The sequence below is a fragment of the Rhizobium sp. LCM 4573 genome (assembly GCF_001854865.1).
Taxonomy (GTDB): domain Bacteria; phylum Pseudomonadota; class Alphaproteobacteria; order Rhizobiales; family Rhizobiaceae; genus Neorhizobium.
In genome coordinates this window covers 339,330-393,644 of sequence record NZ_MDDW01000001.1, presented here as the reverse complement: position 1 = coordinate 393,644, position 54,315 = coordinate 339,330, and the positions used below count along the sequence as shown (strand labels likewise).

General features: G+C 62.3%; 61 protein-coding genes and 1 tRNA gene (1 of these 62 cut by a window edge). 30 read left to right on the top strand and 32 right to left on the bottom strand.

Annotated elements, in window-relative coordinates; translation table 11 throughout:
• Positions 1-28: 28 nt before the first annotated feature.
• The 3 genes from LCM4573_RS02020 to LCM4573_RS28220 all read right to left on the bottom strand — a co-directional run bounded on the left by LCM4573_RS02020 (position 29) and on the right by LCM4573_RS28220 (position 1,078).
• On the bottom strand, positions 29-400 hold the full coding sequence (locus LCM4573_RS02020; protein ID WP_071004160.1) for a DUF423 domain-containing protein: 372 nt from the start codon (positions 398-400) through the stop codon (positions 29-31).
• A gap of 4 nt (positions 401-404) precedes the next feature.
• A complete protein-coding gene (locus LCM4573_RS02015) occupies positions 405-794 on the bottom strand; it encodes a group II truncated hemoglobin (RefSeq protein ID WP_071004159.1) in 390 nt (129 codons plus the stop codon).
• A gap of 110 nt (positions 795-904) precedes the next feature.
• Complete coding sequence (locus LCM4573_RS28220; RefSeq protein ID WP_198539673.1) at positions 905-1,078, bottom strand: hypothetical protein; 174 nt, start codon at positions 1,076-1,078, stop codon at positions 905-907.
• A 201-nt stretch (positions 1,079-1,279) separates the two neighbouring features.
• Between LCM4573_RS28220 and LCM4573_RS02010 the strand changes: the two genes are divergently transcribed.
• Positions 1,280-2,314 (top strand): transporter substrate-binding domain-containing protein, encoded by a 1,035-nt coding sequence (locus LCM4573_RS02010; RefSeq protein WP_071004158.1) that lies wholly within the window; start codon positions 1,280-1,282, stop codon positions 2,312-2,314.
• A gap of 135 nt (positions 2,315-2,449) precedes the next feature.
• Positions 2,450-2,884 (top strand): hypothetical protein, encoded by a 435-nt coding sequence (locus LCM4573_RS02005; protein ID WP_071004157.1) that lies wholly within the window; start codon positions 2,450-2,452, stop codon positions 2,882-2,884.
• A 72-nt stretch (positions 2,885-2,956) separates the two neighbouring features.
• Here LCM4573_RS02005 and LCM4573_RS02000 read toward each other — a convergent pair whose 3' ends face one another.
• The 4 genes from LCM4573_RS02000 to LCM4573_RS01985 all read right to left on the bottom strand — a co-directional run bounded on the left by LCM4573_RS02000 (position 2,957) and on the right by LCM4573_RS01985 (position 4,839).
• Positions 2,957-3,607 carry an ATP-dependent Clp protease proteolytic subunit gene (locus tag LCM4573_RS02000; RefSeq protein WP_071004156.1) on the bottom strand — a complete coding sequence of 217 codons (651 nt, stop codon included), beginning with the start codon at positions 3,605-3,607 and terminating at the stop codon, positions 2,957-2,959.
• Positions 3,608-3,651: 44 nt separating this feature from the next.
• Positions 3,652-4,011, bottom strand: coding sequence for an SRPBCC domain-containing protein (locus LCM4573_RS01995; RefSeq protein WP_071004155.1), 360 nt, complete (start codon positions 4,009-4,011; stop codon positions 3,652-3,654).
• On the bottom strand, positions 4,008-4,322 hold the full coding sequence (locus tag LCM4573_RS01990; RefSeq protein WP_071005132.1) for a helix-turn-helix transcriptional regulator: 315 nt from the start codon (positions 4,320-4,322) through the stop codon (positions 4,008-4,010). The genes LCM4573_RS01995 and LCM4573_RS01990 overlap by 4 nt, the downstream gene beginning before the upstream one ends.
• 214 nt (positions 4,323-4,536) lie before the next feature.
• Positions 4,537-4,839 carry a hypothetical protein gene (locus LCM4573_RS01985; protein WP_071004154.1) on the bottom strand — a complete coding sequence of 101 codons (303 nt, stop codon included), beginning with the start codon at positions 4,837-4,839 and terminating at the stop codon, positions 4,537-4,539.
• Positions 4,840-5,068: 229 nt separating this feature from the next.
• Between LCM4573_RS01985 and LCM4573_RS01980 the strand changes: the two genes are divergently transcribed.
• Positions 5,069-5,461, top strand: coding sequence for a GFA family protein (locus LCM4573_RS01980; protein ID WP_071004153.1), 393 nt, complete (start codon positions 5,069-5,071; stop codon positions 5,459-5,461).
• Between the two features lie 6 nt (positions 5,462-5,467).
• Here the strand turns inward: LCM4573_RS01980 and LCM4573_RS01975 are convergent, their stop codons facing one another.
• Positions 5,468-6,985 (bottom strand): winged helix-turn-helix domain-containing tetratricopeptide repeat protein, encoded by a 1,518-nt coding sequence (locus LCM4573_RS01975; protein ID WP_071004152.1) that lies wholly within the window; start codon positions 6,983-6,985, stop codon positions 5,468-5,470.
• A gap of 232 nt (positions 6,986-7,217) precedes the next feature.
• Between LCM4573_RS01975 and LCM4573_RS01970 the strand changes: the two genes are divergently transcribed.
• A complete protein-coding gene (locus LCM4573_RS01970) occupies positions 7,218-7,448 on the top strand; it encodes a DUF1127 domain-containing protein (RefSeq protein ID WP_071004151.1) in 231 nt (76 codons plus the stop codon).
• 19 nt (positions 7,449-7,467) lie between these two features.
• Here the strand turns inward: LCM4573_RS01970 and LCM4573_RS01965 are convergent.
• From LCM4573_RS01965 to xylF, 4 genes are all read right to left on the bottom strand, one after another.
• A tRNA-OTHER gene (locus LCM4573_RS01965) sits at positions 7,468-7,544 on the bottom strand.
• A gap of 200 nt (positions 7,545-7,744) precedes the next feature.
• Positions 7,745-8,530 carry an ATP-binding cassette domain-containing protein gene (locus LCM4573_RS01960; RefSeq protein WP_071004150.1) on the bottom strand — a complete coding sequence of 262 codons (786 nt, stop codon included), beginning with the start codon at positions 8,528-8,530 and terminating at the stop codon, positions 7,745-7,747.
• 18 nt (positions 8,531-8,548) lie between these two features.
• Complete coding sequence (locus tag LCM4573_RS01955) at positions 8,549-9,862, bottom strand: sugar ABC transporter permease (RefSeq protein WP_071004149.1); 1,314 nt, start codon at positions 9,860-9,862, stop codon at positions 8,549-8,551.
• Between the two features lie 152 nt (positions 9,863-10,014).
• The gene (gene xylF, locus LCM4573_RS01950) at positions 10,015-11,055 is read right to left on the bottom strand and encodes a D-xylose ABC transporter substrate-binding protein (RefSeq protein WP_071004148.1); all 1,041 of its coding nucleotides are present in this window, start codon (positions 11,053-11,055) and stop codon (positions 10,015-10,017) included.
• Between the two features lie 205 nt (positions 11,056-11,260).
• On the opposite strand from xylF, the gene LCM4573_RS01945 reads away from it, so the two are divergent.
• A complete protein-coding gene (locus LCM4573_RS01945) occupies positions 11,261-12,484 on the top strand; it encodes an ROK family transcriptional regulator (RefSeq protein WP_071004147.1) in 1,224 nt (407 codons plus the stop codon).
• 4 nt (positions 12,485-12,488) lie between these two features.
• Positions 12,489-12,701 (top strand): hypothetical protein, encoded by a 213-nt coding sequence (locus LCM4573_RS01940; protein WP_071004146.1) that lies wholly within the window; start codon positions 12,489-12,491, stop codon positions 12,699-12,701.
• Positions 12,702-12,817: 116 nt separating this feature from the next.
• Here LCM4573_RS01940 and LCM4573_RS01935 read toward each other — a convergent pair whose 3' ends face one another.
• Positions 12,818-13,285 (bottom strand): hypothetical protein, encoded by a 468-nt coding sequence (locus tag LCM4573_RS01935; RefSeq protein WP_071004145.1) that lies wholly within the window; start codon positions 13,283-13,285, stop codon positions 12,818-12,820.
• 111 nt (positions 13,286-13,396) lie between these two features.
• On the opposite strand from LCM4573_RS01935, the gene LCM4573_RS01930 reads away from it, so the two are divergent.
• Positions 13,397-13,645 carry a type II toxin-antitoxin system Phd/YefM family antitoxin gene (locus LCM4573_RS01930; RefSeq protein ID WP_071005131.1) on the top strand — a complete coding sequence of 83 codons (249 nt, stop codon included), beginning with the start codon at positions 13,397-13,399 and terminating at the stop codon, positions 13,643-13,645.
• Positions 13,642-14,055: a type II toxin-antitoxin system VapC family toxin gene (locus LCM4573_RS01925; protein ID WP_071004144.1), complete on the top strand. Its 414-nt coding sequence runs from the start codon at positions 13,642-13,644 to the stop codon at positions 14,053-14,055. The genes LCM4573_RS01930 and LCM4573_RS01925 overlap by 4 nt, the downstream gene beginning before the upstream one ends.
• Positions 14,056-14,095: 40 nt before the next feature.
• Here LCM4573_RS01925 and LCM4573_RS01920 read toward each other — a convergent pair whose 3' ends face one another.
• The 3 genes from LCM4573_RS01920 to LCM4573_RS01910 are packed head-to-tail and all read right to left on the bottom strand — an operon-like array spanning position 14,096 to position 17,277.
• Positions 14,096-14,920, bottom strand: coding sequence for a transglutaminase family protein (locus LCM4573_RS01920; RefSeq protein WP_071004143.1), 825 nt, complete (start codon positions 14,918-14,920; stop codon positions 14,096-14,098).
• A gap of 16 nt (positions 14,921-14,936) precedes the next feature.
• Positions 14,937-15,878, bottom strand: a complete 942-nt coding sequence (locus LCM4573_RS01915; RefSeq protein ID WP_071004142.1) for an alpha-E domain-containing protein — start codon at positions 15,876-15,878, stop codon at positions 14,937-14,939.
• A gap of 4 nt (positions 15,879-15,882) precedes the next feature.
• A complete protein-coding gene (locus LCM4573_RS01910; protein WP_083347316.1) occupies positions 15,883-17,277 on the bottom strand; it encodes a circularly permuted type 2 ATP-grasp protein in 1,395 nt (464 codons plus the stop codon).
• Between the two features lie 322 nt (positions 17,278-17,599).
• On the opposite strand from LCM4573_RS01910, the gene LCM4573_RS01905 reads away from it, so the two are divergent.
• The 4 genes from LCM4573_RS01905 (at position 17,600) to LCM4573_RS01890 (ending at position 22,378) form a co-directional block, all read left to right on the top strand.
• Positions 17,600-18,478, top strand: a complete 879-nt coding sequence (locus LCM4573_RS01905; protein WP_071005130.1) for a DMT family transporter — start codon at positions 17,600-17,602, stop codon at positions 18,476-18,478.
• Positions 18,479-18,640: 162 nt separating this feature from the next.
• Complete coding sequence (locus tag LCM4573_RS01900) at positions 18,641-19,393, top strand: gluconate 2-dehydrogenase subunit 3 family protein (protein ID WP_071004140.1); 753 nt, start codon at positions 18,641-18,643, stop codon at positions 19,391-19,393.
• A 10-nt stretch (positions 19,394-19,403) separates the two neighbouring features.
• Entirely contained in the window at positions 19,404-21,170 is a 1,767-nt protein-coding gene (locus LCM4573_RS01895) for a GMC family oxidoreductase (protein ID WP_071004139.1), read from the top strand.
• Complete coding sequence (locus LCM4573_RS01890; protein WP_071004138.1) at positions 21,167-22,378, top strand: cytochrome c; 1,212 nt, start codon at positions 21,167-21,169, stop codon at positions 22,376-22,378. Before LCM4573_RS01895 ends, LCM4573_RS01890 begins: the two co-directional genes overlap by 4 nt.
• A gap of 74 nt (positions 22,379-22,452) precedes the next feature.
• Here the strand turns inward: LCM4573_RS01890 and LCM4573_RS01885 are convergent, their stop codons facing one another.
• Positions 22,453-24,204 carry a DEAD/DEAH box helicase gene (locus LCM4573_RS01885; RefSeq protein WP_071004137.1) on the bottom strand — a complete coding sequence of 584 codons (1,752 nt, stop codon included), beginning with the start codon at positions 24,202-24,204 and terminating at the stop codon, positions 22,453-22,455.
• Between the two features lie 439 nt (positions 24,205-24,643).
• Between LCM4573_RS01885 and LCM4573_RS01880 the strand changes: the two genes are divergently transcribed.
• Both LCM4573_RS01880 and LCM4573_RS01875 read left to right on the top strand, forming a co-directional pair.
• Positions 24,644-28,261, top strand: a complete 3,618-nt coding sequence (locus LCM4573_RS01880; protein ID WP_244505207.1) for a response regulator — start codon at positions 24,644-24,646, stop codon at positions 28,259-28,261.
• A gap of 279 nt (positions 28,262-28,540) precedes the next feature.
• Positions 28,541-28,969 carry a hypothetical protein gene (locus LCM4573_RS01875; RefSeq protein WP_071004135.1) on the top strand — a complete coding sequence of 143 codons (429 nt, stop codon included), beginning with the start codon at positions 28,541-28,543 and terminating at the stop codon, positions 28,967-28,969.
• A 49-nt stretch (positions 28,970-29,018) separates the two neighbouring features.
• Here the strand turns inward: LCM4573_RS01875 and mnmD are convergent, their stop codons facing one another.
• On the bottom strand, positions 29,019-29,765 hold the full coding sequence (gene mnmD / locus LCM4573_RS01870; protein WP_071004134.1) for a tRNA (5-methylaminomethyl-2-thiouridine)(34)-methyltransferase MnmD: 747 nt from the start codon (positions 29,763-29,765) through the stop codon (positions 29,019-29,021).
• On the opposite strand from mnmD, the gene LCM4573_RS01865 reads away from it, so the two are divergent.
• From LCM4573_RS01865 to LCM4573_RS01805, 13 genes are all read left to right on the top strand, one after another.
• Positions 29,764-30,954 (top strand): FAD-binding oxidoreductase, encoded by a 1,191-nt coding sequence (locus LCM4573_RS01865; RefSeq protein ID WP_071004133.1) that lies wholly within the window; start codon positions 29,764-29,766, stop codon positions 30,952-30,954. The two genes, mnmD and LCM4573_RS01865, sit on opposite strands and share 2 nt — an antisense overlap.
• A gap of 121 nt (positions 30,955-31,075) precedes the next feature.
• Positions 31,076-31,783 (top strand): DUF1045 domain-containing protein, encoded by a 708-nt coding sequence (locus LCM4573_RS01860; protein WP_071004132.1) that lies wholly within the window; start codon positions 31,076-31,078, stop codon positions 31,781-31,783.
• Between the two features lie 59 nt (positions 31,784-31,842).
• Positions 31,843-32,700, top strand: a complete 858-nt coding sequence (locus tag LCM4573_RS01855) for an AraC family transcriptional regulator (RefSeq protein ID WP_071004131.1) — start codon at positions 31,843-31,845, stop codon at positions 32,698-32,700.
• Between the two features lie 178 nt (positions 32,701-32,878).
• Positions 32,879-33,544 (top strand): AzlC family ABC transporter permease, encoded by a 666-nt coding sequence (locus tag LCM4573_RS01850; RefSeq protein WP_071005129.1) that lies wholly within the window; start codon positions 32,879-32,881, stop codon positions 33,542-33,544.
• Positions 33,541-33,843 (top strand): AzlD family protein, encoded by a 303-nt coding sequence (locus LCM4573_RS01845; RefSeq protein WP_071004130.1) that lies wholly within the window; start codon positions 33,541-33,543, stop codon positions 33,841-33,843. Before LCM4573_RS01850 ends, LCM4573_RS01845 begins: the two co-directional genes overlap by 4 nt.
• A gap of 69 nt (positions 33,844-33,912) precedes the next feature.
• Positions 33,913-34,839: an allantoinase PuuE gene (gene puuE, locus LCM4573_RS01840; protein WP_071004129.1), complete on the top strand. Its 927-nt coding sequence runs from the start codon at positions 33,913-33,915 to the stop codon at positions 34,837-34,839.
• A complete protein-coding gene (uraD, locus tag LCM4573_RS01835) occupies positions 34,836-35,333 on the top strand; it encodes a 2-oxo-4-hydroxy-4-carboxy-5-ureidoimidazoline decarboxylase (protein ID WP_071004128.1) in 498 nt (165 codons plus the stop codon). Before puuE ends, uraD begins: the two co-directional genes overlap by 4 nt.
• A gap of 96 nt (positions 35,334-35,429) precedes the next feature.
• Complete coding sequence (locus LCM4573_RS01830) at positions 35,430-35,723, top strand: nucleotidyltransferase family protein (protein WP_071004127.1); 294 nt, start codon at positions 35,430-35,432, stop codon at positions 35,721-35,723.
• Positions 35,720-36,082, top strand: a complete 363-nt coding sequence (locus LCM4573_RS01825; RefSeq protein ID WP_071004126.1) for a DUF86 domain-containing protein — start codon at positions 35,720-35,722, stop codon at positions 36,080-36,082. The genes LCM4573_RS01830 and LCM4573_RS01825 overlap by 4 nt, the downstream gene beginning before the upstream one ends.
• A 1-nt stretch (position 36,083) precedes the next feature.
• Positions 36,084-36,584: an ureidoglycolate lyase gene (locus LCM4573_RS01820; RefSeq protein ID WP_071004125.1), complete on the top strand. Its 501-nt coding sequence runs from the start codon at positions 36,084-36,086 to the stop codon at positions 36,582-36,584.
• Positions 36,581-36,937, top strand: a complete 357-nt coding sequence (uraH, locus tag LCM4573_RS01815; RefSeq protein WP_071004124.1) for a hydroxyisourate hydrolase — start codon at positions 36,581-36,583, stop codon at positions 36,935-36,937. The genes LCM4573_RS01820 and uraH overlap by 4 nt, the downstream gene beginning before the upstream one ends.
• Entirely contained in the window at positions 36,937-37,677 is a 741-nt protein-coding gene (locus LCM4573_RS01810) for a metallophosphoesterase (protein ID WP_071004123.1), read from the top strand. The genes uraH and LCM4573_RS01810 overlap by 1 nt, the downstream gene beginning before the upstream one ends.
• A 105-nt stretch (positions 37,678-37,782) precedes the next feature.
• Positions 37,783-38,640: a hypothetical protein gene (locus LCM4573_RS01805; RefSeq protein WP_071004122.1), complete on the top strand. Its 858-nt coding sequence runs from the start codon at positions 37,783-37,785 to the stop codon at positions 38,638-38,640.
• A gap of 10 nt (positions 38,641-38,650) precedes the next feature.
• Here LCM4573_RS01805 and LCM4573_RS01800 read toward each other — a convergent pair whose 3' ends face one another.
• The 4 genes from LCM4573_RS01800 to LCM4573_RS01785 form a co-directional block, all read right to left on the bottom strand.
• A complete protein-coding gene (locus tag LCM4573_RS01800) occupies positions 38,651-39,055 on the bottom strand; it encodes a type II toxin-antitoxin system HicB family antitoxin (protein WP_071004121.1) in 405 nt (134 codons plus the stop codon).
• Positions 39,052-39,240, bottom strand: coding sequence for a type II toxin-antitoxin system HicA family toxin (locus LCM4573_RS01795; protein ID WP_071004120.1), 189 nt, complete (start codon positions 39,238-39,240; stop codon positions 39,052-39,054). The genes LCM4573_RS01800 and LCM4573_RS01795 overlap by 4 nt, the downstream gene beginning before the upstream one ends.
• A gap of 47 nt (positions 39,241-39,287) precedes the next feature.
• Positions 39,288-40,433: an alpha-hydroxy acid oxidase gene (locus LCM4573_RS01790; RefSeq protein ID WP_071004119.1), complete on the bottom strand. Its 1,146-nt coding sequence runs from the start codon at positions 40,431-40,433 to the stop codon at positions 39,288-39,290.
• A 152-nt stretch (positions 40,434-40,585) separates the two neighbouring features.
• A complete protein-coding gene (locus LCM4573_RS01785) occupies positions 40,586-41,557 on the bottom strand; it encodes a quinone oxidoreductase (protein ID WP_071004118.1) in 972 nt (323 codons plus the stop codon).
• Between the two features lie 75 nt (positions 41,558-41,632).
• Here LCM4573_RS01785 and LCM4573_RS01780 point away from each other — a divergent pair, with 75 nt between their 5' ends.
• Positions 41,633-42,487: a LysR family transcriptional regulator gene (locus tag LCM4573_RS01780; RefSeq protein ID WP_244505235.1), complete on the top strand. Its 855-nt coding sequence runs from the start codon at positions 41,633-41,635 to the stop codon at positions 42,485-42,487.
• A gap of 12 nt (positions 42,488-42,499) precedes the next feature.
• On the opposite strand, the gene LCM4573_RS01775 is transcribed toward LCM4573_RS01780, so the two are convergent.
• The 5 genes from LCM4573_RS01775 to puuD all read right to left on the bottom strand — a co-directional run bounded on the left by LCM4573_RS01775 (position 42,500) and on the right by puuD (position 46,336).
• Positions 42,500-42,991, bottom strand: coding sequence for an anthrone oxygenase family protein (locus LCM4573_RS01775; RefSeq protein ID WP_071004116.1), 492 nt, complete (start codon positions 42,989-42,991; stop codon positions 42,500-42,502).
• A gap of 93 nt (positions 42,992-43,084) precedes the next feature.
• Complete coding sequence (locus LCM4573_RS01770; RefSeq protein ID WP_071004115.1) at positions 43,085-43,465, bottom strand: type II toxin-antitoxin system HigA family antitoxin; 381 nt, start codon at positions 43,463-43,465, stop codon at positions 43,085-43,087.
• A complete protein-coding gene (locus tag LCM4573_RS01765) occupies positions 43,458-43,706 on the bottom strand; it encodes a type II toxin-antitoxin system HigB family toxin (protein ID WP_244505206.1) in 249 nt (82 codons plus the stop codon). Before LCM4573_RS01765 ends, LCM4573_RS01770 begins: the two co-directional genes overlap by 8 nt.
• A gap of 81 nt (positions 43,707-43,787) precedes the next feature.
• The gene (gene guaD, locus LCM4573_RS01760) at positions 43,788-45,113 is read right to left on the bottom strand and encodes a guanine deaminase (protein ID WP_071004113.1); all 1,326 of its coding nucleotides are present in this window, start codon (positions 45,111-45,113) and stop codon (positions 43,788-43,790) included.
• Positions 45,110-46,336, bottom strand: a complete 1,227-nt coding sequence (puuD, locus tag LCM4573_RS01755; protein WP_071004112.1) for a urate hydroxylase PuuD — start codon at positions 46,334-46,336, stop codon at positions 45,110-45,112. The genes guaD and puuD overlap by 4 nt, the downstream gene beginning before the upstream one ends.
• Before the next feature lie 308 nt (positions 46,337-46,644).
• Between puuD and LCM4573_RS01750 the strand changes: the two genes are divergently transcribed.
• Positions 46,645-46,986 carry a hypothetical protein gene (locus LCM4573_RS01750; protein ID WP_071004111.1) on the top strand — a complete coding sequence of 114 codons (342 nt, stop codon included), beginning with the start codon at positions 46,645-46,647 and terminating at the stop codon, positions 46,984-46,986.
• On the opposite strand, the gene LCM4573_RS01745 is transcribed toward LCM4573_RS01750, so the two are convergent.
• Positions 46,962-47,885, bottom strand: coding sequence for a LysR substrate-binding domain-containing protein (locus LCM4573_RS01745; protein WP_244505205.1), 924 nt, complete (start codon positions 47,883-47,885; stop codon positions 46,962-46,964). The two genes, LCM4573_RS01750 and LCM4573_RS01745, sit on opposite strands and share 25 nt — an antisense overlap.
• Positions 47,886-48,001: 116 nt before the next feature.
• On the opposite strand from LCM4573_RS01745, the gene LCM4573_RS01740 reads away from it, so the two are divergent.
• A complete protein-coding gene (locus LCM4573_RS01740) occupies positions 48,002-48,235 on the top strand; it encodes a hypothetical protein (RefSeq protein WP_157895477.1) in 234 nt (77 codons plus the stop codon).
• A 15-nt stretch (positions 48,236-48,250) separates the two neighbouring features.
• Here the strand turns inward: LCM4573_RS01740 and LCM4573_RS01735 are convergent, their stop codons facing one another.
• The 4 genes from LCM4573_RS01735 to LCM4573_RS01720 form a co-directional block, all read right to left on the bottom strand.
• Positions 48,251-49,180, bottom strand: a complete 930-nt coding sequence (locus tag LCM4573_RS01735; protein WP_071004108.1) for a LysR substrate-binding domain-containing protein — start codon at positions 49,178-49,180, stop codon at positions 48,251-48,253.
• A 393-nt stretch (positions 49,181-49,573) separates the two neighbouring features.
• A complete protein-coding gene (gene xdhB / locus LCM4573_RS01730; RefSeq protein WP_071004107.1) occupies positions 49,574-51,913 on the bottom strand; it encodes a xanthine dehydrogenase molybdopterin binding subunit in 2,340 nt (779 codons plus the stop codon).
• A gap of 181 nt (positions 51,914-52,094) precedes the next feature.
• Positions 52,095-53,606: a xanthine dehydrogenase small subunit gene (gene xdhA, locus LCM4573_RS01725; protein ID WP_071004106.1), complete on the bottom strand. Its 1,512-nt coding sequence runs from the start codon at positions 53,604-53,606 to the stop codon at positions 52,095-52,097.
• Between the two features lie 30 nt (positions 53,607-53,636).
• Positions 53,637-54,315: the 3' portion of a 3-hydroxybutyrate dehydrogenase gene (locus LCM4573_RS01720; RefSeq protein ID WP_071004105.1), read on the bottom strand. 110 nt of this gene lie beyond the right edge of the window; the window shows 679 of its 789 coding nt (coding positions 111-789); the start codon falls outside the window, past its right edge — the gene reads right to left on this strand; its stop codon occupies positions 53,637-53,639.

Genomic DNA, 54,315 nt, shown 5'->3' with positions numbered 1-54,315 from the left:
GGAGATGGCCGGCATGCCAGAGGGGGGCTTAGACTTCCCGCGCCCTCATAAACGCGCCCACAGCCACGAGCAGCCAGCCGAGCATCATTCCCATCCCACCAATCGGCGCTGCCATCGGAAACAGCCGCACGCCGAGGAAATGCCGCGCCACCAAGTCGCCGGCGAAGATGATCGTGCCGAGCCCCAGCACCAGCGCCCCCGGCGTCRCTGTCCGGAAATGGCCATGCGCGAGATAGAGCCCCAGCAGGACCGGCGCATGGGCGAGGCACATAGTGGAGGCCGATCCGAGAAACTGAGTGTCGCCGCCATGGCTTGCCGCCGCCGCCAGAGCCACGCCCGCTGTTCCCATGAGTCCGCTCACAAACAGAATCAACGGTCTGAGATTGCCGAGTCTTTCCATGGGCCTATTCCCGGTTCTGCATGTGGAAGGCGAGGCGCTCGATCGGCGGCCAGATGATGTCGCGCAGCTTTGGATTTTCGATCGTCTCTTCCATGGCGCGGCGGAAGCAGAGCATCCATTCGTCGCGCTCGGCGGGGCCGATCTCGGCCATGAAGTGGCGCGATCGCAAGCGGGGATGGCCGTATTTCTCGACATAGACCGGCGGGCCGCCGAGATAGCCGGTGAGGTAATCGTAGAGCTTTGCCTCGCTTCCTTCGAGGCTCGGCGGATGGATGGCGCGGCAGCGGGCGGCCTCGGGCAGCGTATCCATGAGTTCATAGAAACGCTTCACCAGAGCGCGGATGGTCTGATCGCCGCCGATCGCTTCGTAGAGTGTGATTGTTTCGCCTGCCATGAGAGCTTCCGGCCCGCCTTTTTGGATCGTCCCTGCGGGTGTAGTCCGGCGGCGCTAACCGGGCAAGCGCCATGGCGTCGCAGCGAAGGAAGGCTTCCGATAGCTCCGGATCAGTCCGGCCCGACATCGGCCTCCTTGCCGCCGGGCTCAGGCAGAGAACCGGAACCGGGCGTCTTGTCGCGGTCGATCAGATGTTCCTTGGCATGCGGGCCTGCCGGCTCCTTGGCCGGTTTCAGCGGTTTGCCGCTTTCGACGGCTTCGCGCGCCTTCTTGTCCTCGTTCATGGCATCCTCCGATGGTTTTCGAAACCAACGCGCCTTGGGAAAGGTCGTTCCCTGAAGAGGCCGCTCGTCACCACCGGACGGCCGTTCGCCGCCAGCGCGTATCGACAATATCCGTCGCTGTCTTAAATCGAATTGGAGCCGCCGCCGATCACGCTTTGCAAGGAACGCCGAACTGGAGGAAGGAAGATTGGGGACGAACCGATGAGATATTGCCGCATATCGATTTTGATTCTCCTATTCATTGCCGCGTCCTCCTATCTTCGTCCCGCGCAGGCTCAGGACCAGCCGGCTCCGCCGAGGCCCCTGACGGTCGGGGTTTATGTAAGCCCTCCTTTCGTGATGAAGGATGGCGAGCACTATTCCGGGATGGCGATCGAGCTGTGGGAGGCGACGGCAAGGCCGCTGAACCTCGTCTACAGCTATCGCGACTATCCGAGTTTCGAAGCCCTCATCGCGGCGACGGAGCGCGGCGAGGCGGATGTAGCCGTTTCCAATCTGACGATCACCAAGGACCGGGTCGAGCGCATCACGTTTTCCCAGCCCTGGTACGACGCCGGTCTGCGCATCATGGTGGCGGATAGCGAGGATGCGGGATTCTGGCAGGTCATCGGCGGACTGGAGCGTGCCGGTCACCTCCGCGCCATGGCCTGGCTCGCCTTCATCGTCCTGATCGCCACGCTCGTTCTCGCCCTGTTTTACCGCCGCATCGACAAGTCTTTTCCGCAAACCTGGCATGAGGGCCTCGCCGAGAGCTTCTACGAGGTCATGTCGGTCGCGACGTCCGGCAAGGTCACGCGGCCCAACGCGCTCGGCTGGGTGGGAAGGATTTCCGGCGGGATTTGGATGGTTTGCGGCGTGGCCGTCATCGCCTATCTCACCTCGTCCGTAACCAGTGTCATGACGGCGCTGACGCTGACGCATCAGGTCAATTCCCTTGCCGACCTGCCGGGAAAGACCGTCGGCGTGCTCGGCGGCAGCGTGGCGGAAGGCTATTCGAACGAGCTGCGGCTTGCCACCGACGCATATTCCGATATCGACGGGGCCGTGGCGGGCCTGGTCTCCGGCCGTGCCTCCGCCCTCTCCGTCGTTGGACCGATCTTTCACCCGGACAAATACGGCTTCGGCTTCAGGCATGGTGACGCGCTCAGCCACGAGATCACCCTGCAGATCCTCGCATTGCAGGAGGCGGGCGCGCTGGAAAACCTGCGGCGAAAATATTTCGGCAACAGCCAGTGACCCGATTCCGTCACCGTAGCGCAACCGCTTTTGCCTATATCGTTAACCAAAGGGGCATGTTCCCGGTTGGAAAATCAGTCGCAGCACTACCATTGTGAATTATCCGGTATCGAGTTCAATTCGAGGAGTCGTGACATGAAGAAGGCATTGATCCTGGCGTTCACCGGTATCCTGGCGCTATCGGCGCCCGCAATCGCGCAGACGGCGGCCGATACGGACAAATCGCTCGACGGCCTGTTCGGCGATCACAAGCCCTATGCGGACTTCCTCGCCAAGTTGCAGAAGGCGGTCGCTGCCGACGACAAGGAAACCGTCGCGAGCATGGTGGATTATCCCTTTCAGGCGCGCATCGGCGGCAAGGCCGTCAAGATCAACGATGCCAGGCATTTCATCGCCGACTACGACAAGGTGGTCACGGCGAAAGTGAAGGGAGCCGTCGCCAAGCAGACCTATCCGACGCTGTTTGCAAACTGGCAGGGCGTGATGATCGGCGATGGCGAGGTGTGGTTCTCCGAGATCGGAAAGGACGAACAGCATATGGCGGTGAAGATCATCGCCATCAACGACTGACGCACCGCTCGGGCATTTGAAGCACGATGGCAACCATGTGCCGGACGCGGCGGCCATAATGGCTGCCGCCCCTTATTCCGTGACCTCGCAATCGGGGCCTTGCGGCAAGGCTTGCAGGCTGCTCGTGTCTTCCCGAACCTTCAGAATACGATCTATAAGGCCCCATTCCAACGCTTCTTCCGCCGTCATGAAGCGGTCGCGATCCATCGCGCGCTCAAAATCCTCATAGGAGCGCCCGCAATGCTCGGCGTAGAGCCGTGTCATGCGGTGTTTGGTTTTCTGCATTTCCTCGGCATGGATGAGCATGTCCGATGCCTGTCCCTGAAAGCCGCCCAATGGCTGGTGAATGTGGATGCTGGCATTGGGAAGCGCGGCGCGCTCGCCCGGCTGGCCCGACATCAACAGGAACGAGCCCATCGACCGGGCGGTCCCCATGCACAGCGTATGAACCGGTGCACGAATGTAGTGCATGGTGTCGTACATCGCGAGACCGCTGGTCACGACCCCACCTGGCGAATTGATATAGAGATGGATCGGCCTCTTGGGATTTTCCGCTTCGAGAAACAGCAGTTGCGCGCATACGAGCGCCGAAACGGTATCGTTCACCTCGCCGTTCAGAAAGATAATCCGCTCGCGCAGAAGCCGGGAATAGATATCAAAAGATCGCTCTCCCCGGCTGGACTGTTCTATGACCATAGGGACGAGTTGCATCGCTTCGCCCATCGGCGACCTCCAGACTTCAGAATTTAATGGGAAGGCTCGCCGTGTCAGGCGGCGAGCATGAGGGGCGGGCTGTTGCTGTTCGCCGGCGCTCTTGTCTTTTCAACGAATCTTGCGTCCGTCAGTTCGTGGACGATCCGAAGGCAGGTGCCGCCAGTGGCATTGGGGATGATCTTGAACGTCACGGTGCTTTCAACGAACGGCGGGTTATCGTCACGCAGCCTATAGCGAACTTCCTGGCCGGGGGTGACGGTGATCGCATCGGGATCGGCCAATGCTTCCTTCGGCAGCCATCTTTCCCGGAGTTCGGGAATGGTGACGGCACGCCAGACCTTTTGCGGCGGATCGCCCAAGTCGAACTCCAGCTCGACGCCGCTATCCTGCTCCTTGGTCTTCCCTTCGTTCATTGATCCATGTCCTTCAGCAAGACCTTGAGCGCTGCGATACGTTCCGGCCAATAGGCGCGGTATTTTGCGAGCCACTGGGCGATGAGGGCCAACCCGTCGGGATCGACCTCGTAATTCACGAAACGCCCCTGCCGTTCTTCCCTCACGAGCTTTGCGCTCCGCAGAACCGAGAGGTGTTGCGACATCGCCGGCTGGCTGATCTCCATGCCCTCGCGCAACGCGCTGGCGTTCATGCTCCCCGCCGCCAGCTTCTCAAAGATCGCGCGGCGGGTCGGGTCTGCCAAAGCTCGGAAAATGTCGTTCTCGATCATGAAGACACATAAGCATACACTTATGTGATTCGCAAGCTGCTTCGAGAGGTTTTTTGAGAGGAAGTCCTGTCGCAAAATCCGTGTGCGAGCGACCGGGTTTTGCAATGCCGGCTTCGGGGCCGAAGGCAGTCAAAAGCTATAAAGTGGGATCATAAAGCCTTAGCGATTCCACATTTACGCACGTGACACCTTCGGCTTTCCGAGGGGCAGCACGTCAATCGCAGACGCGTGCTCGATACATGTCGCCCCAGGCATTCTGGCGCCAGACGACATGGCAGGCGGGATAGGGACGGTAGACGGGTTCGTAGGCAGGCGCCTCATAAACGGGGCCGGCATAGGCGGGGCGGGCGGCTCCGGCAATGAGGGCGCCGCCGACGATGGTGCCCGCGATACCGGCGGCAAGGCCGCGTCCGAAATTGTTGTGAGCTTCAGCCTGGGAGGCGGTGGCAATTGTGGTGCCCGCAATTGTCAAGGCGACCAGGCCGGTGGTGACTAGCTTCCTGCTATTGGTCCACATGGTCCTGTTCCTTTTGTTCTTCAGGCGCGGCTTGGATGGCCTTGCCTGAATACGGGCAAACAATGCGCTTCCACGGCCTACGGTTGCATGTCCATTCCGTTAAATTTTGGTAAGCCGTGAAAGAGCGGCAGCCATTCCGGGTTTCCCTTTCGTCCTCCGGTCAATTGCAATGGCGGGGCTGCTCGTTGTAGCCATGTCCATCGCTTGACCCTGGAGGAGGAGACGCGGCATGGATCGTTTCACCGGCGGCTGCCTTTGCGGCAATGTCCGATTTGTGGCGGCGGGACGCCCGTACCGGGTCGGCATCTGTCACTGTCTCGATTGCCGCAAGCATCACGGCGCCCTTTTTCATGCGTCCGCAATCTTTCCCGAGGATGCGGTGGCGATCGACGGCGAGACGCGCGATTATGCCGGGCGGCATTTCTGCCCCCGCTGCGGCTCGCCCGTTTTCTCCCGCAGCGGCGACGAAATCGAAGTGAACCTCGGATCGCTCGATGCCACCGACCAGCTGGTGCCGACCTACGAGCTCTGGACAGTCCGCCGCGAGGCCTGGCTGCCGCCGTTCCCGCTCGAGCGACGATATGAGCGTGATCGCGACGAGACCAGCCGCTTCGAGGGGTAGGAGCGATTACTCCGGCAGGCCCGCCTTGCGGAAGCCGTCGACGAAGTGCTGGAGCGTCGCGGCGTCGCGGAACGGCTCCGTCGCCGCCCAGTGACCGATCGTGAAATGCGGATTGCCGACAAGGAAGAGTTCGGCTTCCGCGTGCGCCTCGTCGAGCCGGCCGAGCTGCGCAAGGCTTGCCGCCAGAAAACGGCGCGAGCTTGTCCGATAGGTTTCGTCGCTCCGCAGCGTCTCGACGGCGGCTTCATATCGGCCGGCCGCATATTGTGCCTGGCCTAGCGCCAGGTAGTACCAGCTGGCAGGAAACGGGTTCAGCCGGAAGGCCTTGGCGATATGCTCCTGTCCCTCCTCGATCCGCCCGGCCAGAATTGCGATGTCGGACAGGGCCGCAAACGTGTCGGCCTCGTTGGGGTCGAGCGCGATCGCCTTTTCGAATTCCGCATCCGCCTCGGCGAAGCTGCGCTCATAGGCAAGCAGATAGGCGAGAATCCAGCGCGAGCCGGCACTGTTGGGATCGATCGCGACGGCCTTGCGCGCCAGTTCCAGCGCGACGCCGCGGTCGGTTTCCGTCGGGCCGCCGGAATGCACCCATCCCATCCAGTGGTTCATGGCAAGCCAGCGATAGGCCTCGGCATAATCGGGATCGAGCGAAATCGCGCGCGTCAGCATCAGATGCGCTTCCCGCGCCATCTGCGGCGTGTCATCCATCAGCCGGCGCGCCCGCACGCAGAGATCGTAAGCCTCGAGGTTCTTCGGCCGATTGCGCGGCGGCGGAGCGCCGAGCCTGCCGAGCAGCGCCTCCACGATCCTCGCCGTCACCTCGTCCTGAACTGCAAAGATATCGTCCAGACCGCGATCGAAGCGTTCCGCCCATAGGTGATCGCCGCTCGTCGCGTCGATCAGTTGGGCATTGATGCGCACACGGCCCGCGGCGCGTCTGGCGCTCCCCTCCAGGAGATAGCGCACGCCGAGCTCCTCGGCGATCGCGCGCACGTCCATCGCCTTTCCCCTGTAGGCAAGGGAGGAATTGCGTGCGATGACGAACAGGCCCGAATTCCTGGAAAGGTCGGTTATCAGATCTTCGGTCAGCCCGTCCGCGAAGGCGCCCTGTTCGGGCTCGTCGCTGATATTCACGAAAGGCAGCACGGCGATCGATGGCTTGTCGGGCAGGGGCAGGGGTTTTCGTTTGCCGCCCAGCCGTTCGACGGCGCCCAGAAAGCGGTAGCCGACGCGCGGGATGGTGGCGATCCATTCGCTGCCTCCGTCACCGGCGTCGCCAACCGGGCCGAGCAGCTTCCTGAGCTGCGCGATCTGGACCGTGAGATTGCCTTCCTCGACGGCCATGCCGGGCCATGCAGCATCCATCAATTCCGCCTTGCTTAGGATTTCGCCGGACCGGCCGACCAGCGCCGCAAGCAGCTTCACCCCGCGATAGCCGAGGGCCACGGGATCATCGTTCCGAAAGAGCGTTCCCGCTTCCGGATCAAGCACGAATGGACCAAAGGCAAAGCGCGATCCCTGCATAGGGCGCATCTATAGCATGATCCCGAGAGGTTGCAGTCCCTTCAAAACAGGATCATGCGGCAAAACAAACAGATAGACCGGAGTGCGATCCCGGATCGCATTAGGCTCCAGTCCCTTTGGAAGTTTTTGGAACTATTCGGGAAGGCTTAATTACCGGGCTCTCCATATCCCGCAGAATTCAACCTCTTTCAGGCCGAGGGTCACCGGACCCTCGAACCCTATGGAGGTTGTCATGAACGATATTCCCCACGTTGAGCAGGCTGAAGCTCCGCGCCGGCGCTATAGCCTGGCGGGTCTGCGAAACATCGTCGTCACCTGGAGCGAGCGGATGCGCTTTCGCTTCGAGCTCGAGCAAAAACTGAAGRACGATCCCCATTTGCTCAAGGATATCGGGCTGTCGAGACGCCAGTTCGAGGAAGAGATCTCCAAGCCCTTCTGGCAGGGGCCGACACCGCCTCTGTAAGGGGAGATGGCGAGAAATATGGCGCACCCGACAGGATTCGAACCTGTGACCTTTGGAATYGGAATCCAACACTCTATCCAGCTGAGCTACGGGTGCTGACCGTAGAGGGCGATGACTCGGCCCTTCCGATGGCTGGTTCTTAACCCAGGATGCTGCGCGCCGCAATCGCCAATTTCAGAAGAAATGGGGGAACCGGAGAGAGGCCGGTTCCCTCAGAATGTGTCCTCCGCCCGGAAGCGGATGTTCGAGGCGTGCAGCCCGCTCTCGAGCGGGAGCGCGCATCCAGGCTCTCGTCCTCACGCCACCTTCATGGCGCCGGGGCCGGGCGTGGCGCCGGGGGGCACCTTGCCCATGATGATCATGCCGAGCACCTCATCCTTCGTCACGTCCTCGGTGCGGGCATGGCCCACCACCTGGCCGTTCTTCATCACGAACACCCGGTCGGCGAGATCGAAGACGTCGTGGATATCGTGGCTGATCAGGAAGATGCCGATGCCTTCGCGTTTCAATTGCTTGATGAGGTCGCCCACCTGTGCGGTCTCGTGCGGCCCGAGCGCCGCGGTCGGCTCGTCCATGATGAGGATGCGCGCGTCGAAGAGTATGGCGCGGGCGATCGCCACCGATTGCCGCTGGCCGCCGGAAAGTGCCTTCACCGGTTCCTTGAAACGCTTGAAGTTGGGATTGAGGCGCCCCATCACCTCTCGGGCGTTCGCTTCCATAGCGACATCGTCCAGCGTGCCCCATTTGGTCTGCAGCTCGCGGCCGAGATAGAGGTTGGCTGCGGCATCCACGTTATCGGCCACGGCGAGCGTCTGGTAGATCGTCTCGATGCCGTATTTCTTGGCGTCGCGCGGGTTGCGGATATCGGCGGGCTCGCCGTTGATCAGGATATCGCCTTCGTCGCGCCGGTAGGCGCCGGAAAGAATCTTGATCAGCGTCGACTTACCTGCGCCGTTGTGGCCGAGAAGAGCGACCACTTCTCCGGGGAAGAGATCGACGCTAGCGTTCTCGACCGCGTGAATGCCGCCGAAGGAGATGGAAATGTTCTTCATTTCCACGAGCGGAGTTGCCTGTTCCGTCACGATGAGTGCTCCTTACTGTTACTTGGCTCTGGCGCGGTAGACTGTGTCGAGCCAGACGGCGATCACCAGGACCATGCCGACGACGATGCGCTGGAACGGCGTATCGATGCCGAGAAGCACCATGCCGGATTGCAGGGATTGCATGACGAGCGCGCCGAGCATGGCGCCGGCGATCGTGCCCATGCCGCCGGCGAGCGAGGTGCCGCCGATAACGGCGGCGGCGATGGTGTAGAGCTCGTCGAGCTCGCCCTGCGCATTGGTGGCGGCGTTGAGGCGGGCGGTCGAGATCGCCGCCGCGATGGCGCAGAGCGTGCCCATCAGCATGAAGATCTTCACCGTCACCCAGCGGGTCTTGATGCCGGCGAGTTCGGCAGCTTCCGGATTGCCGCCGATCGCGAAGACGTAGCGGCCGAAGCGCAGCCTCGTTGCAATGAAGGTCATGACGATGCCCACCGCGATCGCGATCAGGACCGGTATCGCGATGCCGTGGGAGATGAAGAGCCCGCCTTCCGGCCATTCGATATTGTTGGCCTGCGCATAGCGGCGGGCGATGTTGACCGGCCAGTAGTAGTCGTTGGCGATCGATACCGAGCCGAGCACGATGGCGCAGCCGAGCGCGCCCAGCACGTATTCGGCCCAGATCGGCCGGCGGGGGAAGGAAAAGCGCTTGCGCTGGTGGCGCGCGTTGATGATCGCGACCACGATGGCGAGGCAGGCGAGGACGCCGACGATCCAGCTCCAGGTGGCGCCGATCGAGCCTTCCGCGCCGCCGCCCATCAGGCGAAAATTGGCGTCCATGGGGGCGACTGTCTGGCCGCTCGTCACGAACCAGGTGGCGCCGCGCCAGACGAGCAGGCCGCCGAGGGTGACGATGAAGGAGGGCACGCCGAGAAAGGCGATGATGAGGCCGTGCAGCATGCCGATGAGCGCCCCGACGATCAGCCCGCCGGCAAGCGCGGCGATCCAGATCGCCGGATGGTTGAAGCCCAGCAGTTCGGGCAGAAGCCTGGCCTGCAGCACGCCCATGATCATGCCGGTGAAGCCGAGTATGGAGCCAACCGAAAGATCGATGTTGCGGGTGACGATGACCAGCACCATGCCGGTCGCCATGACAGCCACGGAGGCCGTCTGGACCGAGAGGTTCCAGAGGTTGCGCGGCGTCAGGAACAGCCCGCCCGTGAGAAAGTGAAAACCGATCCAGATGATCAGCAATGCGCCGACCATGCCGAGCAGGCGGGTATCGATTTCGGTTGCGCGGAAGAAGCGCGCGACGAGGTTGCCGCCCGTCTGCTTCGGTCCGCTGGATGTCGTGGTATGCACCGTATCGGCCATGTCTTGCCGTTCCCCACCTTGTCTTGCGCGCCTTTGGCGGCGGCACCTCGTGACGTTCAGCCGCTTTTCCGAAAGCGCGGCCGCGTCATCTCGCGACGAAAACCGACGCCGCGGCACAAGCTGCGGCGTCGGGTTGTTCAGGATCGAGACCCTCAGTTGCAGGCGGCGACGGAGCCGGCCTTCACGCCCTGGCAGGCTTCCGCCTTGCTGATCCAGCCGGCCTCGATGACGACGTTCAGGTTGTCCTGCGTGATCGGCTGCGGGGTCAGGAAGACCGATTTCATGGCGACACCCTTGGCGCCGCCGGAGAAGGTCTGCACGTTCGGGATTTCGTCCATCGTCTTGCCGCCGGCAAGCGCCAGCGCGATTTCGGCGGCGTGTTTGCCGAGCTCGCGGCTGTCCTTCCAGACGGAGACCGTCTGCGTGCCGAGCGCCACGCGGTTCAGCGCCGCCTTGTCGGCATCCTGGCCGGAAACCGGCACGGAGCCGGCAAGGCCCTGGGCGTCGAGGGCTGCAATCGCGCCGCCGGCCGTGCCGTCGTTGGAGGCCACCACCGCATCGACCTTGTTGTCGTTGGCGGTCAGGAACTGCTCCATGTTCTTCTGGGCGTTTTCCGGCTTCCAGCCGTCGGTATAGGCTTCGCCGACATTCTTGATCTTGCCGCCATCGATGGCCTCTTTCAGCACTTCCATCTGGCCGGCGAACAGGAAGTCCGCGTTCGGATCGGCCGACGAGCCCTTGATGAAGACGTAGTTGCCTTCCGGCTTCACCTTGAAGACTTCGCGGGCCTGCATGCGGCCCACTTCCTTGTTGTCGAAGGTGATGTAGAAGGCCTCCGGGTTTTCGATCAGGCGGTCATAGCCGACGACCGGAATGCCTTCGGCGGTCGCCTTCTCGATCGCGGGGCCGATCGCGTCGGAATCCTGCGCCAGAACGATAAGGGCATTGGCGCCCTGGGAGATCAGCGATTCGACATCGGTGAGTTGCTTGGCTGCCGAGGACTGGGCATCGGCGGAAATATATTTCGCGCCGGCGGCTTCCAGCGCCTTCTTGATCGCGGCCTCGTCGGTCTTCCAGCGTTCTTCCTGGAAGTTCGACCAGGAGACGCCGACGACGAGTTCCTGGGCCATAACTGCTGTCTGCATGGAAACGAAGACGGCCGCGCCGGCCATCAGCTTTACGAAAGCGTTCATAATGTCCTCCCGAGTGACGGCGGATGGGCCTTGAAGCCTCCGAGCTCTCCCCCCGCCCAGATTGCTGTCCAAGATTTTTTCTCGACAGTCGAGAAATTAGATGTCAGAGATTTTGAAAGCTGTCAATCGGCGCTTGTCGCGGAGGAGGCGCTGCCGTATCGACAGGGAGCGAGGATAAGGAGCGGGTCACCCGCGCGGCGAGGGAATGCTGGCAAAATCGAGCACGGAACTGGTCCGGCAGCAGAACAGCGCGCTCGTGCTTTCGGCCCTGCGGCGCCATGGGCGGCTCGCGCATACCGAGATTGCCGATGCCACGCGCCTCGCCTCCGCCACCGTTTCTGCCATCACCGCCGAGCTCGAGCGGGCGCGAATCATCGAGAAGATAGAGCAGCAGTCCGCCGGCGGGCGCGGAAGGCCGCGCGTGCTCTTCAGCCAGCGCCGCGATTGCGGCTATCTCGTCACGGTCATCATCTCGTCCGATTCCATCCAGTATTCGCTTGTGGATTACGCGGGAACGCTGCTCGACCGCTTCACCGAACCGCGCGGGGAGGGCGGCACGGAGGCTTTCATCGCCTCGATCTCGGCGGCGCTGGAGCGGGCGGTGGAGCGTTCGCGCATCGACCGGCGCAGCGTTCTTATCGTCTCGATCAGCAGCAAGGGTCTTCCGCATCCGAGCGAGCCGGTGCTCGTCTGGTCGCCGGTCTTCGGAAGCCAGGCGGTGGATTTTTCACGCGCGCTCGGACCGGGCTGGAATGCCAAAGTGATCCTCAACAACGAGACGCTGCTGGTGGCCGGCGCGCTTCTGGAACGCGAGGCGCGGCGCGAAGCCGGCGCCTCCACGCTCGCGGCACTTTCCCTTGGGCACAGCATCGGTCTCGGCATCGCACGGACGACTGCGTCAGGCGTCAACGAAATATCGGCGCCCAATTTCGGGCACATGCTGCATGTTCCGAACGGCGCGCTCTGCCGCTGCGGCGCGCGCGGCTGCATCGAAGCCTATGCGGGTTTCTACGCAGTGCTGCGCACCGCCTTCGAAGTGCCGCTCGATACCATTCCGGCGAAATTCGTGCCGCTCGGCGAGATCGACAAGATCGCGGCGCGGGCGCGCCAGGGCGGGCGGATGGCCCAGCTCGCCTTCCGCCAGGCGGGAATCGCGCTCGGCAACGGGATTTCGCGGCTCCTGAGCCTGCATGGCCATATGCCCGTCTTTATCACCGGACCGGGCACACGGCATCAGGACCTGCTTGAGGCCGGCATCGAAGAGGGGCTTTCCCAGACCCAGGTGGTGCGGCTCGGCGGCATGCCGGGCCTGACCGTCGTGCCGGATGAAGCCTCGCTTGTGTTCGAAGGCCATCTCAATCTTGCTTTTTCGATCGCGGACCAGGATATCATCGCCGCCAAACCGCATATGCAGGCCGCAGGGGAATGACGCCATGATCGATCCGGACCATCCTTTCTACAAACCGCTCTGGCGGCGGATCCTGATTCCGGCGGTCTGCTGGATCTGGGCGATCATCGAATTTGTCGGCGGCGAGCCGTTCTGGGGCGTCATCGTCGGCGCGCTCGGCGCCTATGCCACCTACAAGCTTTTCATCGAGAAGCGGCCTCCACCGGCGGAGAAGCCTGTGGATGAGGGGCGGGAGTAAATCGAAGCCCCGTCACCCCTGTGCTTGTCACAGGGGTCCAGCAGCGTCGCGTCTGCGACGCGAAAGGGTCTTTTCACGCGAAGGACTTCGAATGACCGGATTCCTGAGACCTTCTGCTACCGCAGGGAAAGTTCCCTGATCGCCCTGTCGATCAGCTGGTTCGCCGTCTTCATGCGAGTGTTCGCATTGTCGCGAAGCTCTTCCGGCACGCCGTCGGGATGGTTGGCCCTTGCAAACAGCCGGCGTTTTTCGGCAAGCGTGGCAGCGGTTTCATCCGGTCCGAGCGCGAGATCGGCGGCGATCTCCTCCGGGCTCAGGCGCAGGAGGTGTTCCGGAGGAGGTGTGGGCGCTTCGGCAATAGCCTCAGCCGCCGGTTCGGCAGTCGTTGCCGGCTCGGGAGGAAAGGCGAAATAGGCGTCGAGTTCGCCCGCGGCCGCCGCTTGTCCCTCGACCGTTTCGGCAACGAAGCCCGAGCCGAGCCCCTTTATCCGGAAGCTCGGTTCATTCTGCTCGCTCTCATTTTCCGCCTGCTCTTCCTTCAGCCGTGTCAGTACCGACTGAAAGACGGATTGCCCGAACAGCATGGATCATCCTCCTTCCGGCGAGGAGAGCATGCGGAGATGGCGCGGGGCTTGCTCTGTTGCTTATGGTTGTTGATGACTATATACATGGTAACATGTACAGGAGATATGGTCATGAAGGCTAAGACTGTTGCTGCCGCCGAATTCAAGGCGACCTGCCTGCGCTTGATCGACGAGATCAATGAGGATGGTGAGCCCATTACTATTACTAAACGAGGGAAGCCGGTCGCGGTGCTTGCGCCCGTTGCCGAAAAAGCTGGCGAAAAGAAAGGTATTGTGGGCGTCATGAAGGGCTCCGTGCTGCGCTATGATGACCCCTTCGCTCCTGCAATCGACCCCAGCGAATGGGAAGCCCTTAAATGATATTGGCTGATACCCATGTGGCGGTGTGGGCGGTCGAGGAGAGCAGTCGTCTCGGCCGAAATGCTCTTCGATTGCTGAACGAGGCTGCGGAGGCCGATGCCCTTTTCATATCGGTAATCACCTGCTGGGAAATCGCATTGCTCGCCGAACGCGGCAGGCTGGCCTTGAATTTGGAGGTCGGCTTATGGATCGATCAGAACCTGAACAGGCCAGGTGTCAAGTGGGCGCAACTTGAGCCGGCGATATCGGTCGATAGTGTTCGGTTACCCGGAAATTTTCACAGCGATCCTGCAGACAGGTGGCTTGTCGCCACTGCTCGCCATTTCGGAATTCCAATTCTCACAGCAGATCGCCCCATTCTGGCCTACGGGGCGCAAGGCTACGTTGCTGTAGTGGATGCTTCGCGCTGATTCCAACCACCTCAGGTGCTAGGAGTTCTTCTAAAACTCCTCATCCCTGCGTCTGGCTCTGCCCCTGCTTCCGCGAAACCGTCAGTGAAACCTTGAGGCTTTCGCTGGTGGCGCTGCCGATGCGAAGGCCGGAAACTGGTGCGCAATCCCGATAGCACAGGCCCGAGGCGATCCGCACATAGTGGCCGTCCGGGCATATCCTGTTCGCGGCATCGAAGCCCACCCAGCCGAGGCCCGGCACATGCGCCTCCGCCCAGGCGTGGGTGGCGACCTGTTCGGTCTTGTCGTCCATCAGCAGATAGCCGGAGACATAGCGGGCCGGAATATCGAGAAGCCGGACGGCGGCGATGAAGATATGTGCGTGGTCCTGGCAGACGCCGGTTCTCGCCTCAAGCGCCTGTTCGGCGGTGGTTTCCGTGTCGGTCGCGCCCGGCGTGTAGGCGACGGTTTCGTGGATCGTCTCCATGAGCGAGTGCATCTTCGCAAGCTCGCTGTTGCCGGTCAGGCTTCCCGCCAGCTCGCGGATGAGCTTGCCCGGCCTCGTGCGCGGTGTCTCGCGCAGGAAGAGCCATAGCGGGCAAAAGCCCTGATGGTAGCCGTAGACGCCTGCGCGATCCTCGATCTCCACTTCGCCGCCGGCGACGATGCGGATCATGTGTTCGGCGCCTTCGGCCGAAACGAGTTCGACCCGGTTGCCGTATTGATCGGCATAGCCGGTTTCGATCTTCGCGCCATCGGCAGCCACCGACCAGTCGATGATTTTCTGGCCCGGACCGGTCACGGGCGTCAGCCTCAGGCGCTGCAGCGAGTAGGACACAGGCGCGTCGTAGAGATATTCCGTCGTATGCAAGATTTTCAGCCGCATGGGCGCTGATCCTGACTTATTGGTAGAAGCGATAGCCTTCGGAAATTTCGACGCTCAGCTGGTTGTTGCGGCTGACGAAGCTCTGCAGGAAATCGTGCAGGCCCTGGTCCATGATCTCTCCGATCGACCCGCGTTTCAGCGTCGTATGGATGGCATCGGCGGTCTCGTGCGCCCTCAGCCGCTCGCCATAGTCGTCGGCAAGGTTTGCCAGATTGCCGACGATCTTCTCGTAGCAATAGGCCAGCGAGCGCGGCATCTGCACCTTGAGGATGAGGAAGTCGGCTATGTTTGCGGCGTGATATTCCCCGTCATAGACCCAGCCGTAGGAGCGATGGGCCGAGACGGATCGCAGGATCGATTCCCATTGCATGTTGTCGAGCACCGAACCGACCTGACCGATCGAGGGTAGCAGCACGTAATATTTCACGTCGATGATGCGGCTCGTATTGTCGGCCCGTTCGATGAATGTGCCGATGCGCGAGAAGTTGTAGATCTCGTTCCTCAGCATCGAGCCGTGGAAGGCGCCGCGAATGAGGCCGCAGCGGTGCTTGATGACGTCGATCAGTTCCGGCAGGTCGGCCGCCTTGACCTTGCGTGCAAGCCGCGCCTTCAAGTCGATCCAGCACTCGTTGGTGGCCTCCCAGGTCTCGCGCGTCAGGGCGGTGCGCACCATGCGGGCATTGTTGCGGCCGGCCTCGATGCAGGACATGACGCTCGAAGGGTTGGCCTGGTCCCGCAGCAGGTAATCTGTCGCATTGGCGGCGGTCACCGTGTCGTGGACCTCGCTATAGGCGTCGCGCACGCCCGCGCTCTGCAGCACTCCGTCCCAATCTTCGTCGCCGGTGCCTGTGCGGGTCAGCGAGACGCGAAGGCCCGCATCCACGAGGCGGGCGATATTCTCGGCCCGCTCGATATAGCGGAACATCCAGTAGAGGCCGTTTGCAGTTCTTCCCAGCATCGCCTCAATCCTCCAGAACCCAGGTGTCCTTGGTGCCGCCGCCCTGGCTGGAATTGACCACCAGCGAGCCTTGTTTCAGCGCCACGCGGGTCAGCCCGCCGGGTATGATCTTCACCTTGTCGGAGACGAGCACATAGGGGCGCAGGTCCACATGGCGGGGAGCAATGCCCTTGTCGACGAAGATCGGCACGGTTGAAAGCGCCAGCGTCGGCTGGGCGATGTAGTTGCCGGGCTTCGCCTTCAATTTTTCAGCGAAGTCGGAACGCTCCTGCTTCGTGGCCGTCGGCCCGACCAGCATCCCGTAGCCGCCGGAACCGTGAACCTCCTTGATGACCAGTTCGCTGATATGCTCGAGCACGTATTTGAGGCTTTCCGGCTCGGAGCAGCGCCAGGTCGGCACGTTTTCGAGCAGGGGCTTGCGGCCCGTGTAGAATTCGACGATCTCGGGCATGTAGGAATAGATCGCTTTGTCATCGGAAATGCCGGTGCCCGGCGCGTTGGCGATGGTGATGTTGCCGGCGCGGTAGACATCCATGATGCCGGGAATGCCGAGCGCGGAATCCGGCCGGAAGGTGAGGGGATCGAGGAAGTCGTCGTCGACACGGCGGTAGAGCACGTCGATCGCCTCGTAGCCACGCGTGGTGCGCATCTTCACCCGCCCGTCGATGACGCGCAGGTCGCCGCCCTCGACCAGCTCGACGCCCATCTGGTCGGCCAGGAATGAATGCTCGTAATAGGCCGAATTGTAGATGCCCGGCGTCAGCACCGCCACGCGCGGGCGCCCCTTGCAGCCGGGAGGCGCGAGCGATGCGAGCGACTGGCGGAGCAGCCGGGGATAATCCTCCACGCGCTGCACCTTGTTCTTGGTGAAGAGCTCCGGGAACATCTGCATCATGGTTTCCCGGTTCTCCAGCATGTAGCTGACCCCGGAAGGCGTGCGGGCATTGTCTTCCAGCACGAAGAACTGGTCTTCTCCGGTGCGCACGATATCGGTGCCGACGATGTGGGTATAGACGCCGCCCGGCGGTTTGAAGCCGATCATTTCCGGCAGGAAGGCGGAGTTCTTCTCGATCAGTTCGCGCGGGATGCGGCCGGCCTTGATGATCTCCTGCTTGTGGTAGATGTCGTCCAGGAAGGCATTGAGGGCGAGCACCCGCTGCTCGATGCCCTGCGCCAGCTTTCGCCATTCGCGGCCGGAAATGATGCGGGGAATGATGTCGAAGGGGATGAGCTTTTCGGCGCTTTCCTCATGTCCGTAGACCGCGAAGGTGATGCCCGTCTTTCTGAAGATATTCTCCGCATCCTGGGCTTTGCGGATCAGGTGTGCCGCATCCTGGCCGGCATACCATTCGTGATAGGTCTTGTACGGCTCTCGCGGAAGGTTTTCCGCAGTCAACATTTCATCGAATGCCAAAGGCGCGTTCCCCTTTTTACGCCATGAAAGTACAACACGAGGAGCAATGCAAGAACCGTGCGCAATTGCCTGGAAAGTTTCCGAAAATCTCAAAAGCGCCGCCGCAGATACTTTTCGGCCACGTTTTTTCGACTGCCGGCTATCTCCTTTGAAGGATGCCGGCCCGGCCATGCCTCAGAAATCATCAACTGCCCGCGCGCTGTTCAAGCGCGGCTCATCCTATCGATCAGTTTTTCTGCTTTGACGCGGAAGGCCGCGCGTGGCTAATCAGGCGAATCTCCTGACAAACGGCCAGCGCCGGAACCCCATTATGCTCGATCGTCTGGCTCCGGCCCTCTTCGTTTTTCTGTGGTCCACGGGTTGGATCGTCGCGAAATATGCGGCCGCTCATGCCGATCCGCTGACCTTTCTCGTCGTGCGCCATGGGCTCGCCACGGCCGCTTTCCTGACGCTCTGCCTCGTCGTGAAGGCAAAATGGCCGAAGACACAGGGACAGTTCGGTCACGCGATCGTTTCCGGCATCTTCCTGCACGGGCTCTATCTCTCGGGTGTCTGGTATGCGATCGGGCAGGGTGTGCCGGCCGGGCTTTCCGGCATCATCGCCGGGCTCCAACCACTTTTGACTGCCATGGCCGCGCCGTTTCTCGTCGGCGAAAGATTGAAGCCGGTCCAGAAGATCGGCCTCGTGCTTGGCTTCGCGGGAATACTCATCGCCATTTCGCCCCAGCTCCTGGATGTCTTCGATCGCGGGCTGGCGGGGCTTGCCTTGCCCGTCCTTATCAATCTGGTTTCGATGACCTCCGTCACCTACGGGACGCTCTATCAGAAGCGCCACCTGCAGGAGGGCGACCTTCTGACGATCGCGACGCTGCAATTCGTCGGCGCCCTCATAGTCACGGTGCCGCTGGCGCTCGCGCTGGAAAACCTGCGCTTCGACTGGACCCACGAGGCGTTGTTCGCCATGGGCTGGTCGGTTTTCGGCATCTCCATGGGCGCGGTCGGCCTGCTGCTCTACCTCATCCGGCGGGGGCAGGTCTCACGCGCCGCCTCGCTCATCTATCTGATGCCGCCGGTGGTGGCGATCGAAGCGGCCATTCTGTTCGGCGAGCCGCTGACCTTGCCGATGATCGTCGGCACGGTGATCGTGGTTGCCGGCGTCTACATGGTCAACCGCAAGAACGCATAGCCGCGATTTCACGGCGGTCAGATGAGAGCATGATTCACATTTCTCAAATTTAGCCTTGCCGACTCCCGCCGCCGCCCTAGGTGAAAATTGAACCGTTCGGTTCGATGCATCGGCGGGCGCTTTCCTGACGCGCCTTCGCCTTTTCCTTGGGGGAGTCTTCCTATGGAAAGACACTGTCTTGGGCGCCCCACGCGGCGCCAATTTCTCTCTTCCGTCGCATTCACCATTCTGGCCGGCAGCGCAGGCTCGACGCTTGCGCGTAGCATCTCCGGCGCCTTGCCGTGGGAGGCGCGCGCGGCCGATCCGCCGGTGCCGGTAACGCCCGGCGGCTGGCTGTTTTTCACGCCGGACGAAGTGACCACCATGGAAGCGGTGGTCGACCGGCTGATCCCGGCGGACGAGCTTTCGATCGGGGGCAAGGAGGCCGGCTGCGTCGTCTACATAGACCGGCAGCTTGCGGGCTATTACGGCAATTCGACCCGACTCTATACCAAAGGGCCATTCCTTCCCGGCCTGCCCACCCAGGGCTATCAGCACGAGCAGACGCCGGCGCAGCGCTATCGCGCGGGGCTTGCGGCGATCGACGCCTGGACCAGAGAAAACAAGGGCGGCAAGCGTTTCTCCGAGCTATCGCCTGAAGAGCAGGATGCCACGCTCAGGGATATCGAGGCGGCCAAGATCACGCTTGCCAATGGCGTGGACGCCAAGACCTTCTTCAACCTCATGCTGACCAATACGACGGAAGGCTTCTTCGCCGATCCGATCTATGGCGGCAACAAGGACATGGTCTCGTGGAAGATGCTAGGCTTTCCCGGCGCGCGGTACGATTACCGCGACCACGTTTCCAAGCACAATCAACCCTATCCCCTGCCTCCGGTCTCGATCGCTGGCTCGATGGAATGGATGAGCAGGTAGCGAGCACATCATGACCACCATTCTCCCCCGCAAGGACGTCGTCATCGTCGGCCTCGGATGGACCGGTTCCATTCTTGCCCACGAACTTACTGAAGAGGGGCTCGACGTCGTCGCGATCGAACGCGGTCCCTGGCGCGACACGGCCACCGATTTCAACATCGGCTATGCGCAGGACGAGCTGCGCTATGCCATCCGCCGCGATCTCTTTCTCCAGCCGATCGTCGAAACCTTCACCATGCGCAACGATGTCTCGCAGACGGCTCTGCCGATGCGCGATTTCGGCTCCTTCCTGCCCGGCAACGGAGTGGGCGGCGCCGGCGTCCACTGGAACGGCCATACCTGGCGCTTCTGGGACAGCGACTTCCGCATCGTCGATCATCTCAACGAGCGCTATGGCACTGGTCGCGGCGCGGATCTGCGATTGCAGAACTGGGGCATTACGGGCCCTGAAATCGAAAGCGCCTTCGACCGCTTCGAATATCTGGCCGGCATTTCCGGCAAGGCCGGCAATATCAACGGTCAGATCCAGGAGGGCGGCAATCCCTTCGAGGACCCGCGCTCGCGGGAATACCCCCTGCCGCCCATGCAGATGACCTATGCGCCGACCTTGTTTGCGGAAGTCACGAAATCGATGGGGTTTCACCCGTTCCCGACGCCCTCGGCCAACCTTTCGCAGGACTACATCAATCCGCTCGGCATCGCCATGGGTCAGTGCACCATGTGCGGCTTCTGCGAACGCTTCGGCTGCGCCAACTATTCCAAGTCGAGCGCGCAGACGACCATCCTGCCGGTGCTGATGAGGAAGAAGAATTTCGAGGTCCGCACCGACTCGGAAGTGCTGCATGTCGATCTCGACGTGGCGAAGAAGAACGCCCGCGGCGTCACCTATATCGACACGTCGGGGGAGGAGTTCTTCCAGCCGGCCGATATGGTGCTGCTCTGCGCCTATGGCTTGCATAACGTCCGGCTGATGATGCTGTCCGGTATCGGCCAGATCTACGATCCCAACACGGAAGAGGGAACGGTCGGGCGGAACTACTGCTACCAGACCAATTCCGGCGCGCAGATATTCTTCGACGACAAGAACTTCAACCCGTTCGTCGCTGCCGGCGCGCTCGGTCAGTCGATGGACGATTTCAATGGCGATGCCTTCGATCACGGCCCGCTCGATTTCGTGGGCGGCGCGGGCATCAACTGCATTCCCTCGAACGGCCGTCCGATCCAGACCCGCCCGACGCCGCCCGGCACGCCCCGCTGGGGATCGGAATGGAAGAAGGCGACCGTCGCGGCCTACAAGAGCACGCTCAACTTCTCCTCTCAGGGGTCGAGCTATCCGAGCCGCGGCAATTATCTCGATCTCGATCCCACCTATACCGACCGGTTCGGGCGGCCGCTGATGCGGATTACCTTCGACTTCCCGGACAACGACATCCGCATGTCCAACTGGATATCGGACCGCATGGAGGAGATCGCGAAGAACTTCGGCGGACGGCAATATGTCATCAACCGCCGCAAGAAGGGCTGGGATTCGGTTCCCTACCAGAGCACCCACAATACCGGCGGTGCGATCATGGGAACCGATCCGAGAACCAGCGCCGTCAACAAGTACCTGCAGAGCTGGGACGTGCCGAACGTCTTCGTCGTCGGCGCTTCTGCCTTTGCGCACAATGCCGGAAAGAACCCGACCGGCATGGTGGGCGCGCTCGCCTATCACGCGGCGGATGCCATCCGTCAGCAATATCTCCGCAACCCGGGTCAGCCTCTGGTGTCGGCATGAAGAAGATCGTCTTTTCCCTCACGCTTGCCGCTTCCGCCCTTTCGGCGGGACTTGCCTTCTCGCAAGCTCCGGACCTGGCGGACAAGATCATCCGCGGCCGCTATCAGGCAATCCTCGGCGATTGCGCCGCCTGTCACACCGCGCCGGGGGCGAAGCCGCTCTCGGGCGGGCTGCCGCTCGAAACGCCCTTCGGTCAGCTGATCCCGCCGAACATCACGCCCGACAAGGCGACCGGCATCGGCAATTGGTCGGAGGAGGATTTCCACCGGGCAATGAAGACCGGCATCGGCCATGACGGAAAACGGCTCTATCCGGCCATGCCCTATCCGGCCTATACCAAGATGAGCGACCGGGACATTTCCAATCTCTGGTATTATCTCAGAACCGTGGAGCCGGTCTTCAATCCGGTCGAAGCCAACCAGCTGCCGTTCCCGTTCAACATCCGCCTCTCGATGTTCGGCTGGAACATGATCAATTTCTCAGGCGGCGAGTTCAAACCGGACCCGAACAAGTCTGCCGAATGGAACCGCGGCGCCTATATCGTGGAAGGGCCCGGCCATTGCGGCACCTGCCATTCGCCGAAGACCTTCCTCGGTGCCGACAAGAACGATCAGGCCCTGCAGGGCGGCTCGCTTCAGGGATGGTACGCGCCGAACATCACCGGCAATCCCCATATCGGCATCGGAGGCTGGAGCGATGACGAGCTCGTGCATTATCTGAAGACCGGGGCGAATTCGCACACGATCGCATCCGGCCCCATGGCGGAAGCCATCACGGCCTCGACTTCGCTGATGACCGAGGGCGACCTGCGGGCAATCGCCACATACCTCAGGAGCAAGGAGGGTGGCCCGACCGAGAAACCGCAGCCGATCGCGGCGAGCGATCCGCACATGACGGCGGGCGCCGCCATCTATCACGATACCTGCTCGGCCTGCCATGGCGGTGACGGCAAGGGCGCGCGCCAGCTCTTTCCGGCGCTGGCCGGAAGCTCGATCGTCCAGCAGCCGAGTGCGGAAACGCTGGCAAGGCTGGTGCTGAACGGCAGCCAGGCGGTGCATACGCCCGAAGCGCGGACGACGCCTTCCATGCCGTCGCTCGGCTGGCGGCTCTCCGACCAGCAGGTGGCGGATGTGCTGACCTATGTCCGCAACAGCTGGGGCAACGCAGCGCCCGCGGTGGAGGCCTCGCAAATCGCCAAGCAGCGGTAACGGCGCCTCCCGCAAAAGAAAAAGCCGCCCGCAGCGATCAGGCTGCGGGTGGCTTTTCAATTCAATGGCCTCTATCAGGCCGGACGGCGCTTGCGGCCCTGCTGGCCGCCGCGATTGTCGGTGCGGTTGTCGTTGCCGAACCTTACCGGACCGCGATTTTCACCGTGGTTGCGGTTTTCGCCTTGCTTCTGGGCGGGACGGCCGTGGCCACCCTCATGCGCCTTGCGCTGGTTGCCGGCTTCGTGCGCGCCATGGGCGGCGTGCTCTCGCTTGCCGTGACCCTGGCTTTGGCCGTGACCATGCTGGCCCTTGCCGCGTCCGCCCTGGGGGCCGAACTGCTTCTTGGCCGGACGGAAATCGGAGGTCGTGGCGAGATCGTTGTCGGCTTCGAAGCGCGGCGCTTCCTCGCCGCGACGCTGGCCCCTGAAATCCCGGTTGGGGAAGTCCTCGTTGCGCCGGTTATCCCGGTTCGGACGGTCGCCATGGCGGCGCTCGCCGTTGGGACGCTCCCGGCGCTCTTCCGAACGGGCACCGTTTTCACCGCCCTCACTTGCGAAGAACGGTTTGCGGGCCGGGCGTTCGCGACGAGCGGGACGGCTTTCGCCATTGCCGCGTCCGCGATCCTGGCCGTTGCCATTGCCGCCACGATTGCCGCCGCGGTTGTTGTTGCCGCGAACGGGGCGGCTCAGTCCTTCCGGACGCTCGCCGGAGGCCGTGGCGATCTCGATGCCCATGAGCTTTTCGATATCGCGCAGAAGGCCGGTCTCGTCCGGTGCGCAGAAGGCGATCGCGACGCCTTCGCGGCCGGCGCGGGCCGTACGGCCGATGCGATGGACATAGGCGTCCGGCACTTCCGGCAGGTCGTAGTTGTAGACGTGGCTGACGGCCGGAATGTCGATACCGCGGGCGGCGACATCGGTGGCGATCAGGGTCTGGATCTCGCCGTCACGGAAGCCCTTGAGTGCCCGCTCGCGCTGGCCCTGACTCTTGTTGCCGTGGATCGAGGCGACCGAATAGCCGACATGGTCGAGATGCTTCATCAGCTTCTCGGCCGTGTGCTTGGTGCGCATGAAGACGATGGCGCGGCCATCCGGATTGGCGGTCAGCGAAGTCTTCAGGAGCTCGGTCTTGTCGTTCTTGCCGCCGACGAAGTGAACATATTGCTCGATCTTGTCGGCAGCCTTGCCCGGAGGCGTGACTTCGACCTTCACCGGATCGGTGAGGTAGTCGGCGGCGAGATCGGCGATCGCCTTCGGCATGGTGGCCGAAAACAGCATGGTCTGGCGGCGCTTCGGCACCATCTTGGCGATCTTGCGCAGATCGTGCACGAAGCCGAGGTCGAGCATCTGGTCGGCCTCGTCGAGCACGAGGAAGCGCACGGTCGTCAGCGAGATGGCGCGGCGGGCGACGAGGTCGAGCAGGCGGCCGGGGGTCGCGACCAGAATGTCGGTGCCCCTTTCGAGCTGCTGCTGCTGCTTGTTGATCGAGACGCCGCCGACGACCAGGTTGATCTTGAGCGGCCGGCCCTTGATGAAGTTCTTCAGGTTGGCGGCGATCTGGTTCACCAGCTCGCGCGTCGGTGCCAGGATCAGCGAACGGGTAGTGCGGTTGTCCGGACGGATGCCTTCGGCCAGCAGACGCTCGATCAGCGGCAGGCCGAATGCGGCGGTCTTGCCGGTGCCGGTCTGGGCCAGGCCGATCAGATCACGGCCTTCGAGGAGGAGGGGGATTGCCTGCGCCTGGATCGGCGTCGGCGTTTCGATGCCAAGCCCCGTGAGCGTGGCGACGATCTGCTTGGACACGCCAAGAGATTCAAAATTCGTCAAGTCGAATACCTTTCGGGGGCGCCAAAAGCATATGCGCCGGCACGGCACCATGCCATGTCGGCTACTTCTGGCGTCAAGAACCCCGCGTGAAGTGGGAACTTGTGAGTTGGAAACAAGCTTTCCAGCGCTGTGACCCTCAATTCCGAGAGGGCTTCTTCAAAATGCGCCTTGTTCCTTCTTCGCGATCTTGGGGTGACGCGGGGCAGCTCACGCGGCGGCCGGAAGGTGAAAGCTTGGCACCCATGTGGTGGTTTTTCGCAGAAAAGTCAAGCGAATGTTTCGCAACTGCGAAGATGCGGGGCTTTGAAAATCGCCCGCTGGCGGCAACGCGTTGTTAACCCTAATCGTGATGTTATCCCGCGGTTGGAGGACAATCCGAGTCGCGCAGGCGTGGAGGCGGCGCGATGAAGTGGGGGAACCGTTGGAGACGGAAAGCGAATTGCTGAAGACGGCCTGCGAGCGGATCAACGACCTGCAAGAACCCGCCTTCATCAAGGATAGCGCGCTCAATTACGTTGCGGTCAACGACGCTTACGCGCGGCTGTTCGGCCGCCCGGTGGAGGAGTTCGCCGGTACACAGAGCCGGGACTTCGCGGGCAAGGAGGAAGACGCGGAGCGCAAGGAAAAGGAATGCCGCTCGATCGTCTTCGGCACCGAGGAAGTGGCCCGCCGCTTCGACCATTCGGGCGTCCTGCTTTATGAGATCCATATCGAGCGCTTCCTTTCGGAGGATGACCGGACATTCCTCTTCGGGACCTTCCATTCCGTCGAGCGTAGCGCGGCCGAAGCTGCCGGCCCGTCGGCCGCGATCATCGCCGCGAATGGCGGGATCGGCGTGCTGGATAGTGCCCTGCTTCACGATGCCCTCGACATGCTCGAGATGGGTATCGGCATCTATGACGCCGACAATGCGCTGGTCTACAGCAATGCAGAGCTCATCAACCACTTCACCTCCCATGTCGAACTGCAACCGGGCATCAACCTCGCGGAAATCCTGGGGTTCGCCTATGACAGGAAGCGGCGTGAATCCCCCGTCCGCTTCGTGCGGGACAATCCCGACCGCGACGCCTGGGTGGCGGAGAGGCTGAAGCGCTTCGATCTGCCCTATGCGGARAAGGTCAAGCAGTTGTCGGACGGCCGCTGGATGCGCAGCATCAACAAGCGGCACGATAACGGTGCTCTGATCGCCATCCGTCACGACGTAACGGAATTCAAGGAACAGGAAATGGCGCTGCGCCGCGCGCTGGCCGAAGCCGAGCTTCTGCGCGCGATGCTGGAGGATCTGCCGGTCGCGGTCTTCATGCGCGACAGCCGGCAGCGGCTCGCCTTCGCCAATGGCGCCTACGAGAAGATGTACGAGGTCAAGCGGGAGGATATCCTCGGCAAGACCGAACGGGAAATGTTTCCGGGCCGGGCCGAGCGTGCCCTGGAGGAAAACGACCGGCTCCTGGCTGATGGCGCGCTGAGCGAGAAGACGGAGGAGAAGTCCTTTCCGGACGGCCGCGTCGTCCCGGTCATCACGCGCCAGAAGAGGATCGTCGCGGCGGACGGCGAGCCGCATATCGTCGGTTCGATCACCGATATCACGCCCATCAAGGAGGCGATGGAGAAGGCCGACAAGCTGCGTCAGGACCTGCAGACCATGCTGCAGGCCATGCCGGTCGGCGTCGCGATCCTCGATGAGGATTTCATCTTCGAATACGCCAACTCCGCCTTTTACGGCTTCTGGGATGCGGGCGACCGCTCCGAGCTCGCCGGGCGTTCCTACCGGGACTTCCTCAAGGTCAATTTCGATCACGGCATCTACGCCGGTTCGGAACTTTCCTTCGAGGAGATCTATGAGCAGCGTATCGCGGCCCTCACCGACCAGGAGGGAAAGCCGCCGATCGAGGTGACGAGCCTGAGGGGCCGTGTCATTCTCATTTCGGGCACGCGGCTCACCGGCGGCAAGCTTCTGTTGAGCTACATGGACATCACCGCGGCGCGCAAGCGCGACGAGGAGGTTCAGGAGGCCCGCGCGGCGCTGGAGCGCCATGGGGCGCTGATGCGAGACGCCACCAGCGCCATGTCGCAGGGGCTGCTGATCCTTCATGACGGCGAGATCATCTTCTCCAACGATGCGCTGGCGCACATGCTGCAAATCCCGGCGGAGATGACGGTGCCCGGCGCCTCATGGCGGGAAATCTTCCGCCTGGCTGCAAGACGCGGCGATCTTGGGACCTCCGACGAGGCCATGACGACGCTGAGGACCTGGGAAGAGAGCGTGGCGCTCGGCAAGCCGGTTTCGGCCGCCCTGCATGTCGACGGCAAGCGCTGGCTTCAGGTGGAGGCCAATATCACCGGCAGCGATCATTGGCTGGCGGTCTTTACCGACGTCACCGAAATGAAGGACCGCGAGGCGGACCTCACGCGCCTGCTTCACCGGGCGGAGGCGGCCGACCGCGCGAAATCGGAATTCCTTGCCAATATGAGCCACGAGATCCGCACACCGATGAACGGCGTGCTCGGCATGGCGGAGCTGCTCTCCAAGTCGAACCTCGATACCCGGCAGAAGACCTTCGTCGATATCATCGTCAAATCCGGCAACGCGCTGCTCACGATCATCAACGACATCCTGGATTTCTCCAAGATCGATGCCGGGCAGATGAAGCTCAGAAAGGCGCCCTTCGATCCTGTCGAGGCAATCGAGGACGTGGCGACGCTGCTTTCCTCTTCCGCCGCGGAGAAGGACATCGAGCTCATCGTGCGCGGCGATGCTTCCGTGCGCGATACCGTGATGGGCGATGCAGGCCGCTTCCRGCAGATCGTCACCAATCTGGTCGGTAATGCGGTGAAGTTCWCCGAAAAGGGGCATGTCTTCATCGATCTTCATTCCGAACAGCACGGGCCGGGCGGAGTGATGCTGGYGATCCGCATCGAGGATACCGGCCTAGGTATCCCGGACGACAAGCTGCAATCGGTCTTCGAGAAGTTCTCTCAGGTCGATTCATCCTCGACCCGCCGCCACGAGGGCACCGGCCTCGGCCTTGCGATCACCGCCGGCCTGGTCGAACTCTTCGGTGGCAGGATAGAGGTGGAAAGCGAAGTCGGGCGCGGCTCGGTCTTCACCGTGCATCTGCCGTTCGAGGTGGTCAGCGAACGAAGCAGTCCGGCGCTCCTGCCGATCAACACCAGCGGCGCGCGCATCCTCGTCATCGACGACAATCCGGTCAATCGCCGCATCCTTACCGAGCAGCTCGGCATGTGGGGTTTCGATACCTTCGCCGCCGAGGGAGGCGCCGAAGGGCTTGCGATCCTGGACGAAGCGGCCAAGCTCGGCTTTGTGATCGACGCCATCGTGCTCGACTACCACATGCCGGAAATGAACGGCATGGAGGCTGCCGGCCATGTTCGCCGCGACAGCCGGTTCGATGGCGTCGGCATCATCTTCCTCACCTCCATGGACATGGCGGGCGACGACAGCGCCTTCGCGGCGCTCAACATCCAGGCGCATCTCATGAAGCCTGCGCGCGCCAATCTTCTGCGCAGCACGATCATCGATGTGGTGCGTTCGGTGCGCGCCACGCGCCGCGCCCCGGTTTCGGCTCCGCCCACGCTGCCCGCGGCGGCGGCCGGTCCTCAGCGGGGTGCCGCGCATTCGACGCCGTCCGTAAAGGCGGTATCGGCGCTGGACGTGCTGGTCGCCGAGGACAACGACGTCAACCAGATCGTCTTCACACAGATATTGCAGGCGACCGGCTGGAATTTCATGATCGTCAAAAACGGCGCCGAGGCCGTGGACGCATGGCAGAGGCACGATCCGGCCGTCATCATCATGGATGTCTCGATGCCGGTGATGAACGGCCATCAGGCGACCCAGCGAATCCGTGAACTGGAAGGGAAAACCGGCGCCCATGTGCCGATCATCGGCGTCACGGCACATGCGCTGGAAAGCGATCGCGAACTCTGCTTCCAGGCCGGCATGGACGACTACCTTTCGAAGCCCATCAGCCCCGAGGCGCTGGAGACGAAGATCCGCAACTGGATCGGCGATGTCGCGAAATCGGCTCTGCTGTAACAGGTGTGGGGCGTCGTAGAACGGGGTTGGCGTTATACTATTTTGAGAAACCAGTATAACTGAAGGACCGAAGCAGGCCATCCGGCTCCCGGCCGCCCGAAATCCGGCCTTCTTGAGGCAAAATCGGCAGCTGGAACATTATTTTACTTTAACATGACAGGCTCGGCCGCCAGCCGTAGATTTTTCCGTGAGCTGAATGCTGCCGGCGGCGACCGCCGCGACGCGACAGCATGAGACAGCTTGCCGGAAGCCTGCTTCCGAATTTGGAGGAGACGAGCCATGCGCCGTTTCATCAAGACAACAGCACTTTCCGCCYTCTTGTTATCGACCCTCATTGGCGGCGCCTATGCCGCCGGCATCGGGACCGATAACGATTCCAACGACTACTATGTCGGGGCCGATCCGCATGCGGATGCGTTGAACCCACCGATGCCGCGTCCAGCTCCCATGATGACCGGCAGCATCCACCAAGGCATGGTGGAAAGGCCAAGACTGATGCATGTGCTGTCGGAACTGCGTGCCGAGGACCGCAGGATCGACAGGATGAGCATGGCAGCGTCCCGGCCGGTCAGGCATGAGGAGGCGAATATCCGCGCTCAGGCGATCGCCGTGGCCGATCGGCATGACGGGGTGATCCCGAACCGGAACTATCAGCAGCTGCAGCGGGAAATTCACAAGCTTGATCGGGATATCGTCCGGTCGAGCTGAGCCTTGAGCCGTCGTCAAGGCTTCCGCGCGCCGGCGGTCTTGACGACGGTTATCCCGGTTTCCTTCCGCACAGCATCTCGCGCTTGCCCGCAAAGCCCGGACGGCGCTCCACGATGAAGCCCGCCGCCTGCAGGTTGCGGCGCACGAAGCCCGCCGCCGCATAGGTGCCGAAGGTGCCTCCCGCTGCGGTCTTGTGGTGGATGGTCCGCATCAGCTCCGGCGACCACATATCCGGATTGCGCGAGGGCGCGAAGCCATCGAGGTACCAGGCGTCGAAACCAGAGGGCGCGGCCGAAACACCCTCCAGCGCCGGTCCGCAGACCACTGAAAGCCTCGTTTGCTCATCCACGGCAATTTCTATGATGCCGAAGGGTTCGGCGGGCCAGGCAGCGACCAGTGCTTCCCTTTCCGCCTTGATCTCAGGCCAGTGCGAGAGCGCGCGATCGATATCCTGACCGCTCATCGGGTAAAGTTCGAAGGACATGAAATGCAGCCGGCTGTCCGGCTTGCGGTACAGCTTCCATTGCCGCCAGGTCTCGCAGAAATTGAGCCCGGTGCCGAAGCCAAGCTCTCCGATCAGGAAGTCTCCATTTGGTGACTTCGGCTGCGCCCAGCGATCCGGCAGGCCATTGCCGGAAAGAAAGACATGGCCGCATTCCAGCCGCCCGTCGGTGCGGCAATAAAAGTGATCGCCAAATTCCCGCGAATAGGGCATATCGCCGTCGTTCCAGTCCAGGGTCTGGGTTTCAGGCATCTGGCCTTTGTTTGCGGAAGTATCGGGATCACGGTCGCTCATGGCACATGCGGATAATCCTGCCGGTTCCGCCGGTCAATCAGGATATCTTCAGCGCTCCGCCGATCTCGTCATCATCGGCGGCGGGATCATGGGCCTCTGGGCGGCGGTCAAGGCCGAGCGGCTCGGCATCGATACGCTTCTCGTAGATGCGGGCCGGCCGGGACAGGGGGCGAGTGGCGGGCTGCTCGGCGCGCTGATGCCGCATATGCCCGACAAGTGGAACGAGAAGAAGCAATTCCAGTTCGATGCGCTGTTTTCGCTCGAGGACGAGATCGCGAAGATCGAGGCTGCAACCGGCATCGCCTGCGGCTATCGCCGTTCCGGCCGGCTGATCCCGCTGCCGAAGCCGCATTTGCGTGAGATCGCGCTCGGCCATTCGGCGGATGCCGAGGTCCACTGGCGGCGGGGTGACCGCCGTTTCTTCTGGCATGTGCTCGACCGCTCTCCCGACCCGTCCTGGGTCGATCCCGCCTTTGCCGAAGCCGGGCTCGTTGACGATACGCTTGCCGCCCGCGTGTCTCCGCGCGGGCTGATCTCGGCGCTTGTCGGCTTCCTCAAGAGGGCACAGCATGTCCGCTTGGCGCAAGGGCTCGCGGTCGAGCGGATCGATGCGGCTGCCAACAGGGTACTTTTCCGCGATGGCGAAAGCCTCGCTTTCGGTTCCTGCATGGTGGCGGCCGGACATCGGTCGTTTCCTCTCATCGAGGCGCTCGGGCCACCTCTGCCGCGCCGCGTCGGCCAGCCGGTGAAGGGGCAGGCGGCGCTTCTTAAAGCGGATATCGATCCCTCGCTGCCGGTCGTCTTCCTCGGTGGGCTCTATATCGTGCCGCATGAAGGGGGGCTCGTCGCGGTCGGCAGCACCAGCGAGGATGTGTTCGAAAGCGAAACCGGAACGGATGCCAGGCTCGACGAACTTCTTGGCCGGGCGAGGGCGCTATCGCCGGCTCTGCGCGATGCGCCGGTGGTCGAGCGCTGGGCGGGGCTGCGTCCGAAGGCGATCGGCCGCGACCCCATGGTTGGCCCGCATCCCGATCACCCGCAAGTGATCGCGCTCACCGGCGGCTTCAAGGTGAGCTTCGGTCTGGCGCACCGGCTTGCGGATGCCGCGCTTTGCGCGGTGGAAGGCCGCGATACGAGGCTTCCCCCGTCATTTTCCTTGGAAAATCATCTCGCTGCCGCTTCCCGCTAGGCGCGCAAATCGCAACTTTCCGTCGTCAATCTGTCACGCAAATCACGTACCTCCCTTCGCAGGGATTGATGAGCAATGCGTGAAATACAGAGTTGGGGAAGGAAGCACGGGAAGTTGACGCATGCGCTACGCCATTCATTTCACGCCTCCGGTTCACGATCCGCTCGCGGTCGCCRCAGCCGAGTGGCTTGGCCGTAACGCCTTTTCGGGCGAGGCCGTCGAGCCGCCGCCGACCCGCGACATCGGCATACACGACGTTGCCTTCAATACCGCGCTGCCCCGCCGCTATGGTTTCCACGCCATGCTGAAGGCGCCGTTTCGTCTGGCACCCGGCGTCACGGAGCCGGCGCTGCTTCGCCACCTCATGCGCTTTGCCGGCAGCCATCGTCCGTTCGAGCTGCCTAAGCTGGAGGTCGCGCGGCTCGGCAATTTCTTCGGGCTAGCACCCGTCATGCCGAGCACCGCCATGCATTTTCTGGCGGCGGCCATCGTCCAGGAATTCGACGTCTTCCGCGCGCCGCTGACCGAGGCCGAGATGGAGCGCTGCGATCCGGACAGTCTCACCGCCTCGCAGTTCACCAACCTGCTTCGCTGGGGCGATCCGCATGTTATGGACGAGTTCCGTTTCCACATGGCCCTGACCGGGCCCCTTTCCGGCATCGACATACCGCGCTTCGAACGGGCTCTGCGGGTTCATTTCGATCCGTTTCTGACGAGGCCGGTGGAGATCGCCAATCTGGCGCTCTTCGTAGAGGAGGAGCCGGGCGCGCCCTTCCTCGTGCATTCCCTGCACCCCATGGGGCGGGTGGCGGCGCGCCGGATCGCCTGATCCGGCTGCCCGTCACTTTTGTTCAAGAGACGGTAGCACGGTCGTGCTATGCTGCCCTCATGCAGAACGTCTCTCAGGAACAGGCCGCCGATTTCATGCCGCTCGCGCGGGCGGAAAAGACCCGCTTCTGGCGCGACGGCCGTTTTCACAGCATGGAATGCCTGACGGCGACCTTTCTGACGCACGAATTCGCCCCGCACGCGCATGATACGCTCAGCATCGGCGCGATCGAGAGCGGCAGCCAGATCGCGACCATCCGCGGCGCCCGCGAAAGTTCCGGACCCGGCGACCTCTATCTCATCAATCCGGGCGAGATCCACGATGGGGCGCCCGCTGGCGGCGGCTATCGCTATCGGATGATCTATCCCGACATGGCACTCTTCCGGGAAATCCTGGAGGAGGTCACTGGCCGCTCCTTCCATGGCACGCCTGCCTTTGGCAGGCAGATCCTGCATGACCAGCCGCTCGCTGATGCCTTCCTGAAGGCGCACCGGATGCTGGAAGAGGGAGCGGGAGCGCTCGAAACCGGTCAGGGCATGTATATGGTGTTGGCCGCCATGTTCCAGCGGCACGGGAGCTCCATCATCGTTCCTGTCGATACCGCGGAACGTTCGGCCGTCCGCCGGACGCGTGATTACCTCATGGAGAACTTTGCCTCCGATATCGGGCTGGAGGAGCTTGCCGCCGTTGCGGGCCTCAGCCGCGCGCATCTCATCCGCGCCTTCCGCAAGGAATTCCACATCACCCCGCATGCCTTCCTCACCGATATCCGCATCCGCAAGGCGCGGCGAATGCTTCGCAGCGGCGCGCCTCCGGCGGAAGTCGCGCTCGAATGCGGCTTCGCCGACCAGCCGCATTTCACGCGTCACTTCAAGGCGCGCACGGGGCTGACACCCGGCCAGTATCGCGCCGGATAACCAGCGCGCTCCCACGTCACTTTCATTCAAGACGCTGTCTGTCGGGCGCTCTATGCATGCCCCTCACCCTAGCCCTCTCCCCGCGAGCGGGGAGAGGGCTAGGGTGAGGGGCATTGAGCGGGCATGACAGCTGAAGGTTTCAACATTGAACGGTAATGCAACAGAATTCCTCGGCGGCATGCGGGCGATCGCGCCGCTGATCGCCGCCGTCATCCCGATCGGGCTCGTCTTCGGCGCGCTCGCCGCCACCAAGGAGCTTTCACCGCTGGAGACCGGTCTCATGAGCGCGCTGGTGTTTGCCGGCGGGTCGCAGTTCGTGGCCATGGATATCTGGACGCATCCGGCTTCCTGGACTGGGGTGGGCTTTGCCGCGCTCTTGGTCAATATCCGCCATGTGCTGATGAGCGCATCGCTGGCGACGAAAATGCAGAGCTTCGGCCCACGCTCCCGTTACCTCGCCATGCTGTTTCTTGCCGACGAGATATGGGCCATGGCGGAATTCCGCGCCGGGGTGGCTCGCCTCACGCCCGCGTGGTTCGCCGGCCTCGTCGCTCCTTTCTATCTTGCCTGGGTGCTTTCCGCCCTTGCCGGGGCAACGCTTGGCGCCTTTCTCGGCGATCCGGTGGTGCTGGGCCTCGACTTCGCCTTTCCGGCCGTCTTCATAGTGCTCGTCATCGGCTTCTGGAAGGGGCCGGAAACCGGCGCGGTTCTTCTGGCGAGCGGAGTGGCGGCCGTCGTCACGCAGCATTTCGTGCCGGGCGTCTGGTATATCGCCGCCGGCGCGCTGGCCGGCCTGATGGCTGCCATCGTCAGCGGTCATCGTCGAATGGAGGTCACGCCATGACGCTCGATTTCGCCACGCTTCTTGCGATCCTCGCCATGGCGGTCGCCACCATGCTCACTCGCGTAAGCGGCCTTTTCCTCATCCGGCATGTGTCGCTTGAGGGAAGCCGCCGCAAGGCGATCGAATCGATCCCGCCCGCTGTGCTGATGGCGGTGGTGGCGCCCACGGCCTTCTCTACGGGAATTGCCGAAACGCTCGCCTGCGCGGTGACTGCTTTCGCTGCATTCCGCCTGCCGATGCTGGTTTCGGTGGCACTTGGCGTCGCCTCGGTCGCCATCCTTCGCTCGCTCGGACTGTAAGGCGCGTTTCCATCTCGACATTCCGCGAGACGGTGCGCTACCGTCATGCGGAATTTTCGAGGTGATTTCATGCTGTCAAAAGATTACCCGCGCGATCTCGTCGGCTACGGTCGCTCCATCCCCGATCCGAAATGGCCGGGCGGGGCCAACATCGCTGTGCAGTTCGTCATCAATTACGAGGAAGGCGGCGAGAGCTGCATTCTGGATGGCGACCCCGCCTCGGAATGCCTCCTTTCCGAGATCGTCGGCGCCGCCCCCTGGGCCGGCCAGCGCAATCTCAACATGGAATCGATCTACGAATACGGTTCGCGCGCCGGCTTCTGGCGGCTCTGGCGCCTTTTCACCGAGCTTAAGGTGCAGGCGACCGTCTACGGCGTAACGCTCGCCATGGCCCGCAATCCGGAAGCGGTCGCCGCCATGAAGGAAGCGGGTTGGGAGATCGCCAGCCACGGCTATCGCTGGCTGGAATACAAGGATTTCGCGGAGGATCTGGAGCGCCAGCACATTCTGGATGCCGTCCGGCTCCACACCGAGCTTACCGGCGAGCGGCCCTACRGCATGTATCAGGGCAAGCCGTCCGCCAATACGCTGCGGCTGGTGCAGGAAGAGGGAGGCTTCCTCTATTCCTCCGATTCCTATGCGGACGATCTGCCCTATTGGGTGCCGGGAGTTGATGGCAAGCCCTTCCTCATCGTTCCCTATACGCTCGAAACCAACGACATGCGCTTCGCCACCGCGCAAGGCTTCAATACCGGCGACCAGTTCTTCACCTATCTCAAGGATGCCTTCGACACTCTCTACAGGGAGGGCAGGGAAGGCAGCCCGAAGATGATGTCTGTCGGCCTCCATTRCCGCCTCGTCGGCCGTCCGGGTCGGGCAGCGGCGCTCCGTCGCTTCATGGAATACGTGCTTTCCCATGACAAGGTCTGGATACCGCAGCGCCTCGAGATCGCCCGCCATTGGCATGAGCATCACAAGCCGGAGGAGTTGATTTGAGCGCGCGCGCCGATTTCGTCGAGAAGTTCGGGGGTGTTTTCGAGCATTCTCCCTTCATCGCGGAGCGGGCCTATGATGCGGGGCTCATGCTCGTGCCGCTGAGGGCGAAGGGCGTCCACGATGCGCTGACCTCGATCTTCCGCAGGGCGAGCCGCGAGGAACGGCTCGGCGTGCTGCGGGCGCATCCGGATCTTGCGGGCAGGCTCGCGATCGCCGGCGAGCTTACGGAGGACAGCCGCAAGGAGCAGGCCGGCGCCGGTCTCGACCGCCTGAGCGAGGAAGAACATGCACGTTTCACCGAACTCAACAGCGCCTACACGGAGAAATTCGGCTTCCCCTTCATCATCGCGGTGAAGGGGCTTACCAAGGACGATATCCTGGTCGCCTTCGAGCGCCGCATCCACAACAGCGCCGAGGAGGAGTTCGAGACCGCCGCCGCCCAGGTGGAAAGGATCGCGCTCCTGCGCCTGGAAGCCCTGTTTGCGGAGAGCTGAAGGCCCCAAATTTCCAGGCTTCACGACACCAAGGCGTGAGTTCTTTCCTCTGCCCCGCCGCTGGCTTATATTGTCGGCATCAGGAGTGATGCCGTCATGAGACCGTCGGAAGTCTTGGAGAAGAACAGGCATGCGATCCGCGAAGCCACCAAACGCTTCAACGCGGCGAATCCGCGTGTCTTTGGCTCCGTGGCGCGTGGCGAAGACGGGCCGGACAGCGATATCGACATTCTCGTGGATGCGCTGCCGGGAACAACGCTTTTGACCCTGGGCGGACTTCAGGACGCTTTGGAGCAGATGATGATCGGAACTCCGGTTCATCTTCTGACGCCGGAGGATTTTCCGGAAAAGATCAGAGGTCGTGTTCTATCGGAAGCAAAACCCATATGAGTTCCGATCGTATTCTTCATCTACTTGATCGGATCGAACGGGCGGCATCTCAAGCCTATGCGATGATCGAGAATGTCAACAAGGCTGATTTCCTGAGCGATATAGTGCTGCAGCGTGCGGTTGGAATGAGTCTGTTGATGGCTTCGGAAACGGCGGCTCAACTTATGAAATTCAGCCCGGAGTTCATCATGGAACACCCGGAAATTCCCTGGACTTCGCTTCGTGGCATGCGTAACCGCATTGCTCACGAATATTTCGACATCAATCTAGAAAGGGTCTGGAGCACCGTGAAGGACGACATTCCTGAACTTCGCGACAAGCTTCATATGCTGCGCCACTGGCGCGCCCAAGGCGAATGACGTGACTGAATATCTTGAAATCAAGCCTCTCTCCAGGGAGGCCTTTGCGCCTTTCGGYGATGTCATCGAAACCGATCCAGCCAAGATGCGGCTCATCAATAACGGCAGCACCGAGCGCTATCATGCGCTGGCGGAACCCGTTGTCATCGGCGAGCCGATCCGGCTGATCTTCAATATCTTCCGCAGCCAGCCGCGGCTGTTTCCCTACGAGATCGGGATGATGGAGCGGCATCCCTTTGCGAGCCAGAGCTTTACGCCTCTTTCCGGCCGGCCTTTCCTCGTTGCCGTCTCGGATGATGAGAATGGCAAGCCCGGCAAGCCGCAGGTTTTCTTCGTCGGGCCGCAGCAGGGCGTGAACTATTTCCCCAACGTCTGGCACCATCCCCTGATGGCGCTCGGCACCGTCAGCGATTTCCTTGTGGTGGACCGGGACGATCCAGCGGCCAATTACGAGGAGTATTTCTTCGAGACGCCTTATCTGATTGCGGAGCCCAAGCCATGACCGGTCTCACCACCCATGTCCTGGACACGGCCAAAGGGATGCCGGCCAAAGGCCTGAAGATCGATCTCTATCGGCTGAGCGGCGAAAGCCGCGAGAAGCTAACGACGGTCACCACCAATTCCGATGGCCGCGTCGATGGCGGGCCGATCCTCGCGGGCGACACCTTCACCGCCGGCGAATACGAACTCGTCTTTCATGCGGGCGATTATCTCAGGGCAGGGGGCGTCGAACTTCCGCAGCCCGCCTTCCTGGACACCATCCCGATCCGCTTCGGCATTGCCGACACCACGGCGCATTACCATGTGCCGCTGCTTCTTTCACCCTATGGCTATTCCACCTACAGGGGAAGCTGATGCGCTTTGCCGCGATCGCCGACATTCATGGCAACTGCGCCGCGCTCGAGGCGGTGCTTGCCGATATCCGAAGCCTCGGCATCAGCGGCATCGTCAATCTCGGAGATTGCTTGAGCGGTCCGCTGGAAGCGGCGCGCACGGCCGATCTGCTCATGCCGCTCGATCTTCTTACCGTGCGCGGCAATCACGATCGCTATCTCATCGAGACGCCGGCCGGCGAACTTGCCCCTTCGGATGCCCACGCACACGCGCAGCTTTCGCCCGGGCACCTGGCTTGGCTGGAAAGCCTTCCCGTCAGCGCGGTTTATCGGGATGAGGTCTTTCTCTGCCACGCGACCCCGCGAAACGACAACGTTTATTGGCTGGAGCAAGTTTCTCCAGCAGGACATGTATTCCTCAAATCGCTCGAGGAAATCGAAGCCGTTGCGAAAGGCATCGAGCAACCGCTCATTCTCTGCGGACACAGCCACATTCCGCGCGCCGTCCAGCTTTCGGATGGCCGGCTTATCGTCAATCCCGGTAGCGTCGGCTGCCCTGCCTATGACGACGATACGCCTTATTACCACAAGGTGGAGGCGGGGCACGGCATGGCCTCCTATGCGGTCCTGGAGAAGACCTCATCCGGCTGGGTGCCGCAGTTCCGCAACGTATCTTACGACCACATGGCGATGTCCCGCCTTGCGGCCGGCAACGGCCGGCCGGACTGGGCCATGGCGCTTGCACTGGGTCGGGTGGGATAAGCACCCATTCCGCCGGTGCACGGCGAGATCGAAACTTTTCGGAAAGTTTTCGGCAGCGATACTCCGGCCGATTCTTGAAGCGCATCGATTCCCGAAGATCAGGCGATGCTTTCATTTCTTGTCTTGATGCATGTCGTCGGAAAACCGCTTTCCGCGATGTGCCTGAAGGAGATCGACATGGCCAGGTCCGGCTCGAAAGGCACGCGCAGGAAAAGCGGCGGCAGGCGTTCCGCATCGGCAAGGTCGGGCTCGTCTCTGCTGCCTTGGGTGGCGGCGCTCGTCGTCGTGGCGGGCGGCATCGCGGCCTATGACAATTCTCGGGAAGTTCGCCGTTTCTTCAACGGCTTCGGCAGCGGCAAGCCCCAGGAGACGGCTTCGCGGAAAACGCCGAACCATCCCGTGCCGCCGAAGCCTGTTCCCACCCGGCAGGCCGCTGTCAGCCGTTCCGCGGCCGAGACTTTCCCCACTCCGCCGGCTCCCATTCCTTCCGCACCCGTTCGGCAGGTCGCAGCGCTCGTGCCGCCGCAGCCGATCGTCAAGCCGGGTGTGATCGAACCAAAGGATGCGACGCCCAAGGAGGCGGTGGTGAGGCCGGGCGACAGCCTTTCGGGTGCCTATCAGGCGAAATTCTATCTCTGCGGCACGGCCAAGCAGGATGATTGCGTCGTCTCCGCCGATCGCTTCGTCTTCCACGGCCAGAAGATCCGTCTCGTCGGCATCGAAGTGCCCGATATCAAGAAGCCGCGCTGCGAGACCGAGCGCATCAAGGCGAGCGATGCGGAACTCAGGGTCCGCGCCTTCCTCGATGCCGGTCCCTTCGAACTCGTCACCTGGCAGGGCAATACCGAGGAGGTCGATGGTCACAAGCTGCGGCAGGTTACCCGCAACGGCATGTCGCTGGCGGATATCCTCGTCCGCGAGGGACTTGCCCGCAGGCCCGGCAGTAATGCCGGCTGGTGCTGAGCGGACGGTCTCAGACTGCCGAATCGCGCTCGATCTCATGGCGTGCTGCGCGGGCCAGAAAGCCCGAGCGGGATAGGCCGCGCTTCGACGCGTAGGCGTCGATGCGCTCCAGGACGTCTTCCGGCAACGTGACGTTGATGCGCACCGCCTTGGATGCAGGCGTCTTGAGCGTAACCAGGATTGCCACCGCTTCCCGATTGGCCGTATCGGCCATCACGCTTTCTAGACTGGAAGCTTCGGGGATCGCCTCGCCATCCTCGATCATGCCCTCGACGTGGAAGGCGAGCGCTTCTTCGGCCATGCGCCGGGCTTCATCCAGGCTCGAACCAGCGGTCACGACGCCCGGAAAGTCCGGAAATGAGACGCCGAAATCGCTATCTGCATCCTTGTGGATCAAGCCGATATAGTTTGTCATGGCAGCTTCAGCCCGGATTGCTTCTCTATGCTGCGGAGCATGCCGATCGGCATATCACGTTTCGGATGCGGCACGGTCACACGGCCCGGTTTTGTTGGGTGCTTGAATTGGACGTGGCTACCTTTCCTGTTCACTTCGAACCAGCCGTCCTTCCGCAGGGCCGCGATAACCTCCGTACCTTTCATGTCAGAAATTGTGCATACTTATACACACTGTCAAGGTGCGTGAACGTTCAAAACCGCACATCCGCAATGATATTCCGATCCACCGCCTGGATATCCCGCTTGCCGCAGAGAGCCATGGTGATGTCCATCTCCCGGCGCAGGATTTCCAGCGCCGTGGTGACGCCGGGTTTGCCCATGGCGCCGAGGCCATAGAGGAAGGGGCGGCCGATATAGGTGCCGCGCGCACCGAGCGCCACGGCCTTCAGCACGTCCTGGCCGGAGCGGATGCCGCCGTCGAAATGCACTTCGGTCCGGTCGCCGACAGCCTCCACGATGCGCGGCAGCATGCTGATCGAAGAGAGGGCGCCGTCGAGCTGCCGGCCGCCGTGGTTGGAGACGATGATCGCATCGGCGCCGGTGTCGGCGGCGGCGCGCGCATCCTCCTCGTCGAGAATGCCCTTGATAATGAGCTTGCCGCCCCAGAGCTTCTTGATCCACTCGATATCCTTCCAGGAAAGCCGGGGATCGAACTGTTCCGCCGTCCAGGCGCCAAGCGAGGAGAGATCGGAGACGTTCTTGGCATGGCCGACGATATTGCCGAAACCGCGCCGCTTCGTCTGCAGCATGGTGAGGCACCATTTCGGCCGGGTGGCAAGCTGGATGGCGTGGTTGAGCGTCCATTTGGGCGGCGCGGAGAGGCCGTTGCGCAGGTCCTTGTGGCGCTGGCCGAGGATCTGCAGGTCGGCGGTGACGACGAGCGCGGAGCACTTCGCCGCCTTGGCGCGCTCGATCAATGCCTCCACGAAGGCACGGTCCCTCATCACATAAAGCTGAAACCAGAACGGCCTGGAGGTGACGGAGGCGACGTCTTCGATCGAGCAGATGCTCATGGTGGAAAGCGTGAAGGGTACGCCGAACTCTTCCGCCGCCTTGGCAGCCAGCATCTCGCCGTCGGCATGCTGCATGCCGCACATGCCGGTCGGCGCCAGCGCTACCGGCATCGAAGCCTGCTCGCCGATCATGGTGGTCGCGAGCGAGCGGTTGGTCATGTCCACGAGCACGCGCTGGCGCAGCTTGATCTTCGAGAAATCTTCCTCGTTGGCGCGGTAGGTGCCCTCCGTCCAGGCGCCGCTGTCGGCATAATCGAAGAACATCTTCGGTACTCGGCGCTGGGCGAGGGTCTTCAGGTCGGCGATGGTAAGGGGCTTGGACATGAGGCGGGACTTCCGGGATGGGCAGTGTATACCTTCAACTAACACGAAATTTTCGTTGCGGTCACCGAAAATTACGCGGGTGTTCGCGAAGGTCCCCAGGTCCACGGAAAACGGCCGGCAAACGCTTCCCGACGCCCGTTGTCGCCCTGCCGTTATCCTGGAATAAGCAGCAGACTCCCCGTCACTTTACCGCTTTCCAGCGCCGCTTGAGCTTTCGCCGCCTCCTCCAATGGATACTCGCCCGCCACGGTCGCAATGATGCCCTTCCTCATCGCCGCGATGGCGGCTTCCGCCGCTTCCCTGTAATTCGCCGTATCGGCCACATAGGCCATGATGCTTGGTCGAGAGAGCGATTTTCCGGGCCGCAATTCGTCCACGGAAAGGGGCGGGATTGGCCCCGCCGCCTGGCCGATCGAAGCCGCCATGCCGAGGGGCCGCACGCTGTGGATCGTCTTCACGAGCATGTCCCCGCCAATCCCGTCATAGGCAACATGCACGCCCTTGCCATCGGTCAGCGCTCTGACTTCGGAAACGATGTCGGCATCGCGCCCGACGATAACATGATCGGCGCCGTTCGAGCGGGCGAAATCCGCCTTCTCCTGCGTGCTCACGGTCCCGATCACGGTTGCGCCGAGATGCTTTGCCCAGCGGGTGAGGATGGTGCCCAATCCACCGGCCGCCGCATGGACGAGGATCACCGTGCCGGCCTCCACCGGATAGGTCTTGTGGAGCAGCATATAGGCCGTCATGGTTTTGAGGAGCGACGCTGCCGCGATCTTCGGGGAGAGGTCCGCGGAAAGGGGAATTGCCCTTGCCGCCGGCAGCAGGCGTATCGAGGCATAGGCTCCCGGCGTTCCTCCATAAACCACGCGGTCGCCCGGCTTGACACTCTCGACGCCTGGTCCGACCGTCTCCACCACGCCGGCGGCCTCGACGCCCAGAACGGCGGGATAGGAGGGCAGCGTGTAGGTGCCGTTGCGGTGGTAGATATCGAGGAAGTTCATGCCGATCGCCTCGTGCCGCATGAGGATTTCGTCTGCGCCCGGCTGCAAGGCCGGCTGTTCGGAAACCTGGAATCTGTCCACGCCGCCGGGTGAAAGAAGCGATACCGCGATATCCGTCATCGTCGTCTCCATAACTGATCGATGACCGGATGATGGGCGATGGCATGTTGTTTGGAAATTCCCTATAGTTCGGCAATGGATGTGAAAAATCTAACAAAGCTCGATTGGGACAATCTGCGTTACTTCCTGGCGCTCGCAACAAGCGGCACCCTGCTCGGCGCGGCCAGGGCTCTTGGCGTCGAGCACGCGACGGTCGGGCGGCGGGTATCGCTTCTCGAAGAGCAGTTGCAGACGAAACTGCTCGACCGGCGGGGCCGCAGGATCCAGCTGACCGCGGAGGGCGAGCGGATCGCCGCCATGGCCCGGCGCATGGGCGACGAGGCGCTGGCGATCGAGCAGGCGAGATTGGGGGGAGAACGACTTGCAGGCACGGTGCGCATCAGCGCGCCGCCGGCCTTGTCAAGCTGTCTGCTCGCGGAGCCGATCGCAAGGCTTCGCCGTCTTCATCCGGAGATCGATATCGTCCTGGCGGGGGAAAAACATTATGCCTCGCTCAACCGCCGCGAGGCGGATATCGCCGTCAGGCTTGCCCGGCCGGAGCAGGGGGAGTTGACGATCACCCGTCTCGGCGGCGTCACCTTCAATTTCTATGCCGCGCCGTCCTATCTCGCCGAAACGGAGAAGGAGGCATGGAGCTTCATCTCCTATGGCGGCGACATGGAGAATTCTCCGCAATATCAAAGGCTGATGGAGGTGGCCGCGGGCCGCCGCATCGGGCTTAAGGCTTCCACGCTGGAATTTCAGGTTGCTGCCGCAAGGGCCGGAGGCGGCATCGCGATCCTGCCGGGTTTCATCGTCGGCGATGGGGCTGGGCTCGTTCAGGCGATCGAGGAGGAGGAACCGGTGACGCGCGATATCTGGCTGGTCGTCCATTCGGACATACGCGATGTGCCGATCATCCGCGCGGTGATGGACGCCATCAAGGGGTAGATTGGCGGCTCGTCAAAGCGCGATTGCGATGAGGAGCAGTATCAAGCCGAGCGTGGCCGCCACGGCGCGCAGGATATGGGACTTTTCCCAGCGATCGCGATAGGTAATCCAGTCCGACTCGCCATCGATCGCTGCGGCGCCCGTGTCGAAGAAGCGCCCTGCCGCATTGGAAAGCTTCGTATCCTTCAGCCAGAACTTGTTGACCGGCTGGGTCATCAGCCAGAAGATCGCCTGCATGGCCGCAAGCCCCAGAAGCGCTCCGCCAACGAGCCAGAATTTCGTGGTTCCGGTCGGGATCGTGAAAAGCAGGAGCAGGGTGGCGACGATGCTCGCCGCCTCGAAGGCGCCTCCGATCGTGAAGCCRGGATAGTAGATCGTTTGAACGGTGAAATACTGTTCCTTGTCGAGCCGCAGCTTGCCCGGCAGTTCCGCCGCGTGTGCGAGGGCAAAGCTCATTGCGATCGCGGCCAAAAGTGCCGCCAGCACTTCCAGAAAGACAACCATGCCGGTTCCTCCCTTGAACCGATGAGACTGCAACTCACCGAAAGGGTGCCGGTTCCATCAAGCAGCAGGTGYAGCGAAGAGTTATGGATGCGATTAGGCTGCATCCTGCTTCGGGCGAATGGGCTGGATCAGTACCTCCGCCGGAATGCCCAAATCGCTGTGCAGCCGRCGGATCATATCAATCGACAGAGGGCGCCTGCGATTGAGGATTTCCGCGATCCTGCCACGGCTGCCGAGGATCGGCTCTAGATCCCTTCGCGACAGGCCCTGCTGCTCCATGCGAAAGAGGATGGCATCGATCGGATCGGGGAGATCGATCGGATAGTGGTCGTTCTCGTATGCTTCTATGAGCGTCACGAGAATCTCCAGCCGATCACCTTCCGGAGTGGCGGTTTCCGCACCCCACAAGGTTCCGAGAAGCTCTATGGCTTCCTCATAATCTGCTTCGGTGCGGATAGGCTTCAGTTCAATCATGGTCCACCGTTGCGGCGTCGATATTGTCATAATCGCGGTGCATGCCGATCCATTTTATCCAGACGACCGATCGCTTGAAATCCACTGCGGTGATCAGCCGGTAATCGTTTCCTTTGATGTTGAACACCACACGTTCTGCATTGATGATGCTCGCATGCGCATAGCGCTGCTTGATATCGGCGGTGGATTTCCATTCAGCCTTGCTGACTTCATGAAACCAGGAGTCCAGCGCCGCTTTCAAGGCTGGTCCGCCTTTCTGGCCCTTGGGGCTATCGACGAAAAGTCTCAATGTCCGCCGGGCTATTATTCTCATGTGAGGCTATCACGCTCCCAAATTGGGTGCAAGTTCCGCCTTCATCGCCTTGCCCGCCACGTAGGTCTCCGCCACGGCGCGGTCGTCGCCCATGGTCTGCAGCAGGAAAAGTTCCTCCGGCAGCGTCGTGATGGTCTCCATGCGAAGCCGCATGGCGGGAGTGCAGGCGGTGTTCAGCACCACGAGGTCGGCGGCGCTGCCGATATCCAGCGTGCCGATATCGTCCGCCATGGACAGCGCCTCGGCATTGCCGCGGGTCATCAGATAGAAGCTTTCGAGCGGGTTCAGCCGCTCGCCCTGCAGTTGCTGGATCTTGTAGGCCTCGTCCATGGTCTTCAACATGGAATAGCTGGAGCCGCCGCCGATATCGGTGGCGACCGCCACGCGCACCGGCTTCTCGCGGCGCATCAGCGCCTTCATCGGGAAGAGGCCCGAGCCGAGGAAGAGGTTGGAGGTCGGGCAGTGGACGGCGACGCTGCCGGCCTCCGAAAGCGCATCCGCTTCCCGCTCGGAGAGATGGATAGCGTGTCCCAGCAGCGTCTTCGGCCCCAGCAGGCCGTAATGGGCATAGATATCCGTATAGTCCCGCGCCTGCGGATAAAGCTCGCAGGTATAGCGGATCTCCTCGTGGTTTTCCGAAAGATGGGTCTGGATGAAGAGGTCCGGAAATTCCTCCGCCAGCGCCTGGGCAGCCTTCATCTGCGTCGGCGTAGACGTAATCGCGAAGCGCGGCGTGATGGCCACATGATTGCGGCCCTTGCCGTGCCATTCGGCGATCACGGCGCGGGTCTCGTCATAGCCCATCTCGGGCGTGTCGAGCAGGCCCTGCGGCGCATTGCGGTCCATCATCACCTTGCCGCCCACCATGCACATGTTGCGTGCGAGCGCCTCGGCGAAGAAGGCATCGGCCGAGCTCTTGTGCACCGTGCAATAGGCGGCTGCGGTGGTCGTGCCGTGGCGCAAAAGCTCGTCGTAGAAATGCGTGGCGATGCGGGCGGCGTGCGCGCTTTCCACGAAGCGGCATTCCTCGTGGAAGGTATAGGTGTTCAGCCATTCGAGCAGGCTGCCGGCATAGGAGGCGATCACCTGCATCTGCGGGAAATGCAGGTGCATGTCGATGAAGCCCGGCAGGATCAGGTGCGGCCGGTGATCGATCTCCTCGATCTCCTCCAGAGCCTTCTCCCTGATGCTCGCATAGTCTCCGGCGGCGGTGATCTTGCCGTCCTCGATCAGCAGCGCGCCGTCGCTCTCGTAGAGATAGCTTTCGGTGTCGGTGAGGGAGAGGGGCGCGCGCTTGAAGGAGAGCAGACGGCCGCGGAGGAGGAGTTGGGTCATTCGGATATCGCGCTTTCATACCAGGCGGTGAGGAGCCTGCGTTCCTCCGGCGAAATGCCGGTGACGTTGCCGGGAGGCATCGCGTGGCTCAGACCCGCCTGGATATAGATTTCCCGGGCGTGCGCGGCAATCTCCCGGTCGGTTTCCAGCTTCAGGGATCTCGGCGTGAAGGTGATGCCTTCATAGACCGGCTCGGCCGAATGGCACATGGAACAGCGGGAAAGCACCACGTCCTTCGCCGCGCCGAAATGCGCGTTGGAGGCGAATTTCTGCTGGAACGGGGTCATCGAGGTCTCGGCCTCGCCGGTCAGCACCTTCGGAACGGTGGAAAGCCACATGATGACGATGAAGAGCAGCAGGGTCGCGAGCCAGGTCCAGGTGGGCCGTCCCTTCCGGGCATGGGTGGTGTTGAACCAGTGCCGGATCGTCACCCCCATCAGGAAGACGAGCGCCGCGATCACCCAGTTGAACTGGGTCGCGAAGGCCAGCGGATAGTGGTTCGACAGCATGAAGAAGATAACGGGCAGCGTCAGGTAGTTGTTGTGGAGCGAGCGCTGCTTGGCGATGACGCCGTATTTCGGGTCGGGCGTGCGGCCGGCGATCAGGTCCGCCACCACCACCTTCTGGTTCGGGATGATGATGAAAAAGACGTTTGCCGACATGATGGTGGCAGTGAAGGCGCCGAGATGCAGGAAGGCCGCGCGTCCGGAAAACACCTGCGTATAGCCCCAGGCCATGGCGATGAGCGCCACGTAGAGCACGGCCATCAGGCCCCAGGTGTTCCTGCCGATCGGCGATTTGCAGAGCTGGTCGTAAAAGACCCAGCCGACCGCCAGCGAGGCAACCGAGATGCCTATCGCCTGCCATCGGGTCAGGTCCATCACCGTCCGGTCGATCAGGAAGAGATCGGCGCCCCCGTAATAGACGATCGCCAGCATCAGGAAGCCGGAAAGCCAGGTCATGTAGCTTTCCCATTTGAACCAGGTCAGGTGCTCGGGCATCTGGGCTGGCGCTACCAGATATTTCTGGATGTGATAGAAGCCGCCGCCGTGGACCTGCCATTCCTCGCCATAGGCGCCCGGGGGCAGGTGCGGTCGCTTCACCAGCCCAAGATCCAGCGCGATGAAATAGAAGGACGAGCCGATCCAGGCGATCGCGGTGATGACATGCAGCCAGCGAGCCGCAAACGACAGCCATTCCCAGGCCACGGCATATTCATACATTCAGGTCCCCTTATTCTTCCCCGGCCAGAGCAAAGGACGCTCAAATGGGAAGTGTCCTTTGATCAGCCACTTTGCGAAAAAATCCATTGTGAGGGAAGGGGACAACCGCGCGCGGCAAGTTTGTCCCCGTGGCCATGGAACCCGGAGAGCTTCGATCAAGTTATCATGGCGCATATGCTTCCTTGCGCATCGCGGCGTTCGGATTAGTCGGCTAAGGCGACTCAGGCTATGATGGCAATGCAAGCAGCCGGTGCCCGGCGAGTATTGCAGGTTCACCGGTGGTGTATTCATCAACGGAGAATGAATTGATGCGCAATATTCTGATGATTACGATGATTGCGTATGCGTCCTGTGTGGGTTCCTCCCAAGCCCACGACGCGAAGTCCGGTTGGAAATACGATGGTTTCTGCTGCAACGGAAACAATCATACTGGCGATTGCCAGATGATACCGACGAAGAACGTCAAGATCACCAAAGGCGGCTATGAAATATCGCTCGGACCGGGCGACCACCGGCTCGTGACGCGACATCACAATTTCAGCCTTCCGCAGAGCGAGGCCCGGCGTTCCAAGGACGAGGACTATCATCTCTGCCTCTATCCAACGGAGGATACGCTGCGCTGTTTCTATGCGCCGGACATGGGATTTTGAGTTTGAGCCTCGAAGGTCGGCAAGGTTTTCCGGATGAATTCGCGAAAGGCGCGAATCTTCGGTGAATTCCGGCGGCTTTCGGGATAAACGAGCCAGTAGTGGCTTCCCTCGTCGCTGAGGATGTCGAACGGCTGGATCAGCCGCCCGAGTGCCACGTCGTCGGCGTAAAACTCCGGCTTGAGGATCGCCACCCCCTGGCCTGCGATCGCTGCGGCAGCCTCGAACGCCTGTGCGCCCATGCGGCTGCTCGGACGACCGCCAAGGTCGACATCCGGCACGCCGGCTGCGGAAAACCACATCGGCCACCAGGGATCGCCCGGATCGATGATCCGCAGTTTCAGGAGGTCAGAAGGCGTTTTCACGCCGCCTATGCTCGCCGCAAGCTCCGGGCTCAGCATTGGGGTGAAGTGGCTCTTCATCAGGAAATGTGCCTTGAGGCCCGGCCATTCTCCCTTGCCGTGGCGGATCGCCACATCCGCTTCCGTTTTCGAAAAATCGATAACCGTCTCGGAAGTCTCGAGTCTTACCGCGAACGTCGGGTTTTCAAGCTGGAACGAGCCTATATGGCGGGCCAGCCATCGGGAAGCGAAGGTTGCCGTCGAATGGATGAGGAGCGTTCCTTCGGATGCCTCCCGCAGATTGCTCAGGGCATCGCRCAGCATCTCGAAGGCTTCCGTCACTTTCGGGGCCAATCTTTCGCCCGCTTCCGTGAGGCTCACCTGCCGTGGCCGGCGCAGGAAGAGCGGCTCGCCGACATTTTCCTCCAAGAGCTTGATCTGGTAGCTCACCGCCGTCTGGGTGAGGCCGAGCTCCTCGCCTGCCTTGGTGAAGCTCCTGTAGCGGGCCGCGGATTCGAATACGCGAAGCGCATTCAGCGGGAACTGTTTCGACATCTTCATGCATGAAACCTCTTTATGCATGCAGACGGTTATTCGATTGGATATCCGTCATTTTCGGGAGCATCTTAAGCCTACAAGGATCAAATTGAAACGGGGTTATGCCCCATCCGGAGGCCATGATGTTTTCGATTGGTTTTCTGCCCCTGCAACGGCTTTGGCCGAGGCTCGACCTGACGGCGATCATCGGCGATCGGCGCCGACCCGCCGCCGACAACCGCCTCGATCTCGAGGAAATGCCCGATTCCTGGAAGCGCGATCTCGGGCTCATGGACGGCCGCGATCCGCCCGGCCCGGCAAAGGGTGATCGTTTCCGTGCTGAGGACCTTATCCATACGCGGCGGAATCTTTGATGGCGACCGGGTTGTCTATGCCGCCGGCGGGGCAAGAGCGCCCGGTGCGGCTGTCAGTTCGCGTGCAACAGCCGCTTGAATCCAGGCGGCGAAGGCCCTGATCTTGGCCGTGTTCTTTCGTGCCGGCGGATAGCAAAGCCAATAGGTTTTGGTATCGCTGAGTGCCAGGTCGAAAGGCTGTATGAGGCGTCCCGAGGCAAGTTCGGCCTTGAAGAGGAAGGGGCTGAGCATGGCGACGCCATGGCCGGCAATCGCCGCATTCGCCTCCAGATCGAGCGCGCCGTAGGCATCGAGCTGCATCTGCCTGATACCCACGGGATCGAGGCCCGCGGCCCGGAACCAATCGCTCCACAACCCTTTGCCGTTCGAAATCCAGGGGGGCTTCATCAGGTCTGCAGGCGTCTTAATACCGCCGACACTTTCTGCGAGCTGCGGGTTTAGCATGGGGGCATAGGTCAGGCGCAATATCGGGTGGCAGATCAATCCGTCCCAAGGGTTTACACCGATGCGGATTGCAACATCGTTCGGTGCAGGCAGTTCCGCGTCGGGGGCGCCACCCCGTACCAGCCGTACGGCGATATTGGGATGCTCACGCTGGAATTCTCCAAGATGCCTTGCCAGCCAATGCGAGGCGAAGGTCGGCGGAGAGTGAATTTCCAGCGTCTCCTCCCTCGTGCCGCGCGTCTCCTGCACCGCTTCCGACAGGAGCGTGAAAGCCTCGGCCACCTTGGGCAGGAGATTGCGGCCCGTTTCGGTCAGTTGCAGCGCCCTGGGCTTGCGCAGGAAAACGGCGTCGCCGAGAAAATCCTCCAGCAGCTTGATCTGATAGCTCACCGCGGTTTGGGTCATGCCGAGCTCTTCCGACGCTCGCGTAAAATTTTCCAGCCGGGCGACCGTTTCGAAAACCCGAAGCGCATTCAGCGGAAACCGGCGCGATAATTTCATCGATAAGCTCTCTTGATCGTCACCGATTGTATTTGAATTGGAATTTCCCGGCAATCGGCTGCATTCATGGTTGCATCCCGTTCAATCTTCCTGTCGATGTGGAGCAACCATGCTGTCCGCAAATGCTCGTTCTGCGCCGTTGAAATCCACGCTTTCGAGTCTGGTATGGCGATATCTTCGCCGGTTCGTCTCTCGTCTCTTCAGTCCTGCACCCTCACGTATCCTGATGCTGCCGGACGATCTGCGCTGTGATGTCGGATTGCCGGAAACTGCGGTGGAAAGCCGCGACGAGGCATTCTGGAGGGAAAGGCGCCAGTCAGGCGCTCGGGACCTGCCGCTTTGATGGCTGGCAGGCCAGAGGGGGACTTTCGATATTCCCATGGGATGTGATCATCACCCCATCCCCTTCAGCCGCTCCACCGCCATCAGCACCCGCTCCGGCGTGGCGGGTGCATCGAGGCGCGGGCATTCGCGATAGTCGGCGACGCTAGCCACCGCCATAGAAAGCGCCTCCAGCACGGAGATCGCCAGCATGAAGGGCGGCTCGCCGACGGCCTTGGAGCGGCCGATGGTCGGTTCGGCGTTTTCCGCCCATTCCGCGAGCTTCACGTTGAAGATTTTCGGCCGGTCGGAGGCGAGCGGGATCTTGTAGGTGGAGGGCGCATGGGTCCTGAGCCGGCCCTTGTCGTCCCACCAGAGCTCCTCGGTCGTCAGCCATCCCATGCCCTGCACGAAGCCGCCCTCCACCTGGCCGATATCGATCGCCGGGTTCAGCGATTTGCCGACATCATGGAGGATATCGGTTCGCTCCACTTGGTATTCGCCGGTCAGCGTGTCGATCGAAACCTCCGAAGCCGCCGCGCCATAGGCGAAGTAGTAGAAGGGATGGCCGCGCCCCTCCTTGCGGTCCCAGTGGATTTTCGGGGTCTTGTAGAAGCCGGCGGCCGAAAGCTGCACACGGTCGTAATAGGCGGCGCGCACCAATGTATCGAAGGGCACGACCTCGGCGCCGATGCGGACGCGGTTAGGCAGGAATTCCACCTCCACGCGACGCACGCTCCACTGGCGCATGGCAAAATCGATCAGCCGCTCCTTGATCTGCCGGGCTGCATCATAGGCCGCCATGCCGTTCAGGTCCGAGCCGGAAGAGGCGGCGGTGGCGGAGGTGTTCGGCACCTTGCCGGTCGTCGTCGCGGTGATCTTCACCCGTTCGATATCGACATTGAAGGTATCGGCAACCACCTGCGCAACCTTCACGTAAAGGCCCTGGCCCATTTCCGTGCCGCCGTGGTTCAGGTGGATCGAGCCGTCCTGATAGATGTGCACCAGTGCGCCCGCCTGGTTGTAGGCGGTCATGGTGAAGGAGATGCCGAACTTCACCGGGGTCAGCGCGATGCCCTTGCGGATCACCGGGCTGTTTTCGTTGAATTCGAGGATCGCCCGGCGCCGGGCCTGATAATCGCTGGAAGCTTCCAGATCACCGACGATCCGGGCGACGATATTGTCCTCGACCTCCTGATGATAGGGGGTCGTGGTACGGCCCGAGCCGGGTTTCCCGTAGAAATTCAGCTTGCGAATATCGAGCGGGTCCTTGCCCGTGGCATAGGCGATCTCCTCGATGATCCGTTCGGCCCCGACCATGCCCTGCGGTCCGCCGAAGCCGCGGAAGGCGGTGTTGGAGACGGTGTGCGTCTTCAGCGGCTTCGAGGTCAGGTGTACATGGGGATAGAAATAGCTGGAATCCGCGTGGAAGAGGGCGCGGTCGGTCACCGGGCCGGAAAGATCGGCGGAAAAGCCGCAGCGCGCCGCATAGGTTGCGTCGACCGCATGGATGCGGCCCTCCTCGTCGAAGCCCACGTCGTAATCGACGCGGAAATCGTGGCGCTTGCCGGTCACGCCCATGTCCTCGTCGCGGTCGGGGCGGAACTTCACGGCACGGCCGAGCTTCTTGGCGGCGATAGCGGCAAGGCAGGCGAACTGGTTGCCCTGCGTTTCCTTGCCGCCGAAGCCGCCGCCCATGCGGCGCGTGCGGACCGTGACGGCGTGGTTGGCGATGCCCAGTACATGCGCCACCATGTGCTGCACCTCGCTCGGATGCTGGGTGGAGGACCAGACCGCGATATCCTCATCCTCGCCGGGGATGGCGAGTGCCACATGGCCTTCGAGGTAGAAGTGCTCCTGGCCGCCGATATACATATGGCCCTGGAGCCTCAGCGGCGCTTTCTCGATCTCGGCCTCAGGCTCGCCGCGCCTCAGCGTCATCGGCTGCACCACCAGCGGCCCGTCGTTTTCCAGCGCGCCGTCGATATCGGTCCAGTGCGGCAGGTCGCGGTACTCGATCTTCGCCAATCGCGCGGCGCGGCGCGCCTGGTCGCGGGCCTCGGCGATCACCGCGAAGACCGGTTGGCCATGAAACTGCACCTCGTTTTTCGCGAGCAGAGGCTCGTCGTGCTGGCCGGTGGAGGCCACGTCGTTGAAGCCCGGAATGTCGTCCGCGGTGATGACGGCGACGACGCCGGGGGCGGTTCTCACCGCATCGAGGTCGATCGAAAGGATTTCCGCATGCGCCCGGTCGGAAAGGCCGAGCCCGCCGTGCAGCGTGCCGGCGGGTTCGGGAATATCGTCGATATATTCGGCGCTTCCGGTCACATGTTTATGCGCTGAATCATGTTTCAGCGCCGCATGCATGGGGCCGTTGATGGTGTTTTTGGTCTCGAAAGTGGTATTGTCCATCAGAGGAGACCTCCTTCCACCCACGAGGATGCCCCTCCCCAACCCCTCCCCACAAGGGGGAGGGGTTTAGCTGCCCTGCTCACCGGTCGTTTTTGCGTGAAGGTCGTGCCACGAGTTTTCTCCCCCCTTGTGGGGGAGATGGCCGACAGGCCAGAGGGGGATTTTTTTGAGATACCCGTCATCACGCCTCCTCCGGCTCGAACCGCCGCAGCTCTGCGGGCGCACCGGCCGTCTCCAGGAAGAAGCGGGTCAGCAGGTTCTTGGCCGCGAGGCTGCGATATTCGGCGCTTGCCCGCCAGTCGGTGAGCGGCGTGTAATCCTGGTCGAAGGCGTCACGCACGGCGGAAATCACGTTCCAGCTCCAGGGCTTGCCGGTGAGCGCCTCTTCCACATGCGCGGCGCGCTTCGGGGTTGCGGCCATGCCGCCGAAGGCGATGCGGATCGCCTCCACCTTGCCGTCGCGGTCGAGCGTCAGGTTGAACGCGCCGCAAAGGGCGGAAATATCCTCGTCGCGGCGCTTGGAGATCTTGTAGACGGCGAAATGGGCGCCTTCCGCCGGGCGCGGCACGAAGACCTTCTCCACGAATTCGCCGGGCAGTCGGTCCTGCCGGCCATAGGCGAGGAAATAATCCTCCAGCGGCATGGTGCGGCGGCCGGAATGGGAGCGCAGCGTCAGTTGTGCACCCAGCGCGATCAGCGGCGGCGGCGTGTCGCCGATCGGCGAGCCGTTGGCGATATTGCCGCCGATCGTGCCCATGTTGCGCACCTGGCTGCCGCCGATGCGGTCGATCAGCCGCCCGAAGGTGGGAATTTCGGCCGAGAGAAGGTCGAAGGCCTGCGTATAGGTGACGCCCGCGCCGATCGTGATGCCTTTCTCGTCCGAGGCGATCGACTGCAACTCGGGCAGGTGGTTTATGAAGATCACCGGGTTGAGCAGGCGCATCTGCTTCGTCACCCATAGGCCGACATCGGTGGAACCCGCCACGATCGTCGCCTTCGGTTCAGCGGCGAGGATATCCGCGAACTCGGTGATGGAACTCGGTACGATCGAACGGGCGGTTCCGTTCTCATCGTTTTTTTCCACCACGATAGTGCCGTTCTCCGACTGGATCGACCAGAGCTTTGCGGCGATCTCGGTCCGGTCGCGCTCCAGCGGGTCGAAAAGGGCGCTCGGGCGGCTTGCGGATACCTGTTCGGCCGCCTTGACGATCGGCTCGTAGCCGGTGCAGCGACAGAGATTTCCCTGCAGCGCGGTTTCGATTTCGGCGCGCGAAGGCGCCTCGTTGGAAAGCCAGAGCCCGTAGAGCGACATCACGAACCCCGGCGTGCAGAAGCCGCATTGCGAGCCGTGACAGTCCACCATCGCCTGCTGGACGGGGTGGAGCGTGCCATCCTTTGCCGCCAGATGCTCGACCGTCACCACATGGGTTCCGTGCAACGAGCCGAGGAAGCGGATGCAGGCGTTGACGCTTTCGTAGACGAGCCGTCCATCGATCAGCCGGCCGACGAGAACGGTGCAGGCGCCGCAATCGCCCTCGGCGCATCCTTCCTTCGTTCCCGTCAGCCGCCGCCGCAGCCGAAGATAATCGAGAAGCGTTTCCGTCGGGCCGAAGTCTCCCAGCGTGATCTCTTCTCCGTTCAGGATGAAGCGTATGGCGGTTCCGTTCAGAATGAAGCGGATGGCAGTCGTCATTTCTCTCCTTCGTCCGCCGTTGCCGGCTTCTTATTGGGCGGTCCAGCCGCCGTCGATCGAGATATGGGTGCCGGTAATGCTGCGGGCCGCGTCGCTCGCGAGGAAGATCGCCGTCTGCGCCACCTCGTCGATCGAGACGAATTCCTTCGTCGCCTGCAGCCGCAGCATGACTTCGGATTTCACCTGCGCTTCCGATATGCCGCGCTCGCGGGCGGTGTCGGGAATCTGCTTCTCGACCAGCGGCGTCAGCACGTAGCCCGGGCAAATCGCATTCACGGTAATCCCGAATTCGGCAAGTTCCAAGGCCGCCGTTTTGGTAAGCCCGAGTATACCATGCTTGGCCGCGACATAGGCGGATTTATAGGGCGAGGCGATGAGCGCATGGGCCGATGCCACGTTGATGATACGGCCCTTTCCGGCCTGTTTCATCAAGGGGATGGCGTTGCGCATCGTGTGGAAGGCGGAGGACAGCAGGACCGCGATCAGCAGGTCCCATTTCTCGGCCGGGAACTCCTCGATCTTCGCCACATGCTGGATGCCGGCATTGTTGATGAGCACGTCCACCGTGCCGAAGGTTCCGGCCGCCGTTTCGATGAGATCGGTGATCTCGTCCGGCTTCGCCATGTCCGCCGCATGGTAGAGCACTTTGCCGCCCGCTGGGCCTCCGGCCAGCGCCTCGAGCTCCCTGCGTGTCGCTTCGATCGCGTCG

Bases quoted from the DNA above. Each gene is read 5' to 3' on its own strand.
- LCM4573_RS01925 (WP_071004144.1), top strand. From the start codon at position 13,642: ATGATATTGGCTGATACCCATGTGGCGGTGTGGGCGGTCGAGGAGAGC.
- LCM4573_RS01995 (WP_071004155.1), bottom strand. From the start codon at position 4,011: ATGAACGAAGGGAAGACCAAGGAGCAGGATAGCGGCGTCGAGCTGGAG.
- LCM4573_RS01975 (WP_071004152.1), bottom strand. From the start codon at position 6,985: ATGCAGGGATCGCGCTTTGCCTTTGGTCCATTCGTGCTTGATCCGGAA.
- LCM4573_RS01735 (WP_071004108.1), bottom strand. From the start codon at position 49,180: ATGAAATTATCGCGCCGGTTTCCGCTGAATGCGCTTCGGGTTTTCGAA.
- LCM4573_RS01805 (WP_071004122.1), top strand. From the start codon at position 37,783: ATGCTTTCATTTCTTGTCTTGATGCATGTCGTCGGAAAACCGCTTTCC.
- LCM4573_RS01865 (WP_071004133.1), top strand. From the start codon at position 29,764: ATGGCACATGCGGATAATCCTGCCGGTTCCGCCGGTCAATCAGGATAT.
- LCM4573_RS01910 (WP_083347316.1), bottom strand. From the start codon at position 17,277: ATGTTGACTGCGGAAAACCTTCCGCGAGAGCCGTACAAGACCTATCAC.
- LCM4573_RS01795 (WP_071004120.1), bottom strand. From the start codon at position 39,240: ATGAAAGGTACGGAGGTTATCGCGGCCCTGCGGAAGGACGGCTGGTTC.
- LCM4573_RS01895 (WP_071004139.1), top strand. From the start codon at position 19,404: ATGACCACCATTCTCCCCCGCAAGGACGTCGTCATCGTCGGCCTCGGA.
- LCM4573_RS01990 (WP_071005132.1), bottom strand. From the start codon at position 4,322: ATGATCGAGAACGACATTTTCCGAGCTTTGGCAGACCCGACCCGCCGC.
- LCM4573_RS01900 (WP_071004140.1), top strand. From the start codon at position 18,641: ATGGAAAGACACTGTCTTGGGCGCCCCACGCGGCGCCAATTTCTCTCT.
- LCM4573_RS01825 (WP_071004126.1), top strand. From the start codon at position 35,720: ATGAGTTCCGATCGTATTCTTCATCTACTTGATCGGATCGAACGGGCG.
- LCM4573_RS01935 (WP_071004145.1), bottom strand. From the start codon at position 13,285: ATGCTGTTCGGGCAATCCGTCTTTCAGTCGGTACTGACACGGCTGAAG.
- LCM4573_RS01750 (WP_071004111.1), top strand. From the start codon at position 46,645: ATGCGCAATATTCTGATGATTACGATGATTGCGTATGCGTCCTGTGTG.
- LCM4573_RS01800 (WP_071004121.1), bottom strand. From the start codon at position 39,055: ATGACAAACTATATCGGCTTGATCCACAAGGATGCAGATAGCGATTTC.
- LCM4573_RS01845 (WP_071004130.1), top strand. From the start codon at position 33,541: ATGACGCTCGATTTCGCCACGCTTCTTGCGATCCTCGCCATGGCGGTC.
- LCM4573_RS28220 (WP_198539673.1), bottom strand. From the start codon at position 1,078: ATGAACGAGGACAAGAAGGCGCGCGAAGCCGTCGAAAGCGGCAAACCG.
- LCM4573_RS01920 (WP_071004143.1), bottom strand. From the start codon at position 14,920: ATGCGGCTGAAAATCTTGCATACGACGGAATATCTCTACGACGCGCCT.
- puuD (WP_071004112.1), bottom strand. From the start codon at position 46,336: ATGTATGAATATGCCGTGGCCTGGGAATGGCTGTCGTTTGCGGCTCGC.
- LCM4573_RS02005 (WP_071004157.1), top strand. From the start codon at position 2,450: ATGAAGAAGGCATTGATCCTGGCGTTCACCGGTATCCTGGCGCTATCG.
- LCM4573_RS01930 (WP_071005131.1), top strand. From the start codon at position 13,397: ATGAAGGCTAAGACTGTTGCTGCCGCCGAATTCAAGGCGACCTGCCTG.
- LCM4573_RS01790 (WP_071004119.1), bottom strand. From the start codon at position 40,433: ATGTCCAAGCCCCTTACCATCGCCGACCTGAAGACCCTCGCCCAGCGC.
- LCM4573_RS01980 (WP_071004153.1), top strand. From the start codon at position 5,069: ATGGATCGTTTCACCGGCGGCTGCCTTTGCGGCAATGTCCGATTTGTG.
- guaD (WP_071004113.1), bottom strand. From the start codon at position 45,113: ATGACCCAACTCCTCCTCCGCGGCCGTCTGCTCTCCTTCAAGCGCGCG.
- LCM4573_RS01850 (WP_071005129.1), top strand. From the start codon at position 32,879: ATGCGGGCGATCGCGCCGCTGATCGCCGCCGTCATCCCGATCGGGCTC.
- LCM4573_RS01890 (WP_071004138.1), top strand. From the start codon at position 21,167: ATGAAGAAGATCGTCTTTTCCCTCACGCTTGCCGCTTCCGCCCTTTCG.
- LCM4573_RS02015 (WP_071004159.1), bottom strand. From the start codon at position 794: ATGGCAGGCGAAACAATCACACTCTACGAAGCGATCGGCGGCGATCAG.
- xdhB (WP_071004107.1), bottom strand. From the start codon at position 51,913: ATGGACAATACCACTTTCGAGACCAAAAACACCATCAACGGCCCCATG.
- xdhA (WP_071004106.1), bottom strand. From the start codon at position 53,606: ATGACGACTGCCATCCGCTTCATTCTGAACGGAACCGCCATACGCTTC.
- mnmD (WP_071004134.1), bottom strand. From the start codon at position 29,765: ATGAGCGACCGTGATCCCGATACTTCCGCAAACAAAGGCCAGATGCCT.
- uraH (WP_071004124.1), top strand. From the start codon at position 36,581: ATGACCGGTCTCACCACCCATGTCCTGGACACGGCCAAAGGGATGCCG.
- LCM4573_RS01985 (WP_071004154.1), bottom strand. From the start codon at position 4,839: ATGTGGACCAATAGCAGGAAGCTAGTCACCACCGGCCTGGTCGCCTTG.
- LCM4573_RS02010 (WP_071004158.1), top strand. From the start codon at position 1,280: ATGAGATATTGCCGCATATCGATTTTGATTCTCCTATTCATTGCCGCG.
- LCM4573_RS01915 (WP_071004142.1), bottom strand. From the start codon at position 15,878: ATGCTGGGAAGAACTGCAAACGGCCTCTACTGGATGTTCCGCTATATC.
- xylF (WP_071004148.1), bottom strand. From the start codon at position 11,055: ATGAACGCTTTCGTAAAGCTGATGGCCGGCGCGGCCGTCTTCGTTTCC.
- LCM4573_RS01785 (WP_071004118.1), bottom strand. From the start codon at position 41,557: ATGACGGATATCGCGGTATCGCTTCTTTCACCCGGCGGCGTGGACAGA.
- LCM4573_RS02000 (WP_071004156.1), bottom strand. From the start codon at position 3,607: ATGGGCGAAGCGATGCAACTCGTCCCTATGGTCATAGAACAGTCCAGC.
- LCM4573_RS01945 (WP_071004147.1), top strand. From the start codon at position 11,261: ATGCTGGCAAAATCGAGCACGGAACTGGTCCGGCAGCAGAACAGCGCG.
- LCM4573_RS01780 (WP_244505235.1), top strand. From the start codon at position 41,633: ATGGATGTGAAAAATCTAACAAAGCTCGATTGGGACAATCTGCGTTAC.
- LCM4573_RS01855 (WP_071004131.1), top strand. From the start codon at position 31,843: ATGCAGAACGTCTCTCAGGAACAGGCCGCCGATTTCATGCCGCTCGCG.
- LCM4573_RS01940 (WP_071004146.1), top strand. From the start codon at position 12,489: ATGATCGATCCGGACCATCCTTTCTACAAACCGCTCTGGCGGCGGATC.
- LCM4573_RS01810 (WP_071004123.1), top strand. From the start codon at position 36,937: ATGCGCTTTGCCGCGATCGCCGACATTCATGGCAACTGCGCCGCGCTC.
- LCM4573_RS01830 (WP_071004127.1), top strand. From the start codon at position 35,430: ATGAGACCGTCGGAAGTCTTGGAGAAGAACAGGCATGCGATCCGCGAA.
- LCM4573_RS01955 (WP_071004149.1), bottom strand. From the start codon at position 9,862: ATGGCCGATACGGTGCATACCACGACATCCAGCGGACCGAAGCAGACG.
- LCM4573_RS01740 (WP_157895477.1), top strand. From the start codon at position 48,002: ATGATGTTTTCGATTGGTTTTCTGCCCCTGCAACGGCTTTGGCCGAGG.